56 protein-coding genes (2 of these 56 running past the window's edge) are annotated in these 56,924 nt (G+C 61.9%); 28 read left to right on the top strand and 28 right to left on the bottom strand.

Annotated features, from left to right (window positions below):
• Positions 1 to 714: the 5' end (the start) of an AMP-binding protein gene (locus tag R1W00_RS12615; RefSeq protein WP_317263109.1), read on the bottom strand. The gene continues 1,260 nt to the left of window position 1, outside the view; only the first 714 of its 1,974 coding nucleotides appear in the window; its start codon is at positions 712 to 714; the stop codon falls past the left edge of the window.
• A gap of 192 nt (positions 715 to 906) precedes the next feature.
• Here R1W00_RS12615 and R1W00_RS12620 point away from each other — a divergent pair, with 192 nt between their 5' ends.
• Positions 907 to 2,832, top strand: coding sequence for a PAS-domain containing protein (locus R1W00_RS12620; RefSeq protein WP_317263110.1), 1,926 nt, complete (start codon positions 907 to 909; stop codon positions 2,830 to 2,832).
• Positions 2,829 to 3,530, top strand: a complete 702-nt coding sequence (locus R1W00_RS12625; protein WP_317263111.1) for a response regulator transcription factor — start codon at positions 2,829 to 2,831, stop codon at positions 3,528 to 3,530. Before R1W00_RS12620 ends, R1W00_RS12625 begins: the two co-directional genes overlap by 4 nt.
• On the opposite strand, the gene R1W00_RS12630 is transcribed toward R1W00_RS12625, so the two are convergent.
• On the bottom strand, positions 3,527 to 4,405 hold the full coding sequence (locus R1W00_RS12630) for a LysR family transcriptional regulator (protein WP_317263112.1): 879 nt from the start codon (positions 4,403 to 4,405) through the stop codon (positions 3,527 to 3,529). The two genes, R1W00_RS12625 and R1W00_RS12630, sit on opposite strands and share 4 nt — an antisense overlap.
• A gap of 93 nt (positions 4,406 to 4,498) precedes the next feature.
• Here R1W00_RS12630 and R1W00_RS12635 point away from each other — a divergent pair, with 93 nt between their 5' ends.
• Positions 4,499 to 4,780: a DUF1330 domain-containing protein gene (locus R1W00_RS12635; protein ID WP_317263113.1), complete on the top strand. Its 282-nt coding sequence runs from the start codon at positions 4,499 to 4,501 to the stop codon at positions 4,778 to 4,780.
• Here the strand turns inward: R1W00_RS12635 and R1W00_RS12640 are convergent, their stop codons facing one another.
• From R1W00_RS12640 to R1W00_RS12685, 10 genes are all read right to left on the bottom strand, one after another.
• Positions 4,781 to 5,173, bottom strand: a complete 393-nt coding sequence (locus R1W00_RS12640) for a DUF3775 domain-containing protein (RefSeq protein WP_317263114.1) — start codon at positions 5,171 to 5,173, stop codon at positions 4,781 to 4,783. It abuts the gene before it with no gap.
• A 60-nt stretch (positions 5,174 to 5,233) separates the two neighbouring features.
• A complete protein-coding gene (locus R1W00_RS12645; RefSeq protein WP_410901553.1) occupies positions 5,234 to 6,403 on the bottom strand; it encodes a DNA recombination protein RmuC in 1,170 nt (389 codons plus the stop codon).
• Positions 6,400 to 8,280, bottom strand: a complete 1,881-nt coding sequence (gene mutL, locus R1W00_RS12650; RefSeq protein WP_317263116.1) for a DNA mismatch repair endonuclease MutL — start codon at positions 8,278 to 8,280, stop codon at positions 6,400 to 6,402. The genes R1W00_RS12645 and mutL overlap by 4 nt, the downstream gene beginning before the upstream one ends.
• A gap of 89 nt (positions 8,281 to 8,369) precedes the next feature.
• Positions 8,370 to 9,683, bottom strand: a complete 1,314-nt coding sequence (locus R1W00_RS12655) for a pitrilysin family protein (protein ID WP_317263117.1) — start codon at positions 9,681 to 9,683, stop codon at positions 8,370 to 8,372.
• Positions 9,680 to 11,044 carry a pitrilysin family protein gene (locus tag R1W00_RS12660; RefSeq protein WP_317263118.1) on the bottom strand — a complete coding sequence of 455 codons (1,365 nt, stop codon included), beginning with the start codon at positions 11,042 to 11,044 and terminating at the stop codon, positions 9,680 to 9,682. Before R1W00_RS12660 ends, R1W00_RS12655 begins: the two co-directional genes overlap by 4 nt.
• A 60-nt stretch (positions 11,045 to 11,104) precedes the next feature.
• A complete protein-coding gene (locus R1W00_RS12665) occupies positions 11,105 to 11,677 on the bottom strand; it encodes a DUF3035 domain-containing protein (protein WP_410901554.1) in 573 nt (190 codons plus the stop codon).
• A 55-nt stretch (positions 11,678 to 11,732) separates the two neighbouring features.
• Positions 11,733 to 12,209, bottom strand: coding sequence for a signal peptidase II (gene lspA, locus R1W00_RS12670; RefSeq protein WP_317263119.1), 477 nt, complete (start codon positions 12,207 to 12,209; stop codon positions 11,733 to 11,735).
• A 15-nt stretch (positions 12,210 to 12,224) separates the two neighbouring features.
• Positions 12,225 to 13,814, bottom strand: a complete 1,590-nt coding sequence (purH, locus tag R1W00_RS12675) for a bifunctional phosphoribosylaminoimidazolecarboxamide formyltransferase/IMP cyclohydrolase (RefSeq protein WP_317263120.1) — start codon at positions 13,812 to 13,814, stop codon at positions 12,225 to 12,227.
• A gap of 21 nt (positions 13,815 to 13,835) precedes the next feature.
• The gene (locus R1W00_RS12680; protein ID WP_317263121.1) at positions 13,836 to 15,590 is read right to left on the bottom strand and encodes a heparinase II/III family protein; all 1,755 of its coding nucleotides are present in this window, start codon (positions 15,588 to 15,590) and stop codon (positions 13,836 to 13,838) included.
• Positions 15,591 to 15,674: 84 nt separating this feature from the next.
• A complete protein-coding gene (locus tag R1W00_RS12685) occupies positions 15,675 to 16,946 on the bottom strand; it encodes an RsmB/NOP family class I SAM-dependent RNA methyltransferase (RefSeq protein ID WP_317263122.1) in 1,272 nt (423 codons plus the stop codon).
• A 75-nt stretch (positions 16,947 to 17,021) separates the two neighbouring features.
• Here R1W00_RS12685 and R1W00_RS12690 point away from each other — a divergent pair, with 75 nt between their 5' ends.
• Positions 17,022 to 17,201, top strand: coding sequence for a DUF1674 domain-containing protein (locus R1W00_RS12690; RefSeq protein WP_317263123.1), 180 nt, complete (start codon positions 17,022 to 17,024; stop codon positions 17,199 to 17,201).
• Between the two features lie 9 nt (positions 17,202 to 17,210).
• Here the strand turns inward: R1W00_RS12690 and R1W00_RS12695 are convergent, their stop codons facing one another.
• Together R1W00_RS12695 and dapB are read right to left on the bottom strand one after the other, a co-directional pair.
• Positions 17,211 to 17,570 (bottom strand): dihydrodipicolinate reductase, encoded by a 360-nt coding sequence (locus R1W00_RS12695; RefSeq protein ID WP_317263124.1) that lies wholly within the window; start codon positions 17,568 to 17,570, stop codon positions 17,211 to 17,213.
• 60 nt (positions 17,571 to 17,630) lie between these two features.
• Positions 17,631 to 18,440 carry a 4-hydroxy-tetrahydrodipicolinate reductase gene (gene dapB / locus R1W00_RS12700; RefSeq protein ID WP_317263125.1) on the bottom strand — a complete coding sequence of 270 codons (810 nt, stop codon included), beginning with the start codon at positions 18,438 to 18,440 and terminating at the stop codon, positions 17,631 to 17,633.
• A gap of 100 nt (positions 18,441 to 18,540) precedes the next feature.
• Here dapB and rbfA point away from each other — a divergent pair, with 100 nt between their 5' ends.
• The 3 genes from rbfA to truB are packed head-to-tail and all read left to right on the top strand — an operon-like array spanning position 18,541 to position 20,642.
• Positions 18,541 to 18,954 carry a 30S ribosome-binding factor RbfA gene (rbfA, locus tag R1W00_RS12705; RefSeq protein WP_317263126.1) on the top strand — a complete coding sequence of 138 codons (414 nt, stop codon included), beginning with the start codon at positions 18,541 to 18,543 and terminating at the stop codon, positions 18,952 to 18,954.
• Entirely contained in the window at positions 18,941 to 19,684 is a 744-nt protein-coding gene (locus R1W00_RS12710) for a phosphodiester glycosidase family protein (RefSeq protein ID WP_317263127.1), read from the top strand. Before rbfA ends, R1W00_RS12710 begins: the two co-directional genes overlap by 14 nt.
• Before the next feature lie 55 nt (positions 19,685 to 19,739).
• Complete coding sequence (truB, locus tag R1W00_RS12715) at positions 19,740 to 20,642, top strand: tRNA pseudouridine(55) synthase TruB (RefSeq protein ID WP_317263128.1); 903 nt, start codon at positions 19,740 to 19,742, stop codon at positions 20,640 to 20,642.
• On the opposite strand, the gene R1W00_RS12720 is transcribed toward truB, so the two are convergent.
• Positions 20,643 to 21,239, bottom strand: a complete 597-nt coding sequence (locus R1W00_RS12720) for an FMN-dependent NADH-azoreductase (protein WP_317263129.1) — start codon at positions 21,237 to 21,239, stop codon at positions 20,643 to 20,645.
• 113 nt (positions 21,240 to 21,352) lie between these two features.
• Here R1W00_RS12720 and R1W00_RS12725 point away from each other — a divergent pair, with 113 nt between their 5' ends.
• Positions 21,353 to 22,228 carry a LysR family transcriptional regulator gene (locus R1W00_RS12725; protein WP_317263365.1) on the top strand — a complete coding sequence of 292 codons (876 nt, stop codon included), beginning with the start codon at positions 21,353 to 21,355 and terminating at the stop codon, positions 22,226 to 22,228.
• Entirely contained in the window at positions 22,219 to 23,145 is a 927-nt protein-coding gene (locus R1W00_RS12730; RefSeq protein ID WP_317263130.1) for a DMT family transporter, read from the top strand. The genes R1W00_RS12725 and R1W00_RS12730 overlap by 10 nt, the downstream gene beginning before the upstream one ends.
• Here R1W00_RS12730 and R1W00_RS12735 read toward each other — a convergent pair.
• Positions 23,099 to 23,446, bottom strand: a complete 348-nt coding sequence (locus tag R1W00_RS12735; RefSeq protein ID WP_317263131.1) for a metalloregulator ArsR/SmtB family transcription factor — start codon at positions 23,444 to 23,446, stop codon at positions 23,099 to 23,101. The two genes, R1W00_RS12730 and R1W00_RS12735, sit on opposite strands and share 47 nt — an antisense overlap.
• 230 nt (positions 23,447 to 23,676) lie before the next feature.
• Between R1W00_RS12735 and R1W00_RS12740 the strand changes: the two genes are divergently transcribed.
• The 6 genes from R1W00_RS12740 to R1W00_RS12765 all read left to right on the top strand — a co-directional run bounded on the left by R1W00_RS12740 (position 23,677) and on the right by R1W00_RS12765 (position 26,870).
• Positions 23,677 to 24,006 (top strand): AtpZ/AtpI family protein, encoded by a 330-nt coding sequence (locus R1W00_RS12740; RefSeq protein WP_317263132.1) that lies wholly within the window; start codon positions 23,677 to 23,679, stop codon positions 24,004 to 24,006.
• Between the two features lie 2 nt (positions 24,007 to 24,008).
• Positions 24,009 to 24,767, top strand: a complete 759-nt coding sequence (locus tag R1W00_RS12745) for a F0F1 ATP synthase subunit A (protein WP_317263133.1) — start codon at positions 24,009 to 24,011, stop codon at positions 24,765 to 24,767.
• Positions 24,768 to 24,817: 50 nt separating this feature from the next.
• A complete protein-coding gene (locus tag R1W00_RS12750) occupies positions 24,818 to 25,042 on the top strand; it encodes a F0F1 ATP synthase subunit C (RefSeq protein ID WP_317263134.1) in 225 nt (74 codons plus the stop codon).
• 74 nt (positions 25,043 to 25,116) lie between these two features.
• Positions 25,117 to 25,668 (top strand): F0F1 ATP synthase subunit B', encoded by a 552-nt coding sequence (locus R1W00_RS12755; RefSeq protein ID WP_317263135.1) that lies wholly within the window; start codon positions 25,117 to 25,119, stop codon positions 25,666 to 25,668.
• Positions 25,669 to 25,673: 5 nt separating this feature from the next.
• Positions 25,674 to 26,228 (top strand): F0F1 ATP synthase subunit B, encoded by a 555-nt coding sequence (locus R1W00_RS12760; protein WP_317263136.1) that lies wholly within the window; start codon positions 25,674 to 25,676, stop codon positions 26,226 to 26,228.
• 297 nt (positions 26,229 to 26,525) lie between these two features.
• Complete coding sequence (locus R1W00_RS12765; RefSeq protein ID WP_317263137.1) at positions 26,526 to 26,870, top strand: DUF2794 domain-containing protein; 345 nt, start codon at positions 26,526 to 26,528, stop codon at positions 26,868 to 26,870.
• Here R1W00_RS12765 and R1W00_RS12770 read toward each other — a convergent pair.
• From R1W00_RS12770 to R1W00_RS12780, 3 genes are all read right to left on the bottom strand, one after another.
• Positions 26,867 to 27,703 (bottom strand): NlpC/P60 family protein, encoded by an 837-nt coding sequence (locus tag R1W00_RS12770; protein WP_317263138.1) that lies wholly within the window; start codon positions 27,701 to 27,703, stop codon positions 26,867 to 26,869. The two genes, R1W00_RS12765 and R1W00_RS12770, sit on opposite strands and share 4 nt — an antisense overlap.
• Positions 27,700 to 29,085, bottom strand: a complete 1,386-nt coding sequence (locus tag R1W00_RS12775) for a leucyl aminopeptidase family protein (protein WP_317263139.1) — start codon at positions 29,083 to 29,085, stop codon at positions 27,700 to 27,702. Before R1W00_RS12775 ends, R1W00_RS12770 begins: the two co-directional genes overlap by 4 nt.
• 62 nt (positions 29,086 to 29,147) lie before the next feature.
• The gene (locus R1W00_RS12780) at positions 29,148 to 29,528 is read right to left on the bottom strand and encodes a hypothetical protein (RefSeq protein ID WP_317263140.1); all 381 of its coding nucleotides are present in this window, start codon (positions 29,526 to 29,528) and stop codon (positions 29,148 to 29,150) included.
• A 126-nt stretch (positions 29,529 to 29,654) separates the two neighbouring features.
• Here R1W00_RS12780 and R1W00_RS12785 point away from each other — a divergent pair, with 126 nt between their 5' ends.
• Entirely contained in the window at positions 29,655 to 30,329 is a 675-nt protein-coding gene (locus tag R1W00_RS12785; RefSeq protein WP_317263141.1) for a carbonic anhydrase, read from the top strand.
• Positions 30,330 to 30,793: 464 nt separating this feature from the next.
• On the opposite strand, the gene R1W00_RS12790 is transcribed toward R1W00_RS12785, so the two are convergent.
• The 6 genes from R1W00_RS12790 to R1W00_RS12815 form a co-directional block, all read right to left on the bottom strand.
• Positions 30,794 to 31,816, bottom strand: a complete 1,023-nt coding sequence (locus R1W00_RS12790) for an aspartate-semialdehyde dehydrogenase (protein WP_317263142.1) — start codon at positions 31,814 to 31,816, stop codon at positions 30,794 to 30,796.
• 69 nt (positions 31,817 to 31,885) lie between these two features.
• Positions 31,886 to 33,046 carry a capsular biosynthesis protein gene (locus R1W00_RS12795; RefSeq protein ID WP_317263143.1) on the bottom strand — a complete coding sequence of 387 codons (1,161 nt, stop codon included), beginning with the start codon at positions 33,044 to 33,046 and terminating at the stop codon, positions 31,886 to 31,888.
• Positions 33,043 to 33,507 (bottom strand): preQ(1) synthase, encoded by a 465-nt coding sequence (queF, locus tag R1W00_RS12800; RefSeq protein ID WP_317263144.1) that lies wholly within the window; start codon positions 33,505 to 33,507, stop codon positions 33,043 to 33,045. The genes R1W00_RS12795 and queF overlap by 4 nt, the downstream gene beginning before the upstream one ends.
• Positions 33,508 to 33,612: 105 nt before the next feature.
• Entirely contained in the window at positions 33,613 to 34,881 is a 1,269-nt protein-coding gene (locus R1W00_RS12805) for a DEAD/DEAH box helicase (protein ID WP_317263145.1), read from the bottom strand.
• Between the two features lie 265 nt (positions 34,882 to 35,146).
• The gene (locus tag R1W00_RS12810) at positions 35,147 to 35,536 is read right to left on the bottom strand and encodes a GFA family protein (RefSeq protein WP_317263146.1); all 390 of its coding nucleotides are present in this window, start codon (positions 35,534 to 35,536) and stop codon (positions 35,147 to 35,149) included.
• Between the two features lie 105 nt (positions 35,537 to 35,641).
• Complete coding sequence (locus R1W00_RS12815; protein ID WP_317263147.1) at positions 35,642 to 36,394, bottom strand: SDR family oxidoreductase; 753 nt, start codon at positions 36,392 to 36,394, stop codon at positions 35,642 to 35,644.
• Positions 36,395 to 36,530: 136 nt separating this feature from the next.
• Between R1W00_RS12815 and R1W00_RS12820 the strand changes: the two genes are divergently transcribed.
• Positions 36,531 to 36,833 (top strand): ArsR/SmtB family transcription factor, encoded by a 303-nt coding sequence (locus R1W00_RS12820; protein WP_317263148.1) that lies wholly within the window; start codon positions 36,531 to 36,533, stop codon positions 36,831 to 36,833.
• Here R1W00_RS12820 and R1W00_RS12825 read toward each other — a convergent pair whose 3' ends face one another.
• Complete coding sequence (locus tag R1W00_RS12825; protein WP_317263149.1) at positions 36,834 to 38,201, bottom strand: PLP-dependent aminotransferase family protein; 1,368 nt, start codon at positions 38,199 to 38,201, stop codon at positions 36,834 to 36,836.
• A 278-nt stretch (positions 38,202 to 38,479) separates the two neighbouring features.
• Here R1W00_RS12825 and R1W00_RS12830 point away from each other — a divergent pair, with 278 nt between their 5' ends.
• From R1W00_RS12830 to R1W00_RS12875, 10 genes are all read left to right on the top strand, one after another.
• A complete protein-coding gene (locus tag R1W00_RS12830; RefSeq protein ID WP_317263150.1) occupies positions 38,480 to 38,962 on the top strand; it encodes an MSMEG_0572/Sll0783 family nitrogen starvation response protein in 483 nt (160 codons plus the stop codon).
• Positions 38,963 to 39,029: 67 nt separating this feature from the next.
• A complete protein-coding gene (locus tag R1W00_RS12835) occupies positions 39,030 to 40,010 on the top strand; it encodes a Nit6803 family nitrilase (protein WP_317263151.1) in 981 nt (326 codons plus the stop codon).
• A 1-nt stretch (position 40,011) separates the two neighbouring features.
• Positions 40,012 to 41,115, top strand: a complete 1,104-nt coding sequence (locus R1W00_RS12840; RefSeq protein WP_317263152.1) for an MSMEG_0568 family radical SAM protein — start codon at positions 40,012 to 40,014, stop codon at positions 41,113 to 41,115.
• A complete protein-coding gene (locus tag R1W00_RS12845; protein WP_317263153.1) occupies positions 41,112 to 41,663 on the top strand; it encodes an MSMEG_0567/Sll0786 family nitrogen starvation N-acetyltransferase in 552 nt (183 codons plus the stop codon). The genes R1W00_RS12840 and R1W00_RS12845 overlap by 4 nt, the downstream gene beginning before the upstream one ends.
• Entirely contained in the window at positions 41,660 to 42,640 is a 981-nt protein-coding gene (locus R1W00_RS12850; RefSeq protein ID WP_317263154.1) for a sll0787 family AIR synthase-like protein, read from the top strand. Before R1W00_RS12845 ends, R1W00_RS12850 begins: the two co-directional genes overlap by 4 nt.
• Complete coding sequence (locus R1W00_RS12855) at positions 42,633 to 42,920, top strand: MSMEG_0570 family nitrogen starvation response protein (RefSeq protein ID WP_317263155.1); 288 nt, start codon at positions 42,633 to 42,635, stop codon at positions 42,918 to 42,920. The genes R1W00_RS12850 and R1W00_RS12855 overlap by 8 nt, the downstream gene beginning before the upstream one ends.
• Before the next feature lie 11 nt (positions 42,921 to 42,931).
• Entirely contained in the window at positions 42,932 to 44,203 is a 1,272-nt protein-coding gene (locus tag R1W00_RS12860; protein WP_317263156.1) for an MSMEG_0569 family flavin-dependent oxidoreductase, read from the top strand.
• Positions 44,203 to 44,982, top strand: coding sequence for a Pnap_2097 family protein (locus R1W00_RS12865; RefSeq protein WP_317263157.1), 780 nt, complete (start codon positions 44,203 to 44,205; stop codon positions 44,980 to 44,982). Before R1W00_RS12860 ends, R1W00_RS12865 begins: the two co-directional genes overlap by 1 nt.
• A 54-nt stretch (positions 44,983 to 45,036) precedes the next feature.
• Positions 45,037 to 45,645, top strand: coding sequence for a LysE family translocator (locus R1W00_RS12870; protein ID WP_317263158.1), 609 nt, complete (start codon positions 45,037 to 45,039; stop codon positions 45,643 to 45,645).
• A 104-nt stretch (positions 45,646 to 45,749) separates the two neighbouring features.
• Positions 45,750 to 46,925, top strand: a complete 1,176-nt coding sequence (locus tag R1W00_RS12875) for an acetyl-CoA C-acyltransferase family protein (protein WP_317263159.1) — start codon at positions 45,750 to 45,752, stop codon at positions 46,923 to 46,925.
• A 2-nt stretch (positions 46,926 to 46,927) separates the two neighbouring features.
• Here R1W00_RS12875 and pbpC read toward each other — a convergent pair whose 3' ends face one another.
• Positions 46,928 to 48,967, bottom strand: coding sequence for a penicillin-binding protein 1C (gene pbpC, locus R1W00_RS12880; protein ID WP_317263160.1), 2,040 nt, complete (start codon positions 48,965 to 48,967; stop codon positions 46,928 to 46,930).
• Positions 48,967 to 54,393, bottom strand: coding sequence for an alpha-2-macroglobulin family protein (locus R1W00_RS12885; RefSeq protein ID WP_317263161.1), 5,427 nt, complete (start codon positions 54,391 to 54,393; stop codon positions 48,967 to 48,969). Before R1W00_RS12885 ends, pbpC begins: the two co-directional genes overlap by 1 nt.
• Before the next feature lie 138 nt (positions 54,394 to 54,531).
• On the opposite strand from R1W00_RS12885, the gene R1W00_RS12890 reads away from it, so the two are divergent.
• Positions 54,532 to 56,924, top strand: partial view of a response regulator gene (locus R1W00_RS12890; protein ID WP_317263162.1) — the 5' portion only. 103 nt of this gene lie beyond the right edge of the window; only the first 2,393 of its 2,496 coding nucleotides appear in the window; the start codon lies at positions 54,532 to 54,534; its stop codon lies off the right edge, out of view.

Below are 56,924 nucleotides of genomic sequence, written 5' to 3' on the forward strand. Positions count from 1 at the left end.
CATCGGCAGATAGGCCAGAACCTCTTCGTCCTTGGTCAGAGTGTCGAAATCCGACGAGGCGCGCGAGGTTTCGATGATATTCCGGTTGGACAGAACCACGCCCTTTGGACGGCCGGTCGTGCCCGAGGTGTAGAGCATCACACAGGTATGGTCATACGTCAGTTCCGCCGTCCGCGCGGCCAGTTCCCCCGACAAACGGGTTTCGGCGGCGCGCCCTTCGGCCTGTACATCGTCCAGCCAGTTCAGATGCCCGTGGTCATATTTTCGCATCCCGCGTTTGTCGGCATAGATCACCTGATCAATGCCGCTGACACGCTCCTGAACGTCGATGACCTTGTCCACCTGTTCCTGATCGCCACACACAACAAAGCGCGCGTTACAATGTTCGAGAACATAGGCCATCTCTTCGGCGACCGCGTCTTGATACAGGGGCACCGGAACGGCGCCGCACATCTGGGCCGCGACCATTGACCAATAGTGTACAGGACGGTTTCGCCCGATAATGGCGACGTGATCCCCACGGTTCAGACCCAAAACCATGAACCCGAGGGCGATTGCCTTGATTTCCTCGGCGGCCTCCGCCCAGGTCCAGCTTTGCCAAATCCCGAATTCTTTTTCGCGATAGGCCGGCTTTGCACCGTATTGGCGCACATTCCGCTCTAGTAGAGCGGGAACAGAGCATAGATCGCCCAAAGGCGTTGCTACAGATGCCAAGTTTTCTCCTCCCTGCGCCGGTTGTCCGACGTCCTCGATCGCTGTGCGATTCTTCTCACATAGCGACATAGTTTTTATCTTGGCGTCAAACATTTCCTGAATTTTTCCCAATTCTTACGAATTGTAACGGGCGTGAATGCGGGCTTTGCGCGGGGTATCCGCAGTGCTAGCCATATGTCTGAGGAGACCCGAATGGCATTGTCTGAACCCGAACGCGCGCGCCTGACACAGGCCGGTCTGAACCTGATCCAACAGGCGATTTCGATCTATGACGCGGACCTGAAACTGGCCGTCTGCAATCGGCCGTTTCGCGACATGTTCCACCTGCCCGATGCCTTTGTCACACCGGGTGCGGATTTCGGGGAAACCATCCGGTTTCTGGTTGAGCGCGGCGAATACGGTGACGTCGAGGACGTCGATCAGGTCGTCCAGCAACGCATCGAACAGGCCCGCGCGTTCGAGGCCCATTATATCGAACGCCAACGCCCCGATGGCCGCACCATTTCCGTTGAGGGCAGCCCCCTGCCCCAAGGGGGATGGGTCACAGTCTACACCGATATTTCCGCGATTAAACAACAGGAAACCCTTTTGCGTACGCGGTCCGAGGAACTGTCGGATCAGGTGTTCAACCACGCCGAGCGCCTGTCGCAAACCAACCGCGAACTGGCCGCCACCATCGCCGCGCTGGAAGAGGCCAAGCGCCAGTTGACCGAGATCGAGGCGCGCACGCGGACCGTCACCGAAATGATGCCCGCCCATATCGCGCATGTGGGCACGGACCGCCGGTACACCTATTCAAACCGGCGGCTCAGCGCGATCATGCCGTCGCGCCCATCCGACATTGTGGGCCTGTCGATTGATCAGGCGCTCGGCGCGGATGCATTCGCGAAAATCAGGCCCCATTTCGAACAGGCCCTTGCCGGCACGCCCAGCACGGTCGAATTCACCCACGCCGATACGGGCCGCCGTGTGCGCGCGGTGTTCACGCCCGACATTGGCCCCGACGGGGCCCTGAACGGCGTCTACATCATGTCGACCGACATGACCGAAGAGGCCCAAGCCCGCGCCGCCCTGACCCAAACGCGCAAGCGTGAGTTGGCCGCGCAACTGACCTCGGGTCTGGCCCATGATTTCGCGAATCTTTTGACGATCATCTTGGGTATGCAGAGCCAGTTGCAACGTCATGCCGCCACGGATGAGGCCCGCGAATTGATCGCCGCGACCCAAGGCGCCGCGCGGCGTGGCGGCGTTCTGTTGGACCGGATTGCGTCCGTGTCGGGCAAACGTGAAATGCACCCCGTCGCCACGGATTTGCGGGAATTCTTGGGTGGTCTCAAAACCATGGCGGCCCCAGCCCTGCCGAAAAACGTCACGTTAGAAACCGTTTTGAACGGCGTGCATGGCCCGATCATGCTGGATACCGGCGGGGTGCAGGATGCCCTTTTGAACCTGATCCTGAACGCACGCGATGCCATCGGTCACCGCCCTGGTCGCATCACGATTTCGGCCACCGCAGTGGGCGACACGTGGCTGGACCTGTCTGTTACGGACACCGGCCACGGGTTCAGCGATACCGCCTTGAAACATGCGATGGACCCGTTTTTCACGACCAAAGGGGCCGAGGGGTCGGGCCTTGGCCTTGCCATGGTCTATGACGTTGCGAAAATGTCGGGCGGGCGTGTCGATCTCGCCAACACGGGCACCGGCGCACAGGCAACATTGCGCGTCCCCCTGCGCCCCGCCGATCAGCAATGCGATCCAATGCTGGTCCTGTTGGTCGAAGACAACGATGACATCCGGACGTCCGTGCGCGAAATGCTGACCCAACTGGGCCATAACGTGATTGAGGCGACCAGCGCGGACGAGGCCCAAGCGCTTGCCGATCTACCGGGGTTGAACATGGTTCTGTCCGACATCAACATCCGTGGCGAACGGACCGGTGTGGATCTGTTGCGCGCGCTCGACGCCCGCGATCATCCGGCGCACAAGGTGCTGATGACCTCGCTGCCCGCGCAAAACCCGCTACGTCAATCCGCAGCCGACACCTATTCCGTCTTGCAAAAACCGTTCACGGTCCAGAGTCTGGCCGGGACCCTATCCGCCGAGGCCACCGCATGAGCACACCGACCGTTGCCATTCTGGATGATGAGCCGCAGATCCGTCTGATGCTGTCCGATGCTTTGGGCGAGGCGGGGTTCAAAACCCACAGCTATGCCCGCGCCACAGAATTCGAGGCCGCGTTGAAAACCACTGCGCCCGATGTGTGCCTTGTCGATTTGGGCCTGCCGGATCGCGACGGGTTGGCGTTGGTGCATCGGTTGGCGCTGGAATCGGGGGCGTCGATCATCATTATTTCGGGCCGTGCACAGGTGCAGGATCGGGTGACGGGTCTGGAACTAGGCGCGGATGACTACATCATCAAACCCTTTGATCCGGCCGAGGTCGTCGCGCGTGTGCGCGCCCGTCTGCGCAAGGGGCGCGATACCTCCGGTGCTGGATTGCATGCCACCTTCGCCGGATGGCAGGCGCATTTCGACCGCTATGTCCTGACCGCACCGGACGGGGTTGAAGTGCCCTTTTCCCACGCCGAGGGCGAGGTGCTGCGCCTGTTTCTGGACAGTCCCAAACGCCTGATTTCACGTACACAAATGCAAGAGAGCCTTGGCGGTGCCGCCGGAGAAAGTTTCGACCGCGCGATGGATGTCCGCATTTCGCGCCTGCGCACCAAACTGCGTGAGGACCCGCGCAATCCCGCCCTGATCAAAACGATCTACGGGGCCGGGTATATCTTTCTGGGCGATGTGGTCTGGACCTAATCCGTGGCCACAAACACATGCGCGTTTCGGGTGAAATAGGCCACCAAGAGACGTTTGAACGCCTGCAATTTCGCCGAATCCTTGAGGTCGCGATGTGACAGGGCCCAGATGTCCATATATGGCGTCGGCGGCATGATCGGGGCCAGTTCCAATTCCGGCACCGCGCGACCCACGAACAGCGGCATCCGCGCCACCCCAAGGCCCAGTTTCGCCGCGCCAACCACCGCCATCATATCGTTGAACCGCATCGCGATGCGTTGGTTTGTGTACTCGGGCAAGGCGTCCTTGGGCGTGGTTTTCCAGAATTCAAACCCCAGCCAATCAACCGGCGCGGTTGGGTCCTCACGCATCCGCGCCACCAGTTCGGGCGTGGCAAAGGCCGCCGTGTGTTGCGCCGCCAAACGCCGCCCGACAAGGTCGTCACCGGGGTCACGGCTGATCCGAATGGCTAAATCCGCGTCGCGCCGATCAAGGTCCAGCATCGCATTCCCCGCCCGCACCGTCAGGTCCACATCCGGATAGGTCGCGCGGTATTCGGCCAGAACGTGGCATAGATGGTGCGTGATCAACAGTTCGGGCGCGGTGATCGTCAGGGGACCCGACAGGCCCGTGTCCTGCCCATCCAGAAACCGGCGCAGACCGATTTCGGACGCCTCCATCTCTTCGGCGTGTTTGGCGGCAACCAGCCCTGTTTCGGTCGGGACGAACCCATCCTTGCGTCGTTCAAACAACAAGGTGCCAAGGCTGTCCTCCGCCGCCGAAATGCGCCGCGACAGGGTGGTATAGCTGACGCCCATGACCTTGGCCGCGGCGGACAGGGACCCGTGCCGCACCACAAACAGAACCGATTTCAGGTTATCCCAATCATCACGCATACATGCATTTTTGCATGTCACCCGCACAAAATCACGCGATTTCTGCACATGCGGACGCGCCTACATTCGCCCTGCACATACGGAGGCACCCACATGATTTACGCAACCATTCACATGACGATCACCAACAAAGACAGCCTGATGGCCTACCGCGAAAAGGCCGGCGCGGCGTTGGAAAAACACGGCGGCAAGGTCGAGGCCGCGTCGATGGAACCCACTGCGCTGGACGCGTCGCTGCCGCTGCCGACGATGGCGGGGGTTCTGTCGTTTCCGGATCGCGACGCCGCGCTGGCGTGGATCAACGATCCGGAACTGGCGGATGTGCACGCCCTGCGCCGTGGCGCGGGTGAATCGACCATCACGCTGGTCGGGTGATCAATAGAGATCATCCTCAAGGTCAGAGGGGTTAAAGCCCAGCGCGTCCAACCCGTCCTCAAGATAGTCGGACAGCAGGGGCACCCCCAAAAGGTAATCGGCCGTCGGGCCGGTTGCCTCATCCTTGGCGGTCTGGATGGCCTCGGCCAGTTCGTCCGCGCCAAAGGTTTCCCGCCCGATCCACATCACCGCGACCAGACTGGCCTGTTCGTCACTGTTGAGCGCGGTGATAAAGGCGCGCAACTCACCCTCGGTCGCATCGCCTGCGCGGGTCTCTAGGATCGTGTCGGCATCCGCCGTGTCCCCCTTGCCGTCCCAGCGTCCGACCTTGGCATCGATCTCACGCGCACGGATGGCGACGTGGGCGACTTTTTCCGGCTGAATCTCAAGCATGGTCTAAACCCCTTTGGTGGTTTCGACCCAGTGTTGCGCGGGGGCGCACAACACTCAACCCTAATCGGTACGGGGCAGCGCGACGATTTTGTCGCTCTCCTCGGGGGCCAGTTCCTCAAAGTCAAAGTTGTCGAGTTTCGCCGCCCGTTTACCCGCGCGTTCGGCGGCGACACCGATGCTTTCGACGTCTTCGCGGGCCTGACGGAAATGGGTGTCCAGCTTGCCCACGCGTTGCACGACCAGTTCCACATCGCGGTGCAGCAGTCGCAGGGTCTTGCGGATCGCGCCCGCCTGTTCGCGCATACGGGCGTCTTTGAGGATCGCGCGCATGGTGTTCAACGTGGCCATACAGGTTGTCGGGGACACGATCCAGACGCGGGCATCGAACCCTTCGCGCACCAGTTCGGGGAAATTCGCGTGCAACTCGGCATAGACCGCCTCGGACGGTAGGAACATCAACGCGCCATCGGCGGTTTCGCCCTCAATCAGGTACTTTTCCGAGATCGCCTTGATGTGGACGCGAACGGCGGTGCGCAGGGCCTTGGCCGCCTCGTTCAACTCATACTGGGTTTCGGCGCGGCGCAGGGCCTCATAGGCCTCCAGCGGGAATTTACTGTCGATCACAATCGGGCCCGGCGGGTTCGGCAGATGGATCAGGCAATCCGCGCGCTTGCCGTTCGACAGGGTGACCTGCATCGAATAGCTGTCTGACGGCAGGGCCTTGGCCACGATATCGTTCAACTGAATCTCACCGAACGCGCCGCGGGTCTGTTTGTTGGACAGGATGTCCTGCAGGCTCAGGACATCGCCGGACAGCTTTTCGATATTGGCCTGTGCCTTGTCGATGGTTTCCAGACGTTGCTGCAATTCGCCAAGGGAGCGCGCGGTGCGGGTGGCCGTGCCCTGTAGGTTGTCGTTCATCGCCTTGGTCACATCGGCAAGACGTTGTTCCATCAGTTGCAGCACCCGCGCCTGACTGGCCGATTGCGCCTCGGACACGTGGTTGAGACCGCCCGCCAGTTGCTGTTGCCCGTCCGACAGGGCCTGAACGCTGCGCCCCAGTTGATCCATCTGATAGATCAGGGGCGTCGACAGATCCGCCGCCCGCCCCGCGCGCCGCAGTACGGCAATCATCAGAACAATCAGGATCAGCGCCAAGCCTCCCCCGATCAAAAGGGCCAGCGTCACAGGATCATCTAACGTCATTTCAGGTCCAAACAGGGTCATCACGTGCGCCCGAACAGGCGTTCGATATCGGACAGGCGCAGTTCCACATAGGTCGGGCGACCGTGGTTGCATTGGCCGGAATGCGGGGTCGCCTCCATCTCGCGCAGTAGGGCGTTCATCTCTTGGGCCTGCATCCGGCGGCCCGAGCGGATCGAGCCGTGACAGGCAACGCGGCTCAGGATCGCCTCAATTCGGTCTTTGACCGTCTGGCTGTCGCCCAACTCGTCCAACTCGTCCAGAATATCGGTCAGCATCGCCTTGGCGTTTACCTCACCCAGAATGGCGGGGGTTTCGCGCACGGCCACGGCCCCGCCGCCGAACGGTTCGATCACCAGACCAAGACGGGCCAAATCATCGGCGATCTCCATCAAACGGGCGGCGTCATTGTCGGACAGATCAACGATCTCGGGGATCAACAGGGCCTGCGCCGCGACACCGTTTTCGGCCATTTGGCGTTTCAGGCGCTCATAGACCAGACGTTCATGCGCGGCGTGTTGGTCCACAATGACGATGCCGGTTTTGGTCTGGGCGATGATATAGTTTTCATGCACCTGCGCCCGTGCCGCGCCAAGGGGCAGATCGGTGTTTTCAACCACCTGCTCAGGCATGGGTTCGACCCGCGCGGACGGCTGATCCGTGCCGTCAAACACCAGCCCCGTGTCGCGCGGGGCCTCGGCAAAGCCGTGTTGGACCGGCGCGGGGGCCTGCATTTGATAGGCGCTGCGGATCGCGCCGGGGTTGGGGCGGTCCATCTGATAGACGTGGTTCGGGCGCGGCGCGGTTTCGGGGCGCATCGCCCCTAATGTCGCGCCCGCCACGGTGGTCGATGCGCGATGCCCCGCCTCGGCCAGCGCATGGCGCAACGCCGACACGATCAACCCGCGCACGATACCGGGGTCGCGAAAACGCACCTCGGCCTTGGCGGGATGCACGTTCACGTCGACCATATGCGGATCGCAATCAACGAACAGGGCCACAGACGGGTGGCGATCACGGCTAAGGAAATCGGAATAGGCCCCGCGCAACGCGCCGATCAACAGCTTGTCCTTTACCGGACGGCCATTGACGAACAGGTGTTGCGCCGTCGATGTGCCCCGCGAATAGGTCGGCAGGGCGGCGTATCCGGTCAGGTGAAACCCCTCACGCTCAGCATCAATGGGGAGGGAGTTTTCCGCGAATTCCTTGCCCAGAATACGCGCCAACCGCCCGTGCAGCGCATCGAATAGGGACCCGTTTTCGGGATCGGCGCGGAAACTGACACGGCCCTCACCCCCGCCCGTCACATCGCGCAGGGTAAAGCCGACAAACGGTTCCGCCATGGCCAGTTTGCGCACCACCTCGCCAATCGCCTGTGTCTCGGCGCGGTCCGAACGCAGGAATTTCAACCGCGCGGGCGTGGCGAAAAACAGATCGCGCAGCTCGACAATCGTCCCTTTGCTGAGGGCCGCGGGGCGCACCTCGGACATCTGACCGCCGTTGACGGAAATCTGTGACGCCTCATCCCCCGCGCGCGACGTGATCTGCAACCGACCGACGGCACCAAGGGACGGCAGGGCCTCGCCCCGAAACCCGAAACTGTGGATGTTCAACAGGTCGCTGCCATCGATTTTCGATGTGGCATGGCGCGACAGGGCAAGGGGCAGATCGTCCGCCGCAATCCCGTGACCGTCATCCGCAACACGGATCAGGGTTTTGCCCCCGTCGGCGATTGTCACCTCGATCCGCGTGGCCCCTGCGTCCAGCGCGTTTTCGACCAATTCCTTGACCGCGGACGCGGGACGTTCGATCACCTCACCGGCGGCAATCCGGTTGATGGCGGCCTCATCCAGCTGACGAATAACGGGGCGATCTGCGCTTATTTGGGGTGTTGGCGAGTTCATACCACAAGAATTAGCACGCAGCGCGGCGATTCTGCCACTGCTTTCGGTGCCGTTCGGGTATGGGAAACGGGCCACGTGGGCCCGCTTGATTAATTGGTGGTCTCAAGGCCCACGGGCGCGCCGACGACGTAGAAATTAAGCGCCTCCGCATCCAGCAATCGCGCCGCCATGCGGTTCACATCGTCCAACGTCACCGCATTTACGCGATCGTTGCGGGTGTTGATGTAATCAAGGCCAAAGCCCTGAACCTGCATCCCCGCAAGGATATTCGCGATGCGCCCGTTGCCATCAAACCGCAAGGGATAGGCACCGGTCAGATAGGTCTTGGCGGTTTCCAGTTCCTCGGCCGTCACGCCATCCTGCGCGGCGCGGGCCCATTCGTCGCGGATGACCGAAACGGCCTCGGCCACGCGGTCATTGGCCGACGCCACTTGGCCCAACAACAGGTCCGCCGATTCCAGCGAGTAGAGATAGGTGTAAACACCATAGGTCAGGCCACGCTTTTCCCGTACCTCTTGCATCAGGCGCGAGCCAAACCCGCCCTCGCCCAGAATGCTGTTCAGGATGAACGCGGCAAAGAAATCGGGATCGTCGCGATCAATGCCCTCATGCCCGAAAATCACCACCGATTGCGGCGTGTCAAACGGGATGACCTGCACCCCACCGGTCAGCGCGAATTCGGCATCCGGCGTCGGCGCCTTGCCCGTTGCGGGCATCCCGTCGAACAACCGGTCCAACATCGGACCCAACTGATCCGCCGTGATGTCGCCCACCACACCGATATGCACGCGGTCCATCGCCATGGTCGCGTTTTTGGCGGCGAACAGGTCATCGCGGGTGATCGCCATCAGGCTCTCTTGGCTGCCCTCAATCGGAAAGGCATAGGGATGATCGCCAAAGGCCGCGCGGTTGAACGCCTGCCCCGCGATGGAGTTCGGATCGGTCGCATCGGACTGGATCACCGAGATCACCTGTCCGCGCACACGGTCAATCGCGTCTTGGTCAAAGCGCGGATCGACCAGCGATTGGTGCAGCAGATCAATCGCCTGATCCTGTGTTTCGGTCAGGAATTCCGCCGACACGGTCACCGCATCGCGATAGACGTCATAGCCGAACGAGGCCGCCAGACTATCGCGCGCGATGGCAAAGGCGCGCGCATCCATGTCGCCCGCCCCTTCCTCAAGCAACGCGCCCATCAGGTGCACCGCCCCGCGTTTTTCGGGATCGTCCAGTGCTGCGCCGCCCTTGAACCGGATTTCCATCGAAATGAACGGGATCTCGGGGCTTTCGACCAGCCATGCGGTGATCCCGCCGGGCGATGTGACCTCTTGGATATCGACATCGGCGGCGGCGGGCAGCGCGCCAAAGACCAGAGCGATGGAAATCAGAATACGCCGGATCATTGGGTCACCTCCGCGGGGGTTTCGGATGCGGGCGGTTCGGGTCGGGTCAGGAACCCCGTCACGGCCTTGTTCCGCTCAAAAATCATGTCGGCGGCGGCCATCACATCCTCGGGCGTGACGGCCATCAAGGTCTCGGTCCACGCCTGCACGTCCTCAACCGAGAACCCCATCGCCAATGCCTGACCGTAACGACGGGCCAGACCTTGGGTGCTATCCTTGGCGTAAATTTCCGACGCGCGGATCTGGGTTTTCAGGCGTTCGAATTTTTCCATGTCGACACCGGTCTCAATGAACGCGGCCACGGCGGCGTCCAGATCGGCCTCGGCCTCATCCAGACTGACACCCGGAACCGGCACGTTGATCAGGCCGAACGACCCGTCATCAATCGAAAACCCGTCATAAAAGGCCGAGGTATAGACCGACCGTTGGCTGTCGAACTGCAACCGTTCGCCAAGGAACGAGGTCGCCGCGTCCCCGCCCAACAGCGCCGCCAACATGGTCAGGGCCGCCGCCGTGTCCTGATCACCAGGATCACGTTCGGGGGCCAGATAGCTGCGGATGACATAGGGTTGGGCGACGCGCGGATCAGTGTAGGTCAACCGACGCTCGGCGCGCTGTGGCGGTTCCTGCGGGCGGGCGCGTTCGGGCAGGTTCGCGCTCGGCGCTAGGGGGCCGTAATAGGTTTTCGCCAGTTCATGGACCTCTTCGGGATCCACATCGCCCGCGACAACCAGAATGGCGTTGTTGGGCGCGTAATAGGTTTCATAGAACGTCTGTGCATCGTCCAGCGACAGTTGCTCCATCTCGTGTTTCCAGCCGATGACCGGCACGCCATAGGGATGGTTCATGTAAAGAGCCGCACTGCGCTGCTCTGCAAACAGGGCACCGGGGTCGTTTTCGGTGCGTTGATTGCGTTCCTCAAGGATCACGTTCCGCTCGGTCGCGACGATCTCTTCGTCCAGCAACAGGCCGGTCATCCGATCCGATTCCAACTGCATCACCAGTTCCAGACGATCCGCCGCCACCCGTTGGAAATAGGCGGTGTAATCATAGCTGGTAAAGGCGTTCGACGAACCGCCGTTGCCCTCAATCAGGGCCGAGAATTCGCCATCTGGGAATTTTTCGGTCCCACGGAACAGCAGATGTTCAAGGAAATGGGCGACACCGGATGTGCCCGCCTGTTCGTCGGCGGCCCCGACCTTGTACCACACCATCTGAACCACGACGGGGGCGCGGTGATCCTCGATCACCACAACATCCATTCCGTTGTCCAGTTGATAGGTGGTCACCTCATCGGCGACTGCCGCACCCCCTGTCAGGGCACAGACGACACCGGCGGCAAAACTTGCCAATCGACCCATCACGCTCTCCACTTTTGGTTGCTATTATAGCTACGCCAAAATGACAGCGGTTCAAGGCCTCTACTTGTTTGTGAAGAAGCTTTCGTCTTTGTACTTGGCCGCGTCTTCGGGCGGCGCGCCGACGGTCAGCACGCCCAGACGACGCCAGCGTTCCAGTTCCGCGAACTGATCCAGAGACAGATCTTCATAGGCGCGGAAATAGGTGGTCACGCTAAAGACACGTTCAAAGAACCGACCGGGATTGTCGCGGCGGAAATCCTCGTCCTCGTCGGCAAGGGTCGTGCGAATGCCCTCGGCCACACCAAAACGGGTGGCGCGCGCGATCAGGGCGCTGTCGGACGCGGGCACGCCGTTGTCATCCAGACGCGACGGGTTCCCGCCCAACGCGGCAACGGCATCTTTCAACGGGGTCGGATCGACACGGTTGCTTGCCCCCGGGGTCGGTTCGGGTAGGGCCGCCAGATCCTCGGGGATTTCGATCGGCTTGTTCGGCAGGATCGAGAACTCGTCGGGTCCCGAGGCGCTTTTCTTAAGGTTCAGCAATTGGGGCGGCGGAGATTCCTCGCGTGAGCACGCCGACACCGCCAGACCCGCCATCAGGCCAATCGCAACTGCTGTGCGCGTCAGACGCATTCCGAACTCCTCTGCCCCATTCTTGGGCCTTGTGTAGCGCAACTGTTTACCCACGTCACGCGGTCTGTTTGTCACCACCAAACACGGCAATAGCGAACACGCCCGCGAAAATCGCGATATCCGCCACATTAAATGCATAGGGATTGGCAATTCCACAACAGGACATGTTCAAGAAATCGGCCACGGCCCCGAACACGATCCGGTCAATCGCGTTGCCAAGCGCGCCACCGACCAACAATCCCGCGCCGATCAGCGCCATTCGGCCAAAGGTCGCCAGATTGCGGCGCGTGTAGATGATCACGCCGATACTGATCCCCACGGCCAGCACAATCAGGACCCAGCGCATCACCGCCGCATCATCGGCAAACAGGCCGAAATTGATGCCGCGGTTCCATGCCATGCGGAAGGTCAGGTAAGGCGGCCAAACCTCGATCACGCCGATTTCGCGCAGGTTCAGCCCCAATACCACAGCATATTTCGTGGCCTGATCGGCCACGAAAGTGATTACAGCGACAAGCCAGAACAAACGCATGTCGCGGCCTCGGGCTTAGTGGCGGAAGTGGCGCATGCCGGTAAAGACCATCGCCAGACCGGCCTCATCAGCGGCGGCGATGACTTCGTTGTCGCGCATCGAACCACCCGGTTGGATCAGGGCAGTCGCACCGGCCTCGGCAGCGGTCAGCAGGCCATCGGCAAACGGAAAGAACGCATCCGACGCCACAACCGACCCTTGGGTCAGCGGCGCGTCGAGGCCCAGAACCTCGGCCATGTCTTGCGATTTACGGGCGGCGATGCGCGTGCTGTCGACGCGGCTCATCTGGCCGGCGCCTACACCCACGGTTGCACCGTTTTTCGCATAGATGATCGCATTCGATTTGACGTGCTTGGCGACGGTCCACGCGAACAGCAGATCGCGCAGCTCGTCCTCGGACGGGGCGCGTTTGGTCACAACCTTGAGGTCATCCAGACCGATATGGCCGTTGTCCTTGTCCTGAACCAGCATACCACCGGCAACCTGACGATAGGTCAGCGCGGTCGCACGCGAATCAGCCAGACCACCGGTGGTCAGCAGGCGCAGGTTCTTTTTGGCGGCGAACACCTCACGCGCGGCATCGGTTGCCGAGGGGGCGATGACCACCTCGGTAAAGATCTGGGTGATCTCTTGGGCGGTCGCCTCGTCCAGTTCTTGGTTCAGCGCGATGATCCCGCCGAACGCCGAGGTGCGGTCGCAATCAAACGCGCGCTTGTAGGCCTCAACAAGGCTGTCACCGCTGGCCACACCACAGGGGTTGGCGTGCTTGATGATCGCACAGGCGGCACCGTTCGCGGGGTCGAATTCCGACACCAGCTCAAACGCCGCGTCCGTGTCGTTGATGTTGTTGTAGGAAAGTTCCTTGCCCTGCCATTGCTTGGCCGTGGCAACCCCCGGACGGTTGGTGCCGTCGGTGTAAAACGCCGCCGACTGGTGCGGATTTTCACCATAGCGCAGACCCTGGGCCAGCGTACCGGCAAACGCACGACGGCGCGGGGTCTCTTGACCAATGGCTGCGGCCATCCACGTCGACACAGCCGCGTCATAGGCAGCGGTGCGTGCATAGGCGATTTGCGCCAGATTCTGACGGAATTTCAGGGACGTAGCGCCATCGTTGGCGTCCAGTTCGTCCAACAGGGCCTGATAATCCTCGACATCCACAACCACGTTCACAAAGCCATGGTTTTTCGCGGCGGCGCGGATCATCGCGGGGCCACCGATATCGATGTTTTCGATGCAGTCGTCATAGTCCGCGCCCTTGGCCACGGTGGCCTCAAACGGGTAGAGGTTCACGGCCAGCAGATCGATCGCGCCGATGCCGTGTTCATCCATGGCCGCGACGTGATCGTCGTTGTCGCGCAGCGCCAGCAGACCGCCATGCACCTTGGGGTGCAGGGTCTTGACCCGACCGTCCATCATCTCGGGGAAACCGGTGACTTCGGACACGTCCTTGACCGGCAGACCGGCGTCGCGGATCGCTTTGGCCGTCCCGCCCGTCGACAGCAATTCGACCCCGCGCTGATGCAGAGCAGTTGCCAGGTCGATCAGACCGGTTTTGTCGGAAACGGAAATCAGCGCGCGGCGCAGCGGCACAAGATCGGTCATCTTGGAGGTCTTTCTTTGTGGTCAGTCAAACGCGGGTTCGTCTTGGACAAGGTCCCTTACGCCGAGCGGTGTATCCTGTGCCTTGGCCAGCGTCCAGTTGATCTGCCCCGTATGTTCGTAAACCCGCCCAGACAGGACGATCTGCCGCGACGGGCGCGGTTTCAGACGGTTGCGTTCCAGATAGACGCTGGGTTCCAGTGTAATCTCGCAACTGCCGTCGTGGCGGAAAATCCAGATCTCGCCGCTCTTCAACTCTAGGGACACTGCCGCGCCGCCCATGTCGATTTCCGCATCCACATCCGGATGCAGGTGAAAGCGCGCGGAAAACGGGATGCCCTCTAGACGCACGCGATCCATCGCCGCGTCCCAGCGTTTCTTTTGCGCGTCACTGAATGCGCCCAACGTGTCCTCGCCGACCAGAACGCGCCCGTCGCTGGACAGGTCCAACCGGCGGGCGTGGATCAACCCGTGCGTCGGGACGTATCCGTTGTGCCAACTGGTGACGCTTGTCCCGTCGGGTTCGGCACCCTGTTGCAGGCCGACCTCGGACGGGATGTCGTCCAGCAATTCGCGCGACAGGCCACCGATCATCCGCTTCGCCCCAAGGCGCGAGGACGAATAGCCCTCAAGCACCAGTGTCGAATGCGACTGTGACGCCCGACCTGCGCGGCGCCATTCCACCCCGAACGATGCGCCAGACCCGCAATTCACGATCACAGGTCGTCGCCCCGATGTCAGTTCAAACCCGAGGGTCGAGGCATGCGCATTCCCCGAGGCCTCGGCCGCCGGCGGTTTCGCGGCGTCAATCACGACGCTGGTCCGTCCGCCCGACAGGCGCACATAGCCCATCGACAGACCCGAATTCGCCGTCGCCCGCACGCCAGATGCCGCCAGCGCATGGTCAAGCCGCCCCTCAAGCCCACGGCCCCCGCCATGGAACCGTGCCAAACCGCCATCCGTGTGGCGCAGCGCCCGCAGGGTCGGGGCAATCCGTTCAATCGCCGCCACATGATCGCGCGACGCAACCTTACCCGCACCCGACAGGGCCGCCGCCGCCCATGTCAGCAGGGTAAACACCTCAAGCAGCTCTTCGGGATTGCGGGTCGGGATGCCGCCCTCGGCGTCGATCTGATCACGGCATTCGCGCGACAGCGCCTTAACCGCAGGGGCGACATGGCGGTCCATTCCGGTCAACGATAGGCCCGCGTAGATCAGCCCGACCAGCGCCTCAAACCGTGGCAATCCGTGTGCGGCACTTTTCCAACGGCGGGACAGGAAAATCGTCTGCTGCCCGAGGGACCGGTAAAACGCCTGTGTCACCTTGGGGTCCTGACCGTTCATCAGGAAAATCGCGTTGTTGATCCAGCGGATCAAACGCCGCCCCGTCAGATCAGGCACCCAGCCGGGGCCGGACCCGCGCCCATGGCGTGTCATCCAGTCCGCGGTCCAGTTCTGTGCACGCAGACGCGCATTACGATCCCCGACGGCGGCCAGATCGTCAAGCCAAGTAAAACCCTGAATTTCCTCGGCAAACTCGATACTGGGCGGCGCGATGTCCCAGATGCTGTGCTCAGGCGCTTCAACCAGAAAACCGGCGAACAGAAAATTGCCGGCGATCAACTGACGGCCACGGGCAAAGGTGCCGATCGTGCGCGGTTCGGGTTGCGACACGAACCCCGTCGCGGGTCGGGACAGCGTACTCAGGCGGGCCTGAACGCGGTCCATAATCCCCCCGCGACCCGTGGTGCGGTGTCCCTGATCTGACGCGACTGTCATCTGGTTTTGGTGCTGCTCTTGGGCGATGTCGGTGCATCGTGACCATAGCCATGGCGCGCGCGCCTGTCACCGGTTGTTTGGCCCTTAGGCGGGTTTGCGCAGCATCACGATATAGAAACCATCCATGCCGCCGATCTCGGGCCAGTAATCGGGGCGCAGGCGCAGGCCGCCCTCGTCGCTGTGCCATGTGTCCTCGACCCAATCGGCGTCGGGTTTGACAACCTCTAGATCGGGGTGACGTTCCAGTGCGGCGCGCGCCTGATCCTCGCCCTCTTCGGGCAAAAGGGAACAGGTGCAAAACACCAACCGTCCGCCCGGTTTCAACAGGCCCAGCGCGCGGTCGATCATGTCCGATTGCAGCGGGAATAGCGGCTTGATCGCCTTGCCATCACGGGCAAAGGGCAAATCGGGGTGACGGCGCAGCGTACCGGTCGCCGAACACGGCGCGTCCAGCAGGATCGCGTCGAACGGCGCGGCCTCATAGGTCAGGGCATCGGCCACAACCACATCGGCGTTCAGCCCCGTGCGGGTCAGGTTTTCGGTCAACCGTTTCACACGCGGGCCGGAAATATCCAGCGCGGTGACATTGGCCCCGCTGGCCGCGATTTGCATCGTCTTGCCGCCGGGTGCTGCGCAGATGTCCAGCACCCGTTCCCCCGCCTGCGGGTTCAAAACCTTGACCGGCAGGGCGGCGGCGGCGTCTTGGACCCACCAATCGCCCGCCTCATATCCGTCCAGCGCGGTGACCTGCACAGTCGCGGGCAGACGTACAGAACCGGTCGGGGTCACCTGTCCCCCCAAACGTTCGGCAAGGGCGGCGGCGTCACCGGATTTCGGCGTGATATCCAACGGCGCACCGGCGGCATGAGCCACCTCAAGCGCCTGAACACCCGCGCGGCCAAGGCGGCTCTCCAACCGGCCACGCAGCCATCCGGGCATCTTTTGCGCCGGCAGATCATCCCAGCCTTCGAATTCCGAGGCACGGCGCAGAACGGCATTGGCCAGCCCCGCCATCGGCGCGGTGTCACGGTCGGCGCGCATCAGATTGACGGCAGCATTGACGACACCATGGGGCGCGGCACCCTCTTGCAGCATCTCGACCACGGCCATGCGCATTAGGATCTTTGCCGCCTCGGGCGGGTGTTTGCGCATCAGGGGATGCAACACCGCATCCGCCCGTCCACCATGGCGCAGCGTGCTGAGGGCAAGGCGTTGCGCGGCGGCCTTTTCCTGTGGGGTAAGTCCGCCCAGCGGCCCAACCGGCCCCGTCAAATCCGACATCTGAACCTGTTCCAAAATCACACCTTGGATCAGGTGCAAGGCCGCCTGTCGTGCGCGATTGCCGTCTTTTGCCATTTTGTCGCCCTCACAGACTTGCTGGATCAAGCCTTGGCCGTATATCAAAGCGGCACAGCGTACAAGGAGAGCGCCATGTCAAACGACATCGACAAGGACCTGCCGCCCGCCGCCCAGCGCGCGCTGGCCGAGGCCGAAGAGCGCCGCAAACAGGCGCAAGCCGCCGAGCTGCCGCCCGAACTGGGTGGTCGTGACGGCCCCGAACCCGTGCGGTTCGGCGACTGGGAGAAAAAGGGGATCGCGGTCGATTTCTGATCGCGCGCCCTAGTGCGTGGACAGTTTCAAATCGACCTGATCGCCCGCGCCGCGTTCGGCGATGAACCGCAGGGTGCCCTGTCCGTCGAACAAAACCACCTGACAATCCTCGGTGTATTCGGTCGATCCGGCGGTCATCTCGCGACAGAAAAAGCCATCGCGCCAGACCCATTCGCCATCCACGCGCCGCCCCAAGGCACGGCCCCGAATTGCGCCCTCGGATGTAACCTGAAGCGTGACGGCAAACGCCTTGAGTGACTTACCAAGGGTCAGGCCGACGAATTCCGACCGTTGCTGAACGGGTCGAAAATCGGATGCCCCGACCCAGTTTGGGATCAAAACGGCAATCACAAGAACGAAAAAACGCATGGCTCCCCCCATTTGTTATAGGGGGGATACGCCACACGTTCGGGTTTAGATCACTTTTTCTCAGAGACCCAGCACATCGACCATATTGTATTCGCCGGGGCCTTTGTTCTGGCCCCAAACCGCGGCCTTGAGCGCCCCGCGCGAGAAAATCCGACGGTCGGTTGCGACATGACGCAGGATGATACGTTCACCCTCACCAGCGAACAGAACATCGTGTTCGCCCACAATGTCGCCCCCGCGGATCGCAGAATAGCCAATCGTGCCACGTTCCCGCGCGCCGGTGATCCCGTCACGCGACCGGACATTGTTTTCGCGGTGATCAATGCCACGGCCCTCGGCGGCGGCCTCACCCAGCATCAGTGCCGTGCCCGAGGGCGCGTCGACCTTGTGCTTGTGATGCGCCTCAATGACCTCGATGTCGTAATCGGCGTCCAGCGCGGCGGCGACCTTGCGCGTCAGTTCGACCAACAGGTTGACCCCGAGGCTCATGTTACCGGCACGGATGATCGGGGCATGACGGGCGGCGGCGGAAATCGCGGCAAGGTGCTCGTCCCCCATGCCGGTCGTGCCGATCACATGGACCGCGCGCGCCTGTGCCGCCAGCGCGGCAAATTCCACGGTCGCCTCGGGCGCGGTGAAATCGATGATCGCCTGCGCCTTGGCGATGGTGGCAACCGCGTCGTCGCTGACCAATATACCGGTATCGGGACGCCCGATCAGGGTGCCAACGTCCTTGCCGACCCAGTTATTGCCTGTCCGTTCAATCGCGCCGACCAGTTTGGCGTCGCTGCTGTCCAGAACGGTTTGCAGCAACATCCGGCCCATACGGCCAGACGCACCGGTGATCACAATTCCAGGTAGATCAGACATGGCAATTCTCCGCGCAGTACTTTGCCCCCGTTTAGATCAGTCCGCAGACAAAGGCAAAGCGTCGCTTGCACGAACCCGATGCATCGCCTAGATGGGCAGAATGGCAAAGAACAGATTTTCAACGGGCTCTGGCCCTTCGCAGCGTCAGTTGCGCGTCGGCGAACTGATCCGGCGCACCTTGTCTGACGTTCTGGCACGTGGGGATATCCACGATCCGGAACTGAACCGCATGCCCATCACCGTGGCCGAGGTGACCGCCTCGCCCGACCTGAAAATCGCGACGGCCTATGTGATGCCGCTGGGCGGTCAGGGCGCGGATGAGGCACTTGCGGCGCTGCGCCGGAACAAGGGCGAAATCCGCCGCGCCATTTCCAAGGAAATGACCCTGAAGTTCGCGCCCGACATCCGGTTCGTCATCGACAAGACGTTTGATCAGATGGACGAGACCCGCCGCCTGTTCGCCCAAGACGACGTGCGCCGTGACATCGAAGGGGCTGGAGATGAAGAAGAGTAAGCGCCTCGCCGCTTGGCTCTTTCTGATGCTCTGCTGTGCACCGGCGGCCCATGCGGCCTGTGAGGTGCGCGCGTTCGACGGTCAGGACTATACCGTCTGTACGTTCGACCCCGCCGCCGATGACATCCGTCTGTTTCGCGCGGATGAAACGGGCACCATTTTCGGTAGCTTTTTCCGCCTGAAAAACCATCTGGCCGAGCGTGACCAGACCCTAAGCTTTGCCATGAACGGCGGGATGTACCACCCCGACCGATCCGCCGTGGGTCTCTATATCGAAAACGGTGGCGCCCCCGAACAACGCCTGATCACCTCGGACGGGCCCGGAAACTTTGGCCTGTTGCCGAACGGGGTGTTCTGCTTTGGGGATGGCCATGCAGCGGTGATTGAGAGCCTGCGGTTTCAGGCCGAGGCACCCACCTGTCCCAACGCCACGCAATCGGGTCCGATGTTGGTGATTGATGGGGACCTGCATCCGCGGTTCCTGCCCGACAGCGATTCCCGCTATATCCGCAATGGCGTGGGCGTCGATGATACGGGGCGCGTGTGGTTCGCGATTTCGGACGCGCCGGTCACGTTTCACGAATTCGGGCGCCTGTTTCGCGACGGGCTGAACACCCCCAACGCCCTGTTTCTGGACGGGAATATCTCGCGCATTTATGCGCCCGAGGTGGACCGCGTCGATGCGGGCTTTCCCATGGGGCCGATCATCGGCGTCGTCACCCCCCGTTGACGGGCCGCGCCCCGTTCGATAGCAGCCGCACCCGAGCATAGACCGGAGAGACAAGATGGGCCGCCGCAAAGGACGCGATATTTCAGGATGGCTGGTGGTGGACAAACCCGCAGGCATCAGTTCGAACGCCGTCGTCAATAAGGTGCGGTGGGCCTTTAACGCGAAAAAGGCGGGCCATGCGGGTACCCTCGACCCCGAGGCGACCGGCGTTCTGGCGATTGCCCTTGGCGAGGCGACCAAGACCGTTCCCTATATCACTGACGCACTCAAGGCCTACCGGTTCTGCGTCCGTTTGGGTCAGGCGACCAATACCGACGATGGTGAGGGCGAGGTGACGGAGACCTCCGATCTGCGCCCCAGCGACGATGACATCCGCGCAGCCTTGTCGCAGTTTACCGGCGACATCATGCAGGTCCCGCCGAAGTTCAGCGCCGTAAAGATCGACGGTGAGCGCGCCTATAAACGGGCCCGCGACGACGAAGACTTTGAGATCGCCGCGCGTCCCCTGTTTGTCGAGAGCCTTGAGTTCGTGGAACGCACTGATGATGACCATGTCCTGTTGGAAATGGTGTGCGGCAAGGGCGGGTATGTCCGTGCGATCGCGCGCGACCTTGGCGCGGCTTTGGGGTGCTTTGGCCATGTTCAGTGGCTGCGCCGGATCTGGTCGGGCCCCTTTGACGCCGAAGACGGGATCAGCATCGAAACACTGGACGAACTGGCCAAAACGCCCGAGTTGGACGATCATCTGTTCCCGCTGGAACAGGGTCTGGTCGATCTGCCGGAACTGGTTGCCACGGATCAGGGCGCGGTGCGTCTGAAGAACGGCAATCCGGGGATGGTTCTGGCATCAAACGTCGAATACGGCGATGAGGCTTGGGCGTCCTATCAGGGCCAAGCCGTCGCCGTCGGCGTCTATCGCGCGGGCGAGTTGCACCCCGCCCGCGTCTTTAACCTCTGATCACGCGACCAGTTTTTCGACCTGTTCCTGCGCCGATTTGAACGACCCTTCGGGGTCGATCGAACCCAGATCGGCGTTGATCATCTGAACGTCCGTGATGCCGATAAAGTTCAGAACGAATTTCAAATGGGTGCTGGCGAAATCGCCTTCGGACCCGATGGCCGTCCCCCCCGAAGCAAAGTTCAGGATCGCCTTTTTACCGGTCAGGAACCCGACGGGACCGGTTTCGGTGTAACGGAAGGTCACGCCGACGCGGATGATCATGTCGACCCAAGCCTTCAGGCTGGCGGGAATGCCGAAGTTGTACAAAGGCACGCCGATCACGATCAGATCCGCGGCCTTGAGTTCTGCAATCAGGGAATCCGACAGCGCCAGCGCCTTTTCCTGTTCGGGGGTGCGATCCTCGGGCGGGGTAAAGTTCGCGGTGATCCACGCCTCATCCACCAGCGGCAAGCGGTTGGTCACATCACGGACGATGACGGTTGCATCGGGGTGCTGCTCGGTCGCGCGCGCGATGATCTGGTCGGCAAGCTGGCGCGAAACCGACGTGCTGTCGGACCGCGCGGACGCGTCCACGCGCAGAATTGTGTAAGTCATAATGAGTTCCCTGTCTCAGATATCGGTACATCCCTGTCATCAAGATGATACTTGCATGGGCGAACACAATCAGACAGGGTGAACAAAAACTGTGGATGCATGCACATATGACTTTGGACAACTGGGATGAAATCCGGACCGCCTTTCAGGTGGCCCGCATGGGAACCGTCAGCGGCGCGGCCGAAGTGCTTGGCGTTCACCACGCGACCGTGATCCGGCACATCGATTCTCTCGAAGGAAAATTGGGGGTTAAGCTGTTTCAGCGCCACGCGCGCGGCTATACGCCGACCGACGCGGGTATGGACCTGTTGCAGGTCGCCCAAGCCACCGCCGATCAGTTCGAGCAACTCTCGGGACGCCTGCATGGTCACGGCGCCGCGATGACTGGTGAACTAATTGTGACTTCGGTCGATAGTATTTCGCCCCTATTGGTGAGCGTCATCGCCGAATTCCAAGAGGCCCACCCCGAACTTATGGTGCAACTGATCACCGATACGCGACTTTTCCGCCTTGAATACGGTGAGGCGCACGTTGCGATTCGCGCAGGTAAAAAACCTGACGATCCCGACAACATCGTGCAGTCGCTTGGTTATGGCCGCGCCACGATGTTCGCGCATAAATCCTATATCGAACAACACGGCATGCCCGAAGAGGACGGAGATCTGACCGATCACCGTTTTATCGGGCCGACGGATCCGAACCACCGTGCGATCTTTTTCCGCTGGCTGCGCGACCACATCCCGCAAGACCGCATTCGCCTGCGCGTGTCCGACATGCGCGACAGCTTTGAGGCCGTCCTTGCCGGTGCGGGCATCGGATTCCTGCCGATGTCATGGGCGCGTCGGTCCGAGGATCTGGTGCAAATCCGTGACCCTTTGGACGAGTGGTCGATCCCCCTGTGGCTGGTGACGCATGTCGATTTGCACCGCACCGCCAAAGTTCAAGAGTTCACGAGTATCCTGAAAGAGTCCGCTAAAACATGGCCCTGATCCCTCAATCCGCGTCTATGCGCGGCCACCTTGCCATGCTGATCTTCTCCGCAATCGTCGCGGGATCGTTCAGCTTTGGCAGCATGATCGCCAATAAAATCGACCCCGTCGCGATGAACGCTGTGCGGTTCATGATTGCGGGGACGGCGATCGGGCTATTGGCCGCGATGGGACCAGGATTGAAGCGCGCCTATTTCGCCGCGCCGTGGCGGTTTGTCCTGCTGGGGGCGATGTTCGCGCTGTATTTCGTGTTCATGTTCGAGGGCCTGAAGACCGCGCCACCGGTTTCAACGGCGGCCGTGTTCACCCTGACACCGGTAATGTCGGGCCTGTTCGGCTGGGTCTTGCTGCGCCAACGCACGACGGGACGGATGTGGGTGGCCCTGACACTTGGGGCGATTGGCGCGCTGTGGGTGATTTTCCGCGCGGATATCGGGGCGCTGTTGGCCTTTGATATCGGACGGGGTGAGGCGATCTATTTCGTCGGCTGTGTCTCGCACGCGGCCTTTACGCCGCTCTTAGCGAAACTGTCGCGGGGCGAACCCGCACTGGTGTTCAATTTCGGCGTTATGGCGGCGATGGTTCTGATGCTGACGGCCTATGGCGCCCCCGCGATTGCCGAAACCGATTGGGCCGCGTTTACCGTGAAAGATTGGTCGATCCTGATCTACATCGCCCTGTTTGCAAGCGCCCTGACCTTTCTGTTGCTGCGCTATTCCTCGCACCAACTGCCCAGTGCCAAGGTCATGGCCTATACCTATCTCGTGCCGACATGGGTGATCTGTTGGGAAATGATCCTTGGCAATGGCCTGCCCCAACCGATGATGTTGATCGGGATCGGATTGACCGTGGCCGCGCTCTATCTGTTGCTTAAGGATGAAGAGGCGGCTCGTCCCCTTCGCCCAGCTCATCCGTAAGAAACCGTTCGAACGCATCAAGGTTGACCGCCTCAAACTGACCGAACCCCTGCATCCAGATCGACGCATCGCGCAGGGCGTCGGGCTCTAGCTTGCACCACTTTACCCGACCGCGCTTTTCCTGACTGATCAGACCGGCCTTGGTCAGGATGACCAGATGTTTGGAAATCGCGGCAAGGGACATGTCGAACGGCTCGGCCACATCCGTGACGGCCATATCATCCTCCAGCAGCATCGCCAGAATACTGCGGCGTGTGGGGTCGGCAAGGGCCGAAAAGACCATATCCAATCGCGCGTCCATACACCCGCTTTGACCGGTCGCGGGACAATCGTCAACCATTTGGTTGAATAAGCCTTTACACCCCTGTTAGCGCCGAACCCCGCCCAAACACCCCCACACAAAGAATCCGCCAATTGGTTTTTGTTATATTTTACAGCACCTTACCCCATTGCCGCAGGTGCGTGATCAATCTTGACTCAGTGCCCCCATAACCCTAGGTTCGCGGCGACTGTCCAAAGGGGGGCATTCTCTTGACTGATCCGAACCATAGCGACCCGTTGAAAGCGCTGGAAAACCGGATCGACGCCGTCAAGAAATCGCAATCCGGCGAGAAGCCCCACCAAGAGGAACACTATTCGCAGGCCCAAGTCGGGTGGCGCATGGTGACAGAGCTTGTAGCCGGCATGGTCGTCGGCTTTGGCATCGGATACGGGCTGGACCTGGTTTTGGGGACCACGCCGACTTTGATGGTGCTGTTTATAATGTTAGGCTTTGCGGCCGGTGTGCAGACGATGATGCGAACCGCCAAAGAGCTCCAAGGAAAGAACGCGGCCGAGGCCGACGAGGATAAGAGGGACTGAACGTGGCGAGCGAAGCGCATACCGAAGAAGCAGCAGGTCTGGTGTTCCACCCGATGGATCAGTTCAAAATCACCCCGTTGTTCGGCGGTGACACTGTGAACTGGTACACGCCCACCAACGCGACCCTGTGGATGGGCATTGCTGTTGTTGTGATCTTCTTGCTGATGGTTGTTGGTTCGCGCGGTCGTGCGATGATCCCCAGCCGCATCCAGTCGATCGGCGAGTTGGCCTACGGTTTCATCCACAAAATGGTCGAAGACGTTGCCGGTAAAGACGCTGCGCCGTTCTTCCCCTACATCATGACCCTGTTCATGTTCATCGTCTTCTCGAACTTCCTCGGCCTTCTGCCGATGAGCTTTACCACCACCTCGCACTTTGCTGTGACGCTGGTTCTGGCTCTGCTGGTGTTCTTCACCGTGACCATCGTTGGTTTCGTCAAGAACGGCACCAAGTTCCTGTCGCTCTTCTGGGTAAGCTCGGCCCCGCTGGCTCTGCGCCCGATCTTGGCTGTGATCGAACTGATCTCGTACTTCGTTCGTCCCGTCAGCCACTTTATCCGTCTTGCCGGTAACCTGATGGCAGGCCACGCCGTGATCAAAGTTTTCGCCGGGTTCGCCCAGGTGGCTGTGATCTCGCCGCTGGCGATCCTCGCGATTACCGCAATGTATGGCCTCGAAATCCTGGTGGCTTTTGTTCAGGCCTACGTATTCACCATTCTGACCTGCGTGTACCTCAAGGACGCACTGCATCCGTCGCACTAACGGGTCTGAAGACCAATTATCGAAAACTTCCAATCGTAAGGAGATATACAATGGAAGGCGATCTCGCACACATCGGCGCTGGCCTGGCTGGCATGGGTACTGGTATTGCTGCACTGGGTGTTGGTAACGTTGCTGCCAACTTCCTGGCAGGCGCTCTGCGCAACCCGTCGGCTGCTGCTTCGCAGACGGCAACCCTCTTCATCGGTATCGCGTTCGCAGAAGCTCTGGGGATTTTCTCGTTCCTGGTCGCACTTCTGCTGATGTTCGCCGTCTAATCCTACGAACCGATCCTTACGGCCGGGTGGGCCTTGCGCTCACCCGGTGTAACTAAAGGTTCTTGGAGGACAACATGGCAACAGAAGCGCAAGACGCAGCACACGGCGCAGCAGACGCTGCTCACGCTGCAACCGGCAGCGGCATGCCGCAGCTGGATTTTTCCACCTACCCGAACCAGATGTTCTGGCTGGTGGTTACCATTGTTGTAATCTACCTGATCCTGTCGCGCATCGCGCTGCCGCGGATCGGCTCGGTTCTGGCCGACCGTCAGGGCACGATTACAAGCGATATTTCGGCCGCAGAAGAGCTGAAGCAAAAGGCATCCGAAGCCGAGGCTGCGTATACGCAGGCTCTGGCCGACGCACGTGCCGAAGCGCAGAAGATCATCGCCGAGGCCAAAGCTGAAATTCAGGCCGATCTTGACGACGCTGTCGCCAAGGCCGACGCCGAGATTGCTGCCAAAGCGGCAGAATCTGAAAAGAAAATCGCAGAGATCCGCGAAGGCGCGCTGGAAGCCGTGACCGAGGTCGCGAAAGACACCGCCAAGGAAATCGTTGCGGCGATGGGCATCAAAGCCGACGCACGCACCGTGACCGCCGCGATCAACGCGCGTCTCAAGGGGTGAACGGAATGAAAAAGCTTATTGTACTGCTTGCTCTGACCGCCAGCCCCGCCATGGCCGCATCCGGCCCGTTCCTGTCGCTGAAGAACACCAACTTTGTTGTTCTTCTGGCCTTCCTGTTGTTCGTTGCCGTCATCATCATGATGAAGGTTCCGGGCAAACTGATGGGTCTGCTGGACAAGCGCGCCGAGAACATTCAGGCCGAGTTGAACGAAGCCCGCGCCCTGCGTGAAGAGGCCCAGACCATTCTGGCGTCCTATGAGCGCAAGCAGGCCGAAGTTCAGGAACAGTCGAAACGCATCGTCGAACAAGCCCGCGTCGAAGCGGTCGAAGCCGCCACCGCCGCCAAAGTGGATCTGGAAGCCTCGATTGCACGTCGTCTGCAGGCCGCTGAAGAGCAAATCGCCTCGGCCGAAACATCGGCTCTGCGCGAAGTGCGTGACCGCGCTGTTTCGGTGGCTGTCTCTGCTGCTGCCGAGGTTATCGCGAAAAAGGTCGATGCGACCGCAGCCAACGCAATGATCGACGACGCCATCGCGCAAGTCGAATCCAAGCTGCACTGATCACATCGCCATTACGGCTCTATGAAAACCCGGCCTTGGCCGGGTTTTTTTTGTTGTCCACATGGCGGTGGAACAAGAAAAAAGGCCGCGTTCAACGCGACCTTTTCTAGTTGACGCCCCGGTCAGATGGCATGGGTGGGGGCTATTACACCATCCGACCGGGTCGCTGATTGATAGGACCAACATCGCTATGGAATCTGGCGCAGGCGCGGTTCGGATGTGGATTTCCCAAGGTAATTTTGCGGCAAAAATAGGGCGACGCTTGATTTTACGCGCGCCCGCGCCCACCATTGGGGTATGAACGTCGTGACCCCCTCCTCGTTCCAACGGCGGAACGAACCCGACAATGTCCACTTTCAGCGGCCGGAACTGGCCGTGATCCTGACGCTCTACGGGCGGATGGTTGCGGCAGGTGAATGGCGTGACTATGGCATCTCCAGCCTTCGGGATGTGGCCGTGTTTTCCGTGTTCCGGCGCACCGCCGAAACCCCGATCTATCGCATCGAAAAACGTCCCAAACTGCGCAATAAACAAGGCGAATATGCCGTCGTCGGCATGGATGGTCAGATCCTGAAACGCGGTCAGGACCTGAAAACCGTGTTGCGTGTGCTTGAGAAAAAGCTGATCCGCGCGATCGACTAGGCGACCAGACGTTTGTGCGCCAACAGGGGGCCCTCACCCGCCTCGGCAATCCGCGCACAGGCGTCCAGAAACCCCTCATAAGCCACGGCCATGTGATGCGCGTTCGCGTGGATGATCGTGTCCGCGTCGACGGCCAAGGCCACATGCCCCTTCCAGAACAACAGGTCACCACGTTGCAACGGATCATCCGGCCCCAACGGATCGCCAAGGGCGCGCATTTGTTGATCACTGTCCCCCTGACAGGGGATGCCACAGGCCAGATGCGCCGCCTGAACAAGGCCCGAGCAATCAATCCCCAAAACCGAATTCCCACCCCATAGGTACGGCGCGCCAAAGAACAGCTGGGCCACGGCGGTCACGTCGGTGAACGGCTTGTTCGCGGGACGCAGGTGCGGTTTCGGGATGAAATACCCCTCTGCCGTTTCGAAAAACGCGCCGCTGGCCCCGACCACACGGAACCGCGAACCAAGGGACAGGTGCATGAACGGCGGCTGTTTGAAATCGGGCACGGGATAGGCGTGGGTCGCGGGGACGGCCACCACATGGGTCGCCTCAATCGGGCCCATCAGATCGCTGGCCCGCACATACCCCACATAACCGTCGCGCAACGCCATGCAAAAGGCCCAGCCATCGTGCACCTCAAATACGCGGACGCCCTGTCCGTACAGGAGTTGCCGGTCGCGCGCACCGGCAGGCGCGGCCAATAGATCGACCACGGGGCGCGACACCATCTGATGCGTCCCGTCGACGTACGCGGGCGCATCGATCACACCCTCAAGTTCGGCCGCAGCGACACGCGCGTTGGCCGCCAGCATGCGGCGATCCGTGCTCATAGGTTCAACAGGTCCGGCAGGGCCGTCAGAATGGCGCGTGCGCCCTGTCCGACGCCGCCCTTGGGCCGCGCCGGCGCGGCGGCGGGTTGCCAGCCATAGATGTCGAAATGGGCGTATCGCGTGTCCGTGCCCACAAACCGGCGCAGGAACAGGGCCGCCGTGATGGAACCGGCAAACCCGCCCTTGGGCGCGTTGTCGAGATCCGCAATACCGGGGTCCAACATCGCCTCATAGGGCTCATGGAACGGCATCTGCCAAACCGGATCGGCGGCGGCCTGTGCGGCACCGGACAGCGGCGCGACCATCGTGTCGTCGGTGACATAGAACGGCGCGATATCGGGGCCCACGGCCACCCGCGCGGCACCGGTCAGCGTCGCCATCGAGATGACCAGATCCGGCGCGTCCTCATCCGCATAGGTCAGGGCATCGGCCAGAACCAAGCGCCCCTCGGCATCGGTGTTGTTAATCTCAACCGTCAGCCCCTTGCGTGAGGTCAGGATATCTTGGGGCCGGAACGCATTGCCCGCGACCGAATTTTCGACGGCGGGGATCAGCACGCGCAATTGCACCGGCAGGTTTAGCGCCATGATCATATGCGCCAATCCCAGCACCGTGGCCGAGCCGCCCATGTCCTTTTTCATCAGGCCCATGCTGGATCCCGGTTTCAGGTTCAAACCGCCGGTGTCAAAGCACACGCCCTTGCCCACAAGGGTCAGCTTTGGCCCCGCATCACCCCACCGCATGTCGATCAGACGCGGCGCGGTTTCGGCGGCGCGCCCTACCGCGTGGATCATCGGGAAATTCTGCGCGATCAGGTCCTCGCCCACCGTGACGTCGATCGACGCGCTATGCGCACCGGCCAGATCGCGCGCGGCCTGTTCTAGGTCCCCAGGCCCCATATCGGCGGCGGGCGTGTTGATCAGATCGCGGGTCAGAACCTCACCCTGCGCCATCGCCAGAATACGGTCCGCATCGACACCGGCAGGTGCCTTCAGGCCGACCGCGCGCGGGGCCAGATCGCGGTAACGCGCAAACGTATAGCCCATCAGGGCCCAGCCAAGCACCTCAGCCTCGGCCACATCGGCGGGCAGGTCAGTGGCCAGATGATAGGTCCCCTCGGGCAGCTTGGCCGCACCTGCCGCCAGATGAAACCGCCCACGGGCCCGCGCGGCGGGCGTGCCATAACCGATCAGGGCACCGGCCACTGCACCATCCCCGTCCGCCCATGTCAGGGCCTGACCGATCGCGCCGGTAAACCCGTTGGCCGTGGCCCACGCGCGGGTCGGCGCGGGCAAACCGCCCAGAACCCCGTCAGGATCCCCATCGGCGATAATATAGACGGGTACAGACGGCGCATCGGCGGCGGCGAATTCAAACGGCATTTCAGTCTCCGAAGATTAATCTCTGGTCAGACTAGCGCCAATCAAAGCCGCCGCAAGCGGTATCACCCCGACTTGTCCTGCATGTCCCAAACCAGTTTCAGCGTCCGGTCCCGCAGACGCACCAGACGCGCGGAAATCGCCGCAATCGCCACCGTGTCCCGGCCATAGAGTTGCACCTGCAACGCCTTGGCGACCTGCGCCAGACTGACAAAGCCCAGAGGATCAGCAATGCGCGCCACCTCATCCAAGCCCTTGGCCGCGCGCACAAACCGCGCGGTATCTATGTCGTCGCGCACGGCGTTGACCGCGTCCGAAAGTTGCTCCATCGCGCAGATAAGGGCGTCGGCCGCGCGAGCCTCGCCCATATCGACAAATAAACCGGCCAAAAGCTCGGTATCCATCGTCAGCGGTTCTTGCCACCGCATGACCTGTACATGTGACACCTGATCACCCTCCGTCACGTCCCATTTCACACCGCGCTCAAAGTGACCCGACGGACCTAGACGAATGTTTAATCCAGCGCGTTTTTTTCTATCCAATTTCTGGAAAATGCGATTATTTAGGGCCCTATGAGCGACACAGAAAACACCCCCGTTCCGGCGCGTCCGCTGCCCTCTTATCTTGTCAGCCGCTATCAGGGCTGGAAGGCGACGACGCATAAAGACAACGCCGTTTGGTATCGCCGTCTGGCGGTTGAGGGTCAGACGCCCCGCGCCATGGTGATCTCGTGCTGTGACAGCCGCGTGCACGTCACCTCGATCTTTGGGGCGGATCAGGGCGAATTCTTTATCCACCGCAACATCGCCAACCTTGTGCCGCCGTATAAGCCCGATGGCGATCTGCACGGGACCTCGGCCGCGATTGAATACGCGGTGACCGCCCTGCGCGTGCCGCATGTGATTGTGCTGGGCCACTCGAACTGTGGTGGTGTGCGCGGATGTCACGATATGTGCGCCGGCAATGCCCCCGCGCTTGAGGAAAAGTCGAGCTTCGTTGGCCGCTGGATGGACCTGCTGCGCCCGTCCTATGGCAAACGCAACGGGATTGAGGACGAGACCGACCGCCTGCGCGCGATGGAGCAGGACGCGGTGATCCTGTCCCTGCGTCACCTGATGACCTTCCCCTATGTGGCAGAGGCCGTCGAAAAGGGTGAGCTAAGCCTGCACGGTCTGTGGACCGATATCTCGGATGGCACGTTGGAATATTACGACGCCAAGGAAGACAAGTTCGCCATCGTCGGCTGAACCGGATTCATATCGCACAAATGAAAACGGCCCCTAGTGGGCCGTTTGTCGTCTGGGGCGTTTGATCCGCGCGGCAAAGATTTGCGCCGGTGATCGGCGCCGCAAGAACTCCAAGGCATTGATGCGGTTCTCGCGCGCCTTAACCGCGATGGTGTCCTCGCGCGGGGCAACAGTGTTCCGTGAGTTGGTGGATTTGAACGCCATAGCCCCTGCCCGAACCTGAATAACTTACACAACCCGATACCCCGATGGGGGGTGGGTGGCAGTGTGATTGGGTAGATCACACCACCACCCTGAGATGGGATTTCGGGTACTGAGGCGTAGGGATCATCTTCTGGGTGAACATGCTCCCTACAATTCTCATTAAATGCGGAACACATTCACGAATCCACACCGCAAAAGCAGAACAGCCCTGCGCAAAGGCAGGGCTGTACCGTCAAAAGTATGTAAAGTAGGTCTGGCTATCAGCCCTTTTTCAGAACGCGCTGACCCAGAACCTCGGCGATTTGGACAGCGTTCAGTGCGGCACCCTTGCGCAGGTTGTCGCTGACACACCACAGGTTCAGACCGTTATCGATGGTGCTGTCCTGACGGATGCGGCTGATGAAGGTTGCGAAATCGCCAACGCATTCGACCGGCGTGATATAGCCACCGTCTTCGCGTTTATCGACAACCATGATGCCCGGTGCCTCACGCAGGATGTCGCGTGCTTCGTCTTCGTCCAGGAACTCTTCGAACTCGATGTTGATCGATTCCGAGTGGCCAACAAAGACCGGCACACGCACACAGGTTGCGGTGACCTTGATCGACGGATCGACGATCTTTTTGGTTTCGGCGACCATTTTCCACTCTTCTTTGGTGGAACCGTCGTCGAGGAACACGTCGATGTGCGGGATCACGTTGAACGCGATCTGCTTGGTGAACTTTTCGGCGTCTTTTTCCTGACCGGGGACATACATGCCCTTGGTCTGATCCCACAGCTCATCCATGCCGTCTTTGCCTGCGCCCGACACCGACTGATAGGTCGAGACGACAACGCGCTTGATCTTGGCGCGGTCGTGCAGCGGTTTCAGGGCGACAACCATCTGTGCGGTCGAACAGTTGGGGTTCGCGATGATGTTCTTTTTCGAATAGCCGTGGATCGCGTCCGCGTTCACTTCGGGTACGATCAGGGGCACATCGGGGTCATAGCGATAGAGCGAGCTGTTATCGATCACCACGCAACCGGCCTTGGCGGCCTTGGGTGCGTATTCTTTGGTGCCGGTGCTGCCGATCGCGAACAGAGCAATGTCCCAACCGGTGAAATCGAAATCCGCCAGATCCTTGGTCGTCAGGGTTTTGTCGCCAAAGCTGACCTCGGTGCCCAGCGAACGACGCGATGCCAGTGCGGCAATCTCATCCACCGGAAACTCGCGCTCAGCGAGGATGTTCAGCATTTCACGGCCCACGTTGCCCGTGGCGCCAACGACAACGACTTTATAGCCCATATTGGCTCTCCTAGGTCTGATGACTCGGGGGGGACGTCTAGCGCAAAGGTCGGGCGTATAAAAGGGCTGTTACAGTTGCGACCGTGCAATTGCGGCATCTATGACAGTATTTTTAACGCTTTGGGGCAATTTCGCCGTGCCATCGCCGGTCGGGGTCAGGGTCGGGTAATAAACCTGATCGAGATAGTTCAGAAACGCCGCGCGCAAATCGCGGTCGAACGTGACCTCTTCGATCTCGGAAAACGCGGCGCGCAGGGCATCCCCATCATTGGCCGGATGCACCACGCCAGGGATCGCGAAATAGGCTTGGCCCAGTGTGATGACCGGCTTGTCAAAGAACATCGCCTGCAGGCCAACCGATGAATTGATCGTCACAACCGCACGTGCGGCGGCGACTTGCGCAAATGTGTCGGTCTGATTGTCGACCCGCATCCGCCCGTTCGATTTGGCAATCGCGGTGGTCAGGGCATCGCCCATCGCCTTTTTTGCCGACGGGTGCTCTTTGACGCGGATGTGCCATCCCTCGGGTAGGGCCGCGGATGCCTCGGCCAGCGCGTCCAACATCCCCGCAACCGATCCGGTCCAGCCCGCGAACAGGTTGATCTGACTGTCATCGGGCACCTGCAACGGCACGAACAAGAACGGCCCCTGATCGGCCAAATCCGCGCCATCGGCCTGACCCACATCGGCGCGCCGCGACGGGCGGGATTTCAGGGTGTTGCCCAGCGCGCGCCAGCCATCCCCGATCCGCGCGGGTTCATCCCCCGCCCATTCGGTGTAAAACATCCCGTCACGGGGCAGCGCGTTCAGGTAATTGACCCCCACAGGGTCCAACGTAATGCGCCCCGGAAACGGGGCCAATTCGGTGAACACGCGCGCCGCGCCCGCATCGCGCGCGCCCTCCATGAACGCGCGGCGCGAACCGGTCAGACCGTTCCAACACACCGCGATCCGGTCGGGGTGGCGCATGAAATACCGGCGGGACCAATTATATTGCCCCCAGATCAGACGGTATTTGATTGCGCGCCCAATGCCGGAGGCCGGCTTTTTCTTGGCCGTATCGAAACAGGCCTGTGCCCGCGCCGCACTATCCACAAACCCACGCGGGGACCACCCGATAAACGGTAGGCGTACGGCGTTCCCCGCAACCTCACCAAGGGCGCGAAAGACCGTGTCCTTTTTCGCGGTCCATCCCGCGACATAGGCGATTGTTTTGGGGCCGTTGCTCATCCGCGACCGCGATAGGGCGGAACACCTTGGTCCGGAATCCAAACGCCCACGGGCATTTCGCACGTTTGCCAGAACACGTCGATCGGGATGCCGCCACGGGGATACCAATACCCCCCGATCCGCAGCCATTGCGGGTCAAGGAAATCGACCAACCGGCGCGCGATTGAGATCGTGCAATCCTCATGGAACGCCCCGTGATTGCGGAAGGAGCCGAGATACAGTTTCAACGATTTACTCTCGACCAGCCATTCACCCGGCACATAGTCGATGCACAGATGCGCGAAATCGGGTTGCCCCGTCATCGGACAAAGAGAGGTAAATTCCGGCGCGGTAAAGCGCACGTTATAGGCCACATCGGCCTGCGGGTTTTGAACACGCTCCAGCACGGCCTCTTCGGGCGAGGCGGGCATGACGGTATCGCCGCCCAACTGTTTCAGATTGCTATAGATCGAGTCTGTCATCGCGACCTCATGTACAGTTTGACGCGTTCATATCCCAGACAACACAGGGCCGCCAAGAGAAACCGCGCCCCGTTTTCAGGGGCGCGGCGAATGATGTGTGGATGATCAGGCCGCGCGGGGGCGACGGGGGCGGCGACTCTTGCCTTGGGCACCGCCACCATTGCCTTGTTTCGCGCCGAACGGCTTACCGCCGCGACGGGGCGGGCCACCACGACGACGGCCCTTGGGCGCGGGGGCGGCGGATTCGGGGCGGGTGCCGCTGGCCGTCGGGACGTCCAGCTTCATCAGCTTTTCGACCTGTTTCAGCAGATCCACCTCTTCAGACGAGCAGAACGCGATCGCCTCACCTTCGCGACCTGCGCGGGCGGTCCGACCAATACGGTGCACATAGTTATCCGGCACCTCGGGCAGGTCAAAGTTGACGACATAGGCCACGCCGGGGATGTCGATCCCGCGCGCCGCAACGTCGGTCGCCACAAGAATGTTCACCTCACCCGCGCGGAACGCCTTGATGGCGCGGTCGCGTTGGCCTTGGCTCTTGTTGCCGTGGATCGATTCCGCGCGATAGCCATCGGCGACCAGACCCTTTTTCAACCGCTCGGCCCCGTGTTTGGTGCGCGAGAACACAAGGGTCAGGGCCTTGGGATCATTCGACAGAACCTCGCGCAGCTTGGCGGGCTTGTTCGCCTTTTCGACGAAATGCACCGATTGGGTGACCTTGTCGGCGGCCTTGCCCGGGGGCGAGACCTGAATTTTGCGCGGGTTGGTCAGATAGGCGGCGCTCAGCTCTTCCATCTGTTTGGACATCGTGGCCGAGAACAACATCGTCTGACGCGGCGTGCCCAGCGACGGCGCAATCCGGCGCAGGGCGTGGATAAATCCGATGTCCAGCATCTGGTCGGCCTCATCCAGAACCAGTTGGCGGGTCTGCGACAGATCCACCGCCTTGCGGTCCATCAGGTCGATCAGACGGCCCGGTGTCGCGACAAGGATGTCAGTCCCACGGCCAAGCGCGGTGATCTGTTTGTTGATGGACTGTCCGCCCACAACGGTAAAGATTCGCATCTTGGTACCGGCGGTCAGCGGGCGCAAACTATCGGCGATCTGGTTGACCAGTTCGCGCGTCGGCGCAAGGACCAGAGCCTTGACCGTTTTCGGGGCAGGCTTGCCCTGCATGTTCATCAGCCCGTCAATCAACGGCAGGCCAAAGGCCAGCGTTTTACCGGTGCCGGTCTGGGCCAGACCCAGAATGTCGTGACCTTCAAGCGCCAGCGGGATCGCCTTGGCCTGAATGGGGGTCGGTTCTTTAAATCCACCTTTTTCAAGGGCTTCATGCAACGACGGGGCAAGGCCCAGCATATCGAAGTCGAACAAAATAAATCCTTAATGGTCGCGCCCAATGCTCGGGTCACGATCCGTGTCGGCCATCAGAGCGGCCAGAGGGTTCGCATGGCCTCGGGTGCGACGGGCGTATCCCGTGCGACCGGCCAAAGCGGCAAGAACCCTGCGTGATGGGGAACTGAATATGGGGCGCGCTGCTGGCCCGCTTGGGGCTCAGCGTGCTCACGCGGCAGCGCAGCGAAATGCTCAAATGCGCTATTTTTCGCGTTTGGTCAAGTGTTTCGCGGGATTGGGCCGCTTAGGGCGCTTCGTCGAACTTGTCCAAATCGTCCGAATAATCCAGCCACGCCAGATCATGCGAGGTCCAGATATGGCGGAACTCGGTCACCTCGGGCGTGTCGTCCAACGTCGCCACGCGCAGGATCACAGTGTCCTGTTCGGGCCATTCTGCCATGACCTGCGATCCGCAGGTGCCGCAGAAATGGCGAAACTTTCCAGGGGTGGATTCATAGGTCCGCTTGCCGCTGACGTCGCCAATCCATTCAAAGTCTTCGCGGCGCACGCGGGCGGTGCTGGCAAACGGGGCGGCCTGTGTTTTGCGGCAGGTCTCGCAATGGCAATGGGTGACTGGCGTGACAAAGGCACCCGTCTTGTATTTCAACGCCCCACAATGACAGCTTCCGCGCATATCCATATCCCCTTTATTTTAGGGCGACAGGTCACATCGTTTCCCGTCGCCCGTCAACATCCCGCCCCACACATCTGCGCGACGGGATGAAATATTGAACGTCGTTCAGGTGAACTTGGGCTGACCGTTGGACGCGGACATCCCACCGTCCACGGGCAGGTTTACACCATTCACAAAACTTGCGTCATCGCCCAACAGGAACACGATGACCGAAGCGACCTCGGCGGGGGTAGCTGCACGACCCAGAGGGCTGCGCGCCTTGAATTGCTCCATGGCCGGTTTGTTCGCGAATACGAAAGACGCCATATCGGTTTCAGTCAAACCCGGCGCAACCGAGTTCACGCGCACGCCTTGCTCACCCAAGTCCATTGCCAGCGCGCGGGTAAAGTTGCTGACCGCGCCTTTGGACGCGTTATAGGGGCTGAACCCCCAGTCGCCGCCAAGGCCCGAGATCGACGACACATTGACGATCGATCCCTTGGACGCGACCAGATGCGGGACGGACAGGCTTATGGTGTTGAACACGGATTCAACATTGCCGGTCATGACGGTTTTCCATGCCTCTGGCGTGACCTGATCAATCGGACCACCCACGGGCACACCGGCGTTGTTGACCAGACCGGTCAGGCCGCCGAATTTTGCAACATGGTTTTCGATCATCGCCGCCACGGCATCACGATCTGTGACGTCGCATTGAACGATGTTCACACGCTCACCCGCATCCATTTCTGCCGCGGTCTTTTCCAGTTTGTCCAAGGTCCGGCCCACGATGGTCACCGACCACCCATCCGCGATCAGGCGTTTTGCGGTGGCCGCGCCGATCCCAGACCCGCCGCCGGTTACGATTGCTGATTTCACTGTATCTGTCATCTCTGTGCGACGGCGTCTCGGCCGAAGTCCTTTAGTTCACGATTCACGAACTAATACGTAATTGAACCGTCGAGCGATTGAAGAAGGAACCCAGAAATCGTACATCACGATCATGCGAGTCCTAGTGCACCCCCCAATCGAAGACGTCACGCTACAGGCGGTTCTGTATGCGCTGGCCGATCCTGTGCGGTTGGCGGTGTTTGCCGATCTGGTGGACGCGACCGAGCCTAAGGCCTGTGCGATCTACCTGACGGTGAACGACACGCCCGTGCCGAAGTCCACCCTGTCCCAGCATTTTCGCATCCTGCGCGAACACGGTTTGATCCGCAGCGAACGGCGCGGGGTCGAGATGTTAAGCACCGCGCGCAAGGATGAGTTGGACGCAAAATTCCCCGGCCTGATCGATTCAATCCTTGCCGCCGCCTAGTCAGCCAAGGAATTCGTTCGGCTGCATCGTATTCGCAAGGAACTGTAGATTACTGCGCAGGTCGTCGCGGTCGATGGACCCACCCAGACAGACGCGCAGACATTCGCTGGGCGTGCCTTCGACAGTGAACGCATCCGATGGGACCAAACCCAACCGCTGACGCGCCATGCGGGCGACGATATCGGCCCGCGCCATGCCATCCGGCAGGCACAGCCACAGGTTAAACGCGTTCTCGGCCGTCTTGTAGTCAAAGCCGCCCAGAACCTCGGACGCGATGGTTTGACGCGCCGCGCTTTCGGCGCGGATAAAGCGGCGGATGTTGTCGGCGGTACCGTCCTCAATCCATTGGGTCATCAGGGCCATCGACAGGGGCGAGGGCATCACCGACAGCGCGCGGATCGCCTGCACCAGATGATAGGCACAGCGCGCAGAGGGCGCGATGGTATAGGCCAAACGCAACCCCGCCCCCACGCATTTCGCCAGACCGCCGATGTGCCACGTCAGATCGGGCGCGGACAGGGCGATGGGCGCGGGGGCCTTGATCGGGATGAACCCATAGGCATCGTCCTCAATCAACGTTAGCTGATGACGGCGCAGGACGGCAGCAATGTCCAACCGCCGCGATTCCGGCACGGTCAGGGTCGTGGGGTTCTGCAACGTGGGGTTCAGATACAGGGCCTTGGGCCGATGCGCGGCAATCGCGGCCTCAAGCGCATCGGGCAGGATCCCCTCGCCGTCCATCTCTAGCCCGATCAGGGTCACGCCGAACCGCGCGGCGATGTTGCGGATACCGGGATAGGTGATCGCCTCGCACAGTATGACATCGCCCGGCTTGGTGATGATCGACAGGATTGCGGCCATGGTCGCATGGGCACCAGGAGTCACCGCGACACGTTCCAACGACGGGACCATGCCCCGCATGCTCAGCCAACTGGACGCGGCCATGCGGTCGCGTTCGGACCCGATGGGGGACTGATACCGCAAGAGGTTGATCATATTCGCGCTGACGTAGCCCAAGCCCTCTTGCATCTGGGCCAGAAGGTTCGGATCGCGCGGCTCGGGCGGCATGTTCATCGCGAGATCTTCCTCGCGGGCGCGGGCGGGATCGGGGTTCGTCGTGGCGATGCGCCCTTTGACGAATGTGCCGCGTCCGACGTGGCTTTGCACATGGCCGCGCGCCTGCGCCTCGGCATAGGCGCGTGAAACAGTGGTGAAATCGATGCCCAGCTCCGCCGCCAAACGACGCTGTGGCGGCAGGCGCGTTCCGGTGGTCAGCACCCCCGCCTGAATGTCCGCCGCAATCGCATCCGCAATCGCGATATAGCGGGGTTTCCCATGATCAAGCGCCGAAGGCATCCAGTCCAACATATCTCACCCATCCTTTCGCGCCCTGCCTACACCACAATGAATCACAATTGAAGGCATATTGTATGGACATATGCAGATTCCCATGACGCATGTCAAATTTTGCGACTCATGTTCGAACTTTTTATGCGTGAAAAGCGGGCGAGATTGCGGATTTTTTGGGCAAATAGCTCCCGCTCACGGATTTATTGATCTATTAATTGTATGCACATTGAACTGGTGATTGATCCATACAATTCTGATCCTGCATCTCTGGTCCTACGCAAGAATAGGAGGCACAGATGCCAGCGGTTACGAAAGAAGCGCATAAAGACGGTGATTACTTCGTCGACTACGAAGAAAAGGTGTTCGAGGACGTCAAAGCGGATGAGGGCGAAAAGGCACTTGTCACGTTCCACACGGTCGCCTTTGAGGGGTCCATCGGTCTGGTCAATATCCTGAACGCGATCCGTCTGGCCCGTAAAGGGTATGAGACGTCGATCCTGCTCTATGGTCCGGGTGTGACCTTGGGCATTCAGCGCGGCTTCCCGACCCTCGGGGATGAGGCCTTCCCGGGTCACCAGAACTTTGCCAAGAACCTGAACCGCTTCATGGAAGAGGGCGGCAAGATCTACGCCTGCCGTTTCGCCCTGCAGGCGCTCTATGGCCATGGCGAGCCGTCCCTGTTGCCCGGCATCACGCCGATTGCACCGCAGGACGTGCTGGACTGCATCCTGCTGCACAAAAAGGACAACGCGGTCATCATCGACACCTGGACGGTGTGATCGACCGCCGGACCGGCCCCGCGCCGGTCCGGTCCCCCTTTTTCAAAACGCACACAGGTCCAAACCAATGAGAACAGACATCATTCGCGCCGCCGCCGTCCAGATTGCTCCGGATTTAACCGGGCGCGCAGGCACCATCGAACGGGTTTTGAACGCCATCGCCGAGGCGGCCGACAAAGGCGCACAGTTCATCGTCTTTCCCGAGACCTTTGTGCCCTATTACCCCTATTTCTCATTCGTCCTGCCGCCCGTCCAACAGGGCGCGCCGCATCTGGACCTGATCAAAGAGGCGGTCGTCGTGCCGTCCCCTGAAACCCAAGCCGTCGCCGATGCCGCAAAAAAACGCGGCGTTGTGGTGGTTCTGGGCGTGAATGAGCGCGACCACGGGTCCCTTTATAACACGCAACTGATCTTTGACGCGGACGGGACACTGGCCCTGAAGCGGCGCAAGATCACCCCGACCTATCACGAACGCATGGTCTGGGGTCAGGGCGATGGCGCGGGCCTGAAAGTCGTGGATACCGCCGTCGGGCGCGTTGGCGCATTGGCCTGTTGGGAGCACTACAACCCCCTTGCCCGCTATGCCCTGATGACCCAGCACGAGGAAATCCATGCGGGCCATTTCCCGGGCAGTCTGGTCGGTCCGATTTTTGGCGAACAGATCGAGGTCACGATGCGCCACCACGCGCTTGAATCCGGTTGTTTCGTGGTGAACGCCACCGGCTGGTTGACCGAAGAACAAATCGCCGAAATCCATCCCGACCCCAAACTGCAAAAGGGTCTGCGCGATGGATGCATGACCTGCATCATCAGCCCCGAGGGTCGCCACCTTGCCCCGCCACTGACGGAAAACGAGGGCATTTTGATCGCCGATATGGACATGCGTCTGATCGCGAAACGCAAACGCATGATGGACAGCGTCGGGCACTATTCCCGCCCCGAGTTGCTGAGCCTGATCCACGACACCCGCCCCGCCAAAACACGCCACGCTTATGAGCCCGCGCCGATGCCCGAACCCGCCGAAATGGAGGACCCGCAGGATGTCTGATATGTCCCACTCCGATCTGATCACCGCGCTGCAAACCCACGGGATGCGCATGGTAAACCCCCGCGTCGGACAAGAGAGCCGCCGTGGCGGCGCGGGCCCGTCCGACCACAAGGCCGTGACGATTGGCGAAACCACCGTCATGGTCCCCGTCCACACCGCCCCAAGTTTCGATAGCCCGTTTCTGGCCGACGCGCCCGACGCCACGGGCCTGTCGCAACTGACCCGCGACGGCGAACCGGTGGGCACCGTGCGCTTTCCCACCAAGGCCAAGTTCTACGAACGCCGCACCGCCGATGGCATTCCCTATAGCCACATTGCGACCCTGCATTCGCGCGACGTTCTGGCGACGACCGTTTTGCAGACCTGCATCCGCTATGAAAGCCGCAAAAAGACCTGTCAGTTCTGCTCGATCGGGCAGAGCCTTGCCGCCGGTCGCACCATTGCGCACAAGACGCCCGAGCAACTGGCCGAGGTTGCCAAGGCCGCGGTCGAGCTGGACGGCGTCACCCATATGATCCTGACCACCGGCACCCCCGCGGGCAAGGATCGCGGGGCCAAGGTTCTGGCCGAGAGTGCGGCGGCGATCAAGGCCGCCGTCGATCTGCCCCTGCAAGGTCAGTGCGAGCCACCCGAAGATGACGCATGGCATCAACGGATGTTCGACGCGGGCATCGATACGTTGGGCATGCACCTAGAGGCCGTCACGCCCGAGGTCCGCCAACGCATCATGCCGGGCAAGGCCACCGTGCCGCTGGAGAAATATTTCAGCAGCTTTGAGGCGGCGGTAAAGGTCTTTGGGCGCGGTCAGGTGTCGACATATATCCTAGCCGGTCTGGGCGACAGCCGTGAGGCGATTTTGGACATGGGCGAACGCCTGTGTGCCATGGGGGTTTACCCGTTCGTCGTACCCTTTGTGCCGATCTCCGGCACCCCGCTAGAGAGCCATCCGGCCCCCAGCAGCGAATTCATGACCTCAATCCTGAAACCGCTGGGCGCGATGATCGTGCGCGCGGGCATCCGGTCGGCGGATATGAAGGCCGGTTGCGGGAAATGCGGCGCATGCTCGGCCCTGTCGACCTATGAACGCCTAAAGGTGCCCGCATGATCGAACTGGAGCCGCACCATTTTACCACGCCCGGTTACTACATCCGCGCCGCATCCAAACGGTTTGAGGCCCTTGGCGCACAGGCCTTGCGCCACCGCGTGTTTGTGCAGGAACAAGGCGTCTTCCCCGAGCATGATCGCGACGACATCGACCTGATCGCGACGCATCTGGTTGCCCTGTCCACCTATGCCCATGAGGCCGATCAGGTCGTTGGCACCGTCCGCATCCACGAAGAGGCCCCGCGCCTGTGGTGGGGGTCGCGTCTGGCCGTCGATCAGGATTTCCGCAATGTCGGGCGGCTGGGGGCCGAGTTGATCCGGCTGGCGGTCTGCACTGCGAACGCGCGTGGATGCGACCGGTTTCTGGCCCATGTCCAGATGCAGAACGTGATCCTGTTCCGGCGCCTGCGGTGGAAACCCCTTGAAGAGGTCTCGATCCACGGCATTCCCCATATGAAGATGGAGGCGGATTTGAACCACTATCCGCCCTGCGCCGATCCGGTCGCGGGCTGGTATCACCGCCCGTCCATTCGGGGGCGTGCGGCATGATGGTGAAACCGATTTCGCCTGTGGAACAGATCGCCGCCGCCCTGCGCGATCACCCGTCGATCCGGTCGAAACTGGCCATCGGCGCGGCAACGCGGGATTTGAACCTGACCGCCCTGTCTGCGGGACAGCCGGGCGATGACGCGGCGGCCCTGTGGAACGGGGTGGAGTATGACCTGATCGCGGGCGAAGGGTTCATTCCCGCCTTTGTCGCCGATGATCCGTGGTTCGCGGGATGGTGCGCCGTCATGGTGAACCTGTCCGACATCGCCGCCATGGGCGGACGCGCCACAGCGATTGTCGATCAGGTCTGGGCGCCTGATGCCGCCACTGCCGCGCCGATCCTGCAAGGTTTGCGCGACGCGTCCGAAACCTATGGCGTGCCGATTGTCGGCGGGCACACGAATTTCGCCGCCCCCGCCGTTGGCATTGCCGCATCGATCATGGGTAAGGCCGACGCGTTAATCACCAGCTTTGACGCCCAACCGGATGATCTGTTGATCGCGGCGGTGGATCATCGCGGGGCCTATCGGAATTTCGACAATTTCTGCGCCGCATTGACCGCGCCCGCCGACCGGTTACGCGGCGATCTGGCCCTGCTCCCTGAACTGGCGCGCGGCGGATTGGTCCACGCGGGCAAGGACATCAGTCAGGGCGGCATTGTCGGCACGGCCCTGATGCTGGCCGAATGTTCGGACGTGGGCATCGACATTGACCTTGGCGCGGTGACGCCGCCGCCGGGTGTCGCGCTTGACCGTTGGTTGCGCAGCTTTCCAAGCTTTGGGTTCCTGTTGTCCGTCGCGCCCGAGCACGCCAATGCCGTCTGCGCCCGATTTGCCGAACGCGACATCGACGCGGGCGCGATTGGCACCGTCACGGCGGACAGCCGCATCACCCTGACCCACGACGGCGATCAGGCCCTGTTCTGGGACCACGCCGACACCCCCTATCTTGGACTAAAGGGATCGAGCAATGCCTGAAACCTATTGGACCGTCCGCTGGCCTGATGGTCAGGAAGAACGCCTTTTCTCGCCCTCGACCGTCATTGCGGAATTGTTCACCGCGGGCACGGAATACCCCGTGGACGATTTCCTGCACCGGTCGCGCATCGGACTGGAGCGCGCATCGAACCGCGTGGCGGCGCGCTATGGCTTCGCCTGTTCCTCGGCCATGGCCCAGCTTGACCGGATTGAGGCGCGCATCGCCACCCTGAACACAGACAGCGAGGCGAAAATCGCCTGCCTGTCCATCACCACATAAGGATCCCCGCCATGAAAGACACCCAATTGCACCACGTGCCTGTCGTGATCGTCGGTGGCGGTCAGGCCGGTTTGTCCACCGCCAAATGCCTGCAGGAAAAGGGTATTCAGTCGATCATCTTTGAACGGCACGAGAAATTCCATTCGTGGCGCGTGAACCGCTGGGACAGCTTTTGCCTTGTGACGCCGAACTGGCAATGCCGGTTGCCGGGCTTCCACTATGACACCGAATATGGCGGCACGGACCCCGACGGGTTCATGCTGCGCGATGAGATCACCGAGTACCTTGATGCCTTTGTCGAGACGTTTAAACCCGATCTGCGCGAACATGTGGACGTGACCCGCGTCGCGCCCCAACCGGCGGGCGGATTCCGTGTCGAGACCAGCATCGGCACATGGATCTGCGATCAGGTGGTGATCGCGACAGGCGGCTATGACACACCGATTGAACCCGATTACGCCCGCGCCCTGTCGCCCGAGATCATGCAGATGCATTCGGTCGATTACCGCAACGTCGATCAGTTCCCCGAGGGCGGCGTGTTGATCGTCGGCACCGGCCAATCCGGCGTGCAGGTGATGGAGGATTTCACCCGCGCCGGTCGCGACGTGCATCTGGCCGTGGGCCCCGCGCCGCGCAGCCCGCGCAAGTACCGTGGGCGGGACGCGACGGATTGGCTCTATGACGCGGGGCATTATGCGATCACCATCGACACCCACCCCGACCCGCACAAGGCGCTGACCCAGACCAACCACTATATGTCCGGTCGCGACGGCGGTAAGGAAATCGACCTGCGCCAGTTCCATGTCGATCACGGTGTGGAACTCTACGGTTCGCTTGCCGGAATGGACGGGACAACGGTGTCCTTTCTGCCCGATCTGACCAAGAACCTTGATGACGCGGACAAGTCCTATGTCGGCATCCGCACCCAGATCGACGCCTATATCGCGGCCCAAGGGATCGACGCGCCGGTCGAGCCGCCTTTCGCCAAAGTGTGGGAGCCTGAGGTCGAGCGCACCGAACTGAACCTTGCCGAGGCGGGGATCACATCCGTTCTGTGGGCCATCGGGTTCCGCCCCGATTACAGCTGGATTGAGGCCAACGTGTTCGACGACCGCGGCAAGCCCAAGTTCACCCGCGGCGTCACCGAGCAACCGGGTCTGCATTTCATCGGTCTTGGCTGGCTGAACACATGGGGATCGGGCCGGTTCCTCGGGATTGAGGAAGACAGCCGTTACCTTGCCGACCGGATTGACGAACAACTCTCGACCAAGGCGGTCGCCTGATGCAGATCCTGCGCCACCATCCGCCCCACCCCATGCCCACGCGACAGAACCGCGTGCGGTTGGGGATGATGCACCTGTCGCCGAACGGCCTGTCCGAACAGTGGCTGTTGCGTCATCTGGGCGACCGGCATTGGGATCTGATCGCCGCCGCCGTCGGGCAAGAGGGCATCGCATTTCGCGACGCGGACGGGGCACAGGTCTATGCCGCGTTTTGCGCGACATCGCTGGAGCTGCCCGGTCAGGCGCGCGCGCAATTGGGGACATGCGTCGACATCCATTCGACCCTGTTTCAGGTCACGCCGCGCCGGTTGGGATCGCTCCACACCCTGACCAGTGCGGGCGGGGACATCGGCACAGTCATGATGATCAGCAGCTTCCTCAGCCACGATGAAACCGGATCGAACCGCCGGTTGCTGCGCAATGATCTACCGGGATTAGGGGTTCTGGCCAGCGCGCCGGATCGGGTCATGGGGTTCCACGACTATGCCCGAGGCCACAGCCGCGCGCTGCGCCAGAGCGCGGATTTCGGTCCGCGCATCATGTCCTACACACCCGTTCCGGCGTTGGACTTTAACGCCGTTGGGCTGCTGTATTTCCCGACCTTTTCGCGCATCGCCGAAATGGCGCGCCCGACACTGGGCCCGCTCTGTCACCGCGATGTGGTCTATGTCAGCAACCTGAACCCCGGCGAAACGATCCACGTCCACGGCACGGGCGACGGCCCCCTGACCCTAGCCACCGACGACCGTCCTTTGGCGATTGTGACCACAGGCGGCTAGTCGTCCCAAAGACACATTGCTATCGTGCCCGCGTTATCTTCGGGGAATATACATATGTCGCTCGAACAATGGATCGCCTTTGCCCTTGTCTATTTCGTTGTGTCCATTGTGCCCGGCCCCAGTGTCCTGATGGTGCTTGGCACAACACTGGCGCACGGGATGCGGGGGGCGTTTTGGCTGGTGCTGGGGGATATCGTTGGCGGGCTTGCGATTATCGCCATGTCGTCCCTTGGGATTGGGGCGATTTTGGCGACCTCTGCGGTGGGATTTGCCGTGCTGAAATGGGCGGGCGTCGCCTATCTGATCTGGCTGGGCCTTGCCCAAATCAGGACCGCCCGTCGTCCAATCGCACCCCGCACACCCACGCGAAGCGGTCGCCGCTTTGCCACAGGGTTCTGGACCGGCGTGCTGAACCCCAAGGCCATCGTGTTCTACATGGCGTTCCTCGCGCCGTTCCTAAACCCCGAAGAACCGCAACTCCCGCAACTTGTGACCATCGCAGCAACGGCATCCATCATCGTTTTCGTGGTCCTGATGACCTATGCCGCTCTCGCGCGCCGGGCCCAACGGCTGTTACGTCGGCCTGCCGCACATCGCAACGCCCAGTATGCGGGCGGCGCGTGCCTAATCGGTGGCGGTGTATGGATGGCCGCGACACGATGATCACCGAATGTTTGGGCGCCTCTTGCTCTTCGCGACGCAACGGAACTGTGCACCTGCAGCACGCGCAGGGTTAGGATGGCGCAACCTAATCGGGAGGGACTCACATGACCGGAATCGTAATTCTGTCGGGCGCGCGCACGGCCATCGGTGGCTTTGGCGGCAGTTTGTCGGGCATCGCGCCTATTGATCTGGGCACCACGGTGGCCAAGGCCGCGCTTGATCGCGCGGGCGTTGCCGGCGATCAGATCGGTCAGGTGGTCTTTGGCCACGTCATCAACACCGAACCGCGCGATATGTACCTGTCCCGCGTCGCCGCAATGCAGGCCGGTATCCCCGAAGGCACCCCCGCGTTGAACGTGAACCGCCTGTGCGGGTCGGGCGCGCAGGCGATTGTGTCGGCCACGCAGGCCCTGATGCTGGGGGATGCGGATTTCGCCCTTGCAGGTGGTGCCGAGAATATGAGCCGCTCTCCCTATATCCTGCCCTCGGCGCGCTGGGGCCAAAAGATGGGCGATACCGGCGCGTCCGACATGATGCTGGGCGCGCTTAGCTGCCCCTTCGGCACGGGCCATATGGGTGTGACGGCGGAAAACGTCGCCGCCGATTACGGCATCTCACGCGAGGATCAGGACGCCTTTGCCCTTGAAAGCCAACGCCGCGCGGCCGCCGCGATTGAGGCGGGCCATTTCAAGGACCAGATCGTGCCGGTCGAAATCAAATCCAAACGCGCGACCGTCGAATTCGACACGGATGAGCACCCCAAGGCCACCACGATTGAGGCCCTATCGGGTCTGCGCGCCGTGTTCCAAAAAGACGGCAGCGTGACCGCAGGCAACGCCAGCGGCATCAACGATGGCGCCGCCGCTGTGGTTCTGGCCCGCGAAGAGGCCGCCGTCGCCGCGGGTCTGACGCCCCGCGCGCGGATCACCGGTTATGCCGTTGCGGGCGTGCCCCCGCGCATCATGGGCATCGGCCCGATCCCTGCGGTGCAAAAGCTGTGCGAGAAAACCGGCCTATCGGTCGCCGATTTCGACGTCATCGAAAGCAACGAGGCCTTTGCCGCACAGGCGCTTGCGGTGTCGAATGAACTGGGCCTCGATCCGGCCAAGGTGAACCCGAACGGCGGCGCGATTGCCCTTGGCCATCCGGTCGGCGCGACGGGTGCGATCCTGACGGTCAAGGCGATGTACGAACTGGAACGTACGGGCGGCAAAACCGCGCTGATCACCATGTGCATCGGCGGCGGTCAGGGCATTGCCATCGCAATCGAGCGCGCCTGATCCTATTCGACCTCAACGGTGATCTGCACGGCGGTTCCGTCGGCGTCGATCACCGACAGGTCCGAAAAGCCACGCCGCATATCCGGCAACATCATGTCCCGCCCCCGCAACACGGGGGCGACGGGCACACCGTTCACCAGAACGGCAAAGGGCGGCACCCCATCCATCAGGCGCAGGGGCACCCCGCCCCCATCGCTGCGCAACCGCGCGCCGTCCGGCGGGAACGCGATGGACAGGCCCGCGCGGGTCGGGTTCAGATCACTGGGCGCAACCCCGAACCGACGCAGGGGCGGCGGCAATTCACCGGTTGAGACGATCAACGCCTGTTCCGGCGGGGCGGCGAACCTGTCGGGCGCGGGTTTCAGGATACCAAAGGCTTGGAACAGGATCGGCGCGGCGGCCTCGGCCCCAAAGGCTCCGGGCACCGGTGTGCCGTCCGGCCGCCCGATCCAGACCCCGATCACGTGGCGCGCATCATAGCCAATGGCCCACGCATCGCGGTGCCCATAGGACGTGCCGGTTTTATACGCGATGTCTCCCGTCGGCGCATTCACCGGTCGTGGCGTTTCGCGCAGGATATCGGTCACATACCACGCCGCCGTTTCCCCGATCAGACGCGGGCCCGCCTCGGTCCCCTCGCCCATGCGCCAGACCAGCGGGCGCGCCACGCCCCCGTTGCCAAGCGCGCCATAGGCCTGCACCAGATCCATCAACGACACGCCCAATCCACCCAGCGCAATCGCCAGACCCGGTTGCCCGCCGGACAATTCGGGCCGCGCCCCACTATCGCGCAGGACCTGCATCAACCGCGCGGTGCCAAGCCGATCCAACACCTGCACCACCGGCGTGTTCAGCGACAGGTGCAGCGCGCGGCGCAACGTGATGTCGCCGCGAAATTCCCCGTCAAAGTTCTGGGGCGCATAGGTGTCGAACCGCACAGGACGATCCACAATCCGCGTTTCGGGATGCGCCAACCCGTCATCGAAGGCCAATCCATAGACGAACGGTTTCAACGTCGATCCCGGCGACCGCGACGCAGTCAGCATGTTCACAAACCCCCGCCGGTCGACATCGGTGAAATCCGCCGCCCCGATGGCGGCAAGTACCTGCCCCGTCTGGTGGTCCGCAACGACCAAAGCGGCGGAGACATGTGGGTCCTGCCCCAACATCGCCTCGGCTAGCAGGGTTTGTAGACGCGCCTGCAATGTGGCCTCTATGGTGAGTGTGTGAACGCCGTTCATATTCTGGTCCACCCGTGCCATGTCGGACAGATGTGGGGCAAGGATCGGCATGTCGGTCATTGCCCGTGGAACGCCCTCACGCCGTGCGGCGGCGGTTGTATCGGCGTCGAACAGACCGGCCATCTCGCCGCGCGCCAGCACCCGATCCCGCGCGGCAATCGCAGTCGCGAGATGCCGGTCAGGGCGGCGCGTTTCCGGCGATTGGGGCAGCGCGACCAACAACGCTGCCTCGGCCGGAGTCAGGCGCGCAGGCGGTTTCGCGAACCACATCAGGCTGGCCGCGCGGATGCCTTCGACATTGCCGCCGAACGGCGCGTGGATCAGGTAAAGGTTCAGGATATCCCGTTTGGACAGACGCCGTTCAAGGGCCAGTGCCAGACGCATCTGCCGGATCTTCCCGCCCCATTCACCGGTCGGACCGTCCTCTATCAAACGCGCTGTTTGCATGGTCAGGGTCGAGGCACCGGACACCACCCGCCCCGCGCGCAGGGACTGCCATGCCGCGCGCAACATCGCGCGCGGATCAACGCCGTGGTGGCTGTAGAACCGGCGGTCCTCATAGGCGATCAGCAGGTCGATGTAGGCCGGATCGACATCCTCAACCCGCGCGCCCATGCGCCAGCGTCCGTCGTCCACCGTATAGGCGCGCAACAACTCGCCGTGGCGATCGCGCACCTCGACCGACAATTCGGCGCGCAGGTCCGGCATCGGCGCCCTATCGACCCACGCATCAAACCCGTCCCGCGCCATGGCCAGAGACCACAGCGCGCAAACAAGGATGATCAGGGCGGACCGGCGCATCAGTGCACCGTCACACGCCCTGCATCGGTCCACGCGCGTTGGTCGGGGCGATACATGTCCTCAACCGTGGCGGCGGGGTGGTGATAGGCGCCGGGCACCGTCGCCCGCACGATATAGGCAAGTCGGAAGGGCCGGTCGCTGGACCAGTCAATCGCGGCCATAAACCGGTCCTGACGGAACTCGGCATTGGCGACATTGGTTTCCGCGTTCAGCCAGTCGAGCGCCCGCACATCACCCCCGCGCAGCAAGTTCGGGTTGTCGATCTCGAACCCTGCGGGCAGGCGGTCGGTGACCATCAACCGCGCCTCGGCACGCTGATACGGCGTGACGTCCACCACGGTGACAAGGCGCGTGCCCGTCGCAACCGTACTGGGGTCGACCGGTTCGCCGTCCATCGTGTAATAGGATCGCGTGATGTCATATCCGGCACCGCCAGCGGGCGGAGCGACCTCAGGAACGCCATAGGTGGTCAGGGTCATCTGCACGTCCTGTCCCCCGCCATTGCGCACGGCCAGACCTTTTTCGGTGACACCCTGCTCCAACACCGCTAGGGTCGGGCCCTCAATTTGAACGTCGTTCACAAAAATGCGCTGCACCGCAGCATTATCGACGAGGGCATGCGCGGCCAACAGGGTCCACGCGGCCTCTTGGGTGGTGCGGGTGCTGGGTCCGTCGGTGGCGGCATCGATCAGCCGTTCAAGGTTCACGGCATTCGTGCCTGCCTCGGTCGCGAGGGCCACAATCGCCGCCGCGTCCCGCCGGTTGGTGCCATAATCCGCACGCCAGATCCGCGCCTCACCCTCGGCCAGACGAGAGGTCATCAGGCGGCTGGCCTGTGCGAACATGTAATCCGCGCGGATCTGTTCACCGTAAAACGCCAAGGCCGCGCCGAGTTGGGCCGCGCCAAGGGGTGTGGTAAACGCATCCGCCTTGACGTCGGCATAATAGCGCAAATCGCCAATCGCCGCGCGCCCGTCACGGGCCAGCACCATCAGGGCATAGGCGATGCCGTCCCCGCCACTTTCAAAATCGGCGGCGTAATTCAACTGATTTCGCAGGTTATCCAGCGCTTGGGTATAGGCCAGATCGGGGACAGTCAGACCATTTGCCCGCGCCCGCCCGAGGAAATCGGTGACATAGGCATCCAGCCACAAATCCCCTGTCTCGGGTGACCATAGACCGAACGAGCCGTTCGATGCTTGGTTCGTCAGAACCTCGGCCACAGCGGTGTTCAAACGGTCAGTCAACTCATCCGCACCGCCAAGGCCCATCGCACCAGCCACTTGGTTGAAATACAGCAATGGTAACGCGCGCGCGGTGATCTGCTCGGTACATCCATAGGGATAGCGATCCAGCCCCTGCAGCAAACCAGGCGCGTCAAACCGCGCCAGTGGCCCAAAGGCCAGCGTCGCCCGCGCCGTGCCCGCGCCGTACCCGTCAAACACATCCTGGGTCAGGTTAAAGGACGCGCCGGACACAACATCGAACCGGTTGGTGCGCGTGGTTTCGGGATCGTTGCGCATCACCGGAATAGTCAGGGCCTTGGTCAATTCGGTCCCATCGCCAAGCGTTAGGGACAGGTTCACGGTCTGTGTCCCAACCTCGCCTGCGCGCAGCGGAATGCGCAGATGCGCCGCGCCGGTTTGCGGCAGGGCAACCGTGGTCGGCAGGGGGTTGGTGATGGTCAAACCGTCACTGGTACTCATCGCAAAGGCAACGTCGCCCGCCAAGGCCTCGGTCCGCTGCAGGTCCAACAGCATGACCGTTTCATCCCCCGGCGCCATGAAGCGCGGCACGCTGGCCGTCAACACAACGGGATCGGCGAGGGTGACATCGGTGGTCGCTTGGCCCACGCCGTTCGCGCTCCACGCCATGGCCATCAGGCGCACGGTGCCGTTGAACGCGGGGATGTCGAATGTCGCGTTGACCGTTCCATCCGCGCCGACCGGCAGGGGCCCCGAGAAATAGGCGACCAGATCCTCGGTCGGGGGCGGCGATTGCAGACGCATCTGCGCCGAGGCGTCCCCGCCAGAACGCGTGGTGCCCGCCGCGCCGCCGAAGGTGTCGATCAGGCGACCATAGATATCGCGGATGCCAAGACCCAGCTTGCGCTGACCAAAGAAATAGGCATCGGGTTCCGGTGCCTCGAACCCCGTCAGGTTCAGAATGCCCACATCCACGGCGGCAAGGGTTACATAGGCCGGTTCGTTTGTGGGCAGGTTGGCGATGCTGACCGTGGTCGTCATGGGCGCACGCGGGGTGACGTCGCCGAGTGTCGCGACACTGACGTCCAAGCGGCGATCCGCGGGCGAAATCGGCGCATAGGCGATGCCCATGGCCCGCGCGGGTTCCAGTTCATCGTCCGCATCCATCGCGCGGAACAGGGTCACACCGACATAGGCCCCCGCGCCCCAATCCGCGTCGATCTGCAAAGGAATGCGGTTTTCGCCCGCCTCCATCTGCACCGTTTCGCGGTGGATCAGATGATCGTCCATCACGGTGATCAGGGCGGTACCGGCGTATCGCGGCACAACCCGCAACATGGCCGTATCCCCAATCGCATAGCCGTCACGGTCCAGAGACATCTCAAGACGGTCAGGGCTATCGCCCGCCTCACCACCGCCATACCAACCGGCATAGAAACTGACCGAAGAGCGGGTGAAATCGCCCTCGGTCTCGGACACGACCAATTCGTATTCGCCCCATTCAACGGGTTCTGCGACGGACAATCGCCCGTCTGTGGTGATGGCTGTGCCCGATGCGATGCGGGTGCGGGTCGTGACGGGTTCCCAGTTCCAGTTGCCGTAAAGCTGATACCACTGATACCGCGTTTGAACATGGTTCAATTCCCACTCCACAGGGCGTGGGACGGGGGCGTCACCGTCGCCCAGTGTGACCACCTCAAACCGTGCCTCGGTGCCCTCGGGCAGGACATCGTCGAACAGGGGTTTGATCCCGATCTTGGTGCCCTCCGTCATCACCGATTGGGACAGGCGGCGTTCGACCGGACGACCTGACCCTTCGCGCAGGCGCAGGGTCAGGTTCACCGTCGCGGGCCATCCATCCAGATCAATATCGGGCAGGGCCGCGTCAATCACTGCCTGCCCCGATGCGTCGGTTTGCTCGGCCCCGCCGAAATAGGACGTGCCGCGCGGCACCTCGGCGTCATAGGCCCCGAACTGATACCCGGGATAGGCATCGATGTTGCGCGTGCCGGTCAGGGTCAATTCGCCCTCAACCGGCAGATCGACCGCAGGCGCCCCGAACAGGTAATCCGCCTGAACCGTCACCGCCCCATCCGCATAGGTCAGATCGAAATCGAACCTCTCGGGCAGGAAATCCTCAACCAACACGGTGCTGCGGGCCAAGGCAGGGCGGTCCGGATCGGTATAGATCGCGACCGACCATGTGCCACGCGGCACACCGCCCAGCAGGTCAAAGTCGAACACATGCCCGCCAAGCGCCGCCCCGTCCGAGCGCACCCGCGCATATTCCACACCGTCGGGACGGCGCAGGATCGCGGTCAGGGGCACATCGGTCTGGGAAACCACCGCCGGATCACGGGCCAACGCGGTGGCATAGATCGTTTCGCCCGCGCGGTACGCGCCACGGTCGGTGGTCAGGAACACGTCGATGGGTTCGGGCGGCGCGCGTCCCGTGACCCCACGATCCGACAGATCAAAGGCGGGATCGGTCAGGGACATAAAGCTGATGTCGCTCTCTCCGTCGCGCAGGACGATCAACGCAGGCTCGGCCCCGCCTGTTCCGGCCAGAAATCCGGGCGGCACGTTCAGATAGCCATCTGCGTCCGTCACATCGGTGGCCAGAACGCGGTTGGACCGCGACAGGACGCTCACCTCGACCCCCGCACGCGGGGTCGTTTCGGCCAGAGATCGGGCAAAGACATGCAGACCGTCGTTGCCCTGCAGGGTGCTAAAGCCCAGATCGCTGATCACAAACCATTGGGTTGCGGGGGCGACGTCATAGGGATCGGTGTCGGGCACCGAGGCCTGCAACACATAGATCCCCGCCGGCAGATCCGCCAGCGCCTGATCCAACGGCAGGCGCGTGGTGGTTTCAGCGTTGATCGTATTGGCGACTTCGCCCGTGCCGGTCCAAATGTCCTCGGCCACAGTGCCCGCGAAACTGTCCTCCTGCCACGGGGACAGAGGACGACCGAAATATTGATTCTGCACCGCGCGCAGCAGGTTGCGTTCGGCCACGCGACGGATGCGCAGGTCTACGCGGTCGGTGTTTACGGTGACAATCGGGATCGACGGGGCCCCCGTGGCGGGCAGGACATAGGCCCGCCCCGGAAAGCGGACAACGGGATCGCGGTCACGCACATATTGGGTCAGGGTGACGTCCTTTTGCAGGACCTCGCCGCTTGTCCCTGGCAGGCCCGCGCGCAGGGTGATCTGGTACCGCTCGCCATGCTGAACGCCGTTCACGCACAGTTGCGCATCCTCGGCGGAAATGGCCAGACCGCCGGTTTGCGTGCTGACAAAGGTCGCGTAATCGGTGCCGGCGGGGCGCAGGCTTTCCGAGAACACCGCGCAAATCCGAGGCTCGGTCGCGTTGTTGTCGACCCGCGTTTCAATCACGCGGAACCCGTATTGCCCGATGGCGCGGTTCAGATCGGCAACAAGGTATTCGCGCGGGGACAGCTCCGTCGCAAGGCGCAGCGCGGGGATCATCGCCCGCCCGCGCCCTTTGAGTTCCAGCATCTCGGCCAGACCAGCCAAATGCGCCGCGCGTATGGCATCCGTTTCGGCACGCAGGTAGGCGTTGATATAGGCCAACAGGGCCGTGTCCAGATACCGGCGCGCGCTATAGTCGCCCTTGGTGCCTTCCTCACGGGCGATTTCGCCGTAATAGGCCCACAGGTCCGCCGAATCCGTCAGGGTCAGGGCCGCCCCAAGCGCAGCCATGGCATCCACCCGACGCCCTGCCGCGCGCAAATCCCGCGCCGACAACACCAGATCGCCCACCGTGCGCCCATCCGCGAATGTTGTATTGCCCAAGGACTGGGCCAGCTTAGTCGCCTCGGCGATGTCCTGATCGCTAAGGAACGACAGATCCGCGCGCCGGTCCGTGGCCCGCGCCAATACGCCCGCGTCCGTTTCAATCACGCGCGCCGACAGGGCACCCGCATAGGGTTCGGGATCAGAGGCCGCGGTTTTGGGAAAACAGCTATTGGAGCGGGCGTTGAACGTGAACGCCCCGCATTGCGCATCGTTCAGACAGGCGGTGCGACATCCCTCGAACGAGGTGTCAAAAATCGACCGCAAATCGCCACCTGGAAAGTCCACATCCCGTGTCACCGTGATCCGTTTGTCCGGTATGGGCCCGTCCGCGCCTTGGGCCATCGCCATTCCCGACACCCCGACCAAAACCGCGAAAACCGCACTGCGCAAACCAAACATTGGAACACCTCAAAACACCTGATCTATGCGGGAATGCTGACACGGGCGCGCAGGTCTGGCAACGACTGTGTCCGCGTTAACCGGCCATTCACCTTAAGTTGCAACTGTGCCCCAACGGATCGTGCAACAGGGCCTGGTATGTCGCTGGAACAAAAACTTGCCGAAGAACGTCGCGGCCGCCTCGCGGCGGAACGGCTCTTGGAACAAAAGAGCCGCGAGTTGTTCGAGGCGAATCGCAAACTTGGCGAACATGCGCGGATGTTGTCCGATGAAATCGACGTCACGCGGCAGGAAAACACGCAGGTGCGCGAGGAACTGCAAGAGGTCAGCACCGCCTACGCCATCGCCGAACGGCGGCTGTGGGATTCGCTTGAGACCGTGCGCGACGGGTTTGCTGTGTTCGATGCGGATGGGCATCTGGTGGCCGCGAACCCCGCGTTTCTGGGTGTGTTCGACGGTCTGGAGGAGGTCTGTATCGGCGCGCGTTACCCCGACATCCTACGTCTGATTATCGAAGAGGGCCTTGTCGATACCGAGGGCGACACGCCCGAGGGCTGGTTACAGGGGATGGTCGATCGTTGGTCCCAAGATGAGATTCCGGACCGCGTTATTCGCCTGTGGAACGGGACGTATATCAAGCTGATCGACCGGCGCACGCCCACGGGTGACATCGTGTGCATGTATCTGAACATCACCGATATGATGCGCATGTGGGCCGCGGTTGAGGCCGTGCCGGACGGGTTTGTCCTCTATGATCACGATGACAAACTGGTCATGTGCAACGAGCGGTACAAGGAAATCTACGCCCACAGCGCGACCGAAATGATCCCCGGGAAAACGTTTGAGGAAATCCTGCGCTTCGGTCTGGATCAGGGGCAATATGCCGACGCCATCGGGCGCGAAGAGGACTGGTTGGCCGAGCGGATGGCACGCCATTTCAAACCGGACCAACCGATTGAACAGCAACTGACCGACGGGCGGTGGCTGCGCATTCTGGAAAAACGCACGCCCGATGGCGGTCTGGTCGGTCTGCGCGTCGACATCACCGAACAAAAGCGCCAGCAACAGGCGCTAGATGAATCCCGCGTCGCCGCCGAAAGCGCGAACCGCGCCAAATCCGCGTTCCTCGCGAATATGAGCCACGAGTTACGCACGCCAATGAATGGCGTTGTCGGCATGGCCGAACTGCTCTGCGATACGGAACTCAGCGAGGAACAGCGCCTCTATTCCGAAACCATCCGCCATTCGGGTGAGGCGTTGTTGTCCCTGTTGAACGACGTTCTGGACTATTCGAAAATCGAGGCGGAGAAGCTCACGCTAAAGCCCGAGCCGTTCGATCTGGAACGCGCGATCCACGATGTGGTGATGCTGTTGCAGGCGACCGCGCAGGACAAGGATCTGGATATCCTGATCGACTATGACCTGTTCCTGCCGACCCAGTTTACGGGTGATCGCGGGCGCATCCGTCAAATCCTGACGAACCTTGTGGGCAACGCGGTCAAATTCACCACCGCGGGCCATGTGCTGGTGCGGGTGGTTGGCCTTGGCTGTGACGAGGACGGCACCCAGACCATCCACATCACGGTTGAGGACACCGGCATCGGCATCGCCGAGGACATGCAAGAACACATTTTCGGTCAGTTCAATCAGGTCGAGGATCAACAAAACCGCATGTTTGAGGGCACGGGCCTTGGCCTTGCGATCACCAAACAGTTGGTCGAACTGATGGGCGGGGAAATCTGGGTCGAATCCGAAAAAGGGGTCGGGTCTTGTTTTGGTTTCCGCCTGATCCTGCCCGCCGCCGAGGGTGAAGAGGAACCGCCCGTTCCCCTGAACTTTGACGGGCGCGCCTTGGTTGTGGATGACCAGATCGTCAACCGTACAATCCTTGAACGCCAGTTGATCCAGATGGGGTTCGACGTGACCCTGTGCGAAACGGGGGCCCAAGCGCTTGGGGAGGTTGGCCCTTTCGATCTGGTCGTAACGGACATGAATATGCCCGGCATGTCGGGCGCGGAATTTGCCGCGCGCCTGCGGGAGCGCGGGGATCAGGTGCCGATCCTGCTGCTCAGCTCGTCGCATGCTTTGGGCGACATCGAAAACGTGTCACAGGTCCTCAGCAAACCCGCCCTGCGGCGTCAGTTGCAGGGCGCGATTGCCCGATTGGTCACCGCCCCACCCCCGACCGTGGACATCACGCCGCCGCGCCAGATGCGGGTGCTGGTCGCCGAGGACAACCGGACCAACCGTCTGGTGTTTTCGAAAATGGTTAAGGACCTGCACATCGACCTTCAATTCGCGGAAAACGGACGTCTGGCGGTTGAGGCCGTGCAGGAGTTCAAACCCGATCTCGTATTCATGGATATCTCGATGCCCGAAATGGACGGCAAAGAGGCGACGCGCACAATCCGCAAACGCGAGGCTGATGAGACCTTGCCGCACACGCCTATTGTCGCCCTGACCGCCCACGCAATGGAGGGCGACGCCGACGACATCTTTGCGGCGGGGGTCGATCATTATCTGACCAAACC

Source organism: Rhodovulum sp. FJ3 (assembly GCF_032918305.1).
Classification (GTDB): Bacteria; Pseudomonadota; Alphaproteobacteria; order Rhodobacterales; family Rhodobacteraceae; genus SAT37.

Excerpts from the sequence above, each read along its gene's own strand:
- R1W00_RS12620 (WP_317263110.1), top strand. The coding sequence starts at position 907 with ATGGCATTGTCTGAACCCGAACGCGCGCGCCTGACACAGGCCGGTCTG.
- R1W00_RS12625 (WP_317263111.1), top strand. The coding sequence starts at position 2,829 with ATGAGCACACCGACCGTTGCCATTCTGGATGATGAGCCGCAGATCCGT.
- R1W00_RS12630 (WP_317263112.1), bottom strand. The coding sequence starts at position 4,405 with ATGCGTGATGATTGGGATAACCTGAAATCGGTTCTGTTTGTGGTGCGG.
- R1W00_RS12635 (WP_317263113.1), top strand. The coding sequence starts at position 4,499 with ATGATTTACGCAACCATTCACATGACGATCACCAACAAAGACAGCCTG.
- R1W00_RS12640 (WP_317263114.1), bottom strand. The coding sequence starts at position 5,173 with ATGCTTGAGATTCAGCCGGAAAAAGTCGCCCACGTCGCCATCCGTGCG.
- mutL (WP_317263116.1), bottom strand. The coding sequence starts at position 8,280 with ATGAACTCGCCAACACCCCAAATAAGCGCAGATCGCCCCGTTATTCGT.
- R1W00_RS12655 (WP_317263117.1), bottom strand. The coding sequence starts at position 9,683 with ATGATCCGGCGTATTCTGATTTCCATCGCTCTGGTCTTTGGCGCGCTG.
- R1W00_RS12660 (WP_317263118.1), bottom strand. The coding sequence starts at position 11,044 with ATGGGTCGATTGGCAAGTTTTGCCGCCGGTGTCGTCTGTGCCCTGACA.
- R1W00_RS12665 (WP_410901554.1), bottom strand. The coding sequence starts at position 11,677 with ATGCGTCTGACGCGCACAGCAGTTGCGATTGGCCTGATGGCGGGTCTG.
- lspA (WP_317263119.1), bottom strand. The coding sequence starts at position 12,209 with ATGCGTTTGTTCTGGCTTGTCGCTGTAATCACTTTCGTGGCCGATCAG.
- purH (WP_317263120.1), bottom strand. The coding sequence starts at position 13,814 with ATGACCGATCTTGTGCCGCTGCGCCGCGCGCTGATTTCCGTTTCCGAC.
- R1W00_RS12680 (WP_317263121.1), bottom strand. The coding sequence starts at position 15,590 with ATGACAGTCGCGTCAGATCAGGGACACCGCACCACGGGTCGCGGGGGG.
- R1W00_RS12685 (WP_317263122.1), bottom strand. The coding sequence starts at position 16,946 with ATGGCAAAAGACGGCAATCGCGCACGACAGGCGGCCTTGCACCTGATC.
- R1W00_RS12690 (WP_317263123.1), top strand. The coding sequence starts at position 17,022 with ATGTCAAACGACATCGACAAGGACCTGCCGCCCGCCGCCCAGCGCGCG.
- R1W00_RS12695 (WP_317263124.1), bottom strand. The coding sequence starts at position 17,570 with ATGCGTTTTTTCGTTCTTGTGATTGCCGTTTTGATCCCAAACTGGGTC.
- dapB (WP_317263125.1), bottom strand. The coding sequence starts at position 18,440 with ATGTCTGATCTACCTGGAATTGTGATCACCGGTGCGTCTGGCCGTATG.
- rbfA (WP_317263126.1), top strand. The coding sequence starts at position 18,541 with ATGGCAAAGAACAGATTTTCAACGGGCTCTGGCCCTTCGCAGCGTCAG.
- R1W00_RS12710 (WP_317263127.1), top strand. The coding sequence starts at position 18,941 with ATGAAGAAGAGTAAGCGCCTCGCCGCTTGGCTCTTTCTGATGCTCTGC.
- truB (WP_317263128.1), top strand. The coding sequence starts at position 19,740 with ATGGGCCGCCGCAAAGGACGCGATATTTCAGGATGGCTGGTGGTGGAC.
- R1W00_RS12720 (WP_317263129.1), bottom strand. The coding sequence starts at position 21,239 with ATGACTTACACAATTCTGCGCGTGGACGCGTCCGCGCGGTCCGACAGC.
- R1W00_RS12730 (WP_317263130.1), top strand. The coding sequence starts at position 22,219 with ATGGCCCTGATCCCTCAATCCGCGTCTATGCGCGGCCACCTTGCCATG.
- R1W00_RS12735 (WP_317263131.1), bottom strand. The coding sequence starts at position 23,446 with ATGGACGCGCGATTGGATATGGTCTTTTCGGCCCTTGCCGACCCCACA.
- R1W00_RS12750 (WP_317263134.1), top strand. The coding sequence starts at position 24,818 with ATGGAAGGCGATCTCGCACACATCGGCGCTGGCCTGGCTGGCATGGGT.
- R1W00_RS12755 (WP_317263135.1), top strand. The coding sequence starts at position 25,117 with ATGGCAACAGAAGCGCAAGACGCAGCACACGGCGCAGCAGACGCTGCT.
- R1W00_RS12760 (WP_317263136.1), top strand. The coding sequence starts at position 25,674 with ATGAAAAAGCTTATTGTACTGCTTGCTCTGACCGCCAGCCCCGCCATG.
- R1W00_RS12765 (WP_317263137.1), top strand. The coding sequence starts at position 26,526 with ATGAACGTCGTGACCCCCTCCTCGTTCCAACGGCGGAACGAACCCGAC.
- R1W00_RS12770 (WP_317263138.1), bottom strand. The coding sequence starts at position 27,703 with ATGAGCACGGATCGCCGCATGCTGGCGGCCAACGCGCGTGTCGCTGCG.
- R1W00_RS12775 (WP_317263139.1), bottom strand. The coding sequence starts at position 29,085 with ATGCCGTTTGAATTCGCCGCCGCCGATGCGCCGTCTGTACCCGTCTAT.
- R1W00_RS12785 (WP_317263141.1), top strand. The coding sequence starts at position 29,655 with ATGAGCGACACAGAAAACACCCCCGTTCCGGCGCGTCCGCTGCCCTCT.
- R1W00_RS12790 (WP_317263142.1), bottom strand. The coding sequence starts at position 31,816 with ATGGGCTATAAAGTCGTTGTCGTTGGCGCCACGGGCAACGTGGGCCGT.
- R1W00_RS12795 (WP_317263143.1), bottom strand. The coding sequence starts at position 33,046 with ATGAGCAACGGCCCCAAAACAATCGCCTATGTCGCGGGATGGACCGCG.
- queF (WP_317263144.1), bottom strand. The coding sequence starts at position 33,507 with ATGACAGACTCGATCTATAGCAATCTGAAACAGTTGGGCGGCGATACC.
- R1W00_RS12810 (WP_317263146.1), bottom strand. The coding sequence starts at position 35,536 with ATGCGCGGAAGCTGTCATTGTGGGGCGTTGAAATACAAGACGGGTGCC.
- R1W00_RS12825 (WP_317263149.1), bottom strand. The coding sequence starts at position 38,201 with ATGTTGGACTGGATGCCTTCGGCGCTTGATCATGGGAAACCCCGCTAT.
- R1W00_RS12830 (WP_317263150.1), top strand. The coding sequence starts at position 38,480 with ATGCCAGCGGTTACGAAAGAAGCGCATAAAGACGGTGATTACTTCGTC.
- R1W00_RS12835 (WP_317263151.1), top strand. The coding sequence starts at position 39,030 with ATGAGAACAGACATCATTCGCGCCGCCGCCGTCCAGATTGCTCCGGAT.
- R1W00_RS12840 (WP_317263152.1), top strand. The coding sequence starts at position 40,012 with ATGTCCCACTCCGATCTGATCACCGCGCTGCAAACCCACGGGATGCGC.
- R1W00_RS12845 (WP_317263153.1), top strand. The coding sequence starts at position 41,112 with ATGATCGAACTGGAGCCGCACCATTTTACCACGCCCGGTTACTACATC.
- R1W00_RS12850 (WP_317263154.1), top strand. The coding sequence starts at position 41,660 with ATGATGGTGAAACCGATTTCGCCTGTGGAACAGATCGCCGCCGCCCTG.
- R1W00_RS12855 (WP_317263155.1), top strand. The coding sequence starts at position 42,633 with ATGCCTGAAACCTATTGGACCGTCCGCTGGCCTGATGGTCAGGAAGAA.
- R1W00_RS12860 (WP_317263156.1), top strand. The coding sequence starts at position 42,932 with ATGAAAGACACCCAATTGCACCACGTGCCTGTCGTGATCGTCGGTGGC.
- R1W00_RS12865 (WP_317263157.1), top strand. The coding sequence starts at position 44,203 with ATGCAGATCCTGCGCCACCATCCGCCCCACCCCATGCCCACGCGACAG.
- R1W00_RS12870 (WP_317263158.1), top strand. The coding sequence starts at position 45,037 with ATGTCGCTCGAACAATGGATCGCCTTTGCCCTTGTCTATTTCGTTGTG.
- R1W00_RS12875 (WP_317263159.1), top strand. The coding sequence starts at position 45,750 with ATGACCGGAATCGTAATTCTGTCGGGCGCGCGCACGGCCATCGGTGGC.
- pbpC (WP_317263160.1), bottom strand. The coding sequence starts at position 48,967 with ATGCGCCGGTCCGCCCTGATCATCCTTGTTTGCGCGCTGTGGTCTCTG.
- R1W00_RS12885 (WP_317263161.1), bottom strand. The coding sequence starts at position 54,393 with ATGTTTGGTTTGCGCAGTGCGGTTTTCGCGGTTTTGGTCGGGGTGTCG.